Source organism: Epilithonimonas hominis, from assembly GCF_003730015.1.
GTDB classification, from domain to species: Bacteria; Bacteroidota; Bacteroidia; order Flavobacteriales; family Weeksellaceae; genus Epilithonimonas; species Epilithonimonas hominis.
Genome location: NZ_RJTU01000018.1, coordinates 1 through 57671, shown reverse-complemented (window position 1 = coordinate 57671; position 57671 = coordinate 1). Strand labels below are relative to the sequence as shown.

Sequence of the window (57671 nt, the reverse complement as noted above, 5' to 3'; positions counted from 1 at the left end):
TAAAGTTCATTTCACGGATAATTATCTGTTAAATCCGACCAATCCAATTTTGGTAAACCTAATTGGAGCAGGCGGAACAGGTTCGCAGGTTTTGACCGCATTGGCAAGAATGAACCACGCTTTAACGGAACTAAATCACGCAGGATTATCCGTAAGATTGTGGGATGATGATGTCATCACAGAAGCGAATTTGGGCAGACAATTGTTTGCGGAAAGTGAATTGGGATTGTATAAATCAGTTGCTTTGATTAATAAAGTTAACCGATTTTTCGGTACGAATTGGAAAGCCGAAACCGTAAAATTTGAAAGGAAAGGATTGAACCAATTGCCCGAAAATGCAAGGGCAAGTATTTATGTTTCCTGTGTGGACAGTGTAAAATCAAGATTTGAAATTGCTGATATTTTGAAAAGTCTGGACAATCGGAGTACTTATTCCAACCGTCCACGTTATTGGATGGATTATGGCAATAATCAATATTCTGGACAAGTTTTGATTTCAACGATTGGAGATATCAGGCAACCCGAATCGGAAAAATACAAAACGGTTGCTAATTTACCTTTTGTAACCGAAGAATTTGGAGAACTTTTAAAACTTTCCGAATTGGAAGATGATACACCGAGTTGCAGTTTAGCGGAAGCACTCGAAAAACAGGATTTGTTTATCAATTCCACTTTGGCACAAATGGGAAGTTCTCTTTTGTGGAATCTTTTCCGAAACGGAACGACTGAAAACAGAGGTTTTTTTCTCAATCTGAAAGATTTCAGAACCCAACCGATTAAGTTGTGATTTTTGCCGTCTGATGAAAATCGGGCGGCAAAAATGCAATTCCTTCCTTTGGTCGGAAACGCATTTTTGCGGTTTAAGCGGATTCAACCCCATTTCAAAAACATTGCCCGGCTTTGGCTTGAGATGTTTTTGAAAAAAGGTTGCAGAGTTTTATTTTATTTCTCTAAATTATTAAGTTATTCAAGCTTATTTCCTAAAAAATTGAAAGGAGGATCTTTTTTCTTCGATGGATGGTTTAAGAACGCTTCGCTTTTATCATCATAAAACTGAACCATATCCTCGATTTCTTTTTTAAAAAGGTAAATTTCTTTTTCAAGAAACATTATTTTTTGTTCCTGCAGGGCAATGAGATTATCCTTCAAAATATTTTTGGACATCACCGATTTCATTTTTAAAAATACATTATTGTAAAGCATCCTTATATCTATTTCCTTCATTTTATACTCTTTTGCAAGAGATGAAATGAGTTGTTTTTCCAGTAATAGTTTTTTTCATAATACCAAACTCTTGTTCTGACAGAACGCTTTCTGACATCCTGAGATACAAATGGTTGGTCATATCAATGACTTCTTGCCGGTAAAATTCTTCTTCTGATAACATAGAATCTTTATGTGTTCCTTTTTTTCAAAGTTACAAAAATCTATTTCTGAATCTTTTTCATTGAATCTGTCTTTGCAAAATATATTCTAAACTTATTGTGATTTCTGACTAACACGGTGTTCGTTTTCAGTTTGCAAAAGTATAAATCCCGTTTCTGCTCAAAAAAATCTTTTTGGGTTTCTATAAAAATTCCTTCAGCAAGCTCCAATCATTTTTTCAGACACTCCTAAATCCTTCGGACAAAAAGATTTTGAACCTTCATTTCATACTTCCATTTCGGTTTTGCTCTGAAACAGGATTTCTATCGTCTTTGGCAAAGAAAAACGAATTACTGATTAGACGAAAATCTATTAACAATTAAATATTTCAATTATGAAAACCAATAAAACACTCTCAGATTTTTTCAACAATTGTTCAAATCCCGAACTCTTCAGAAAAGTATGGAAACAAGGAAATGTTTCATTTGATGAAGTAAAAAAATATCCCAATGATTATTACGCAGCCAATACAGGAGCTGTTCCCGGAATGATTTACTACGCTGATACCTGCAAATTCGCAAAAAAGAATGTTTGGCAAATTCTTGAACAATTATCAGCATTTGAACAAGAAACTGGAGAACCTTTGAAAAAACCATCAGATCCGGAGCAATTGCAAAACTGGTTAACTTGGTTTGCATGGGAAAATATGATGTACGAAATCATCAACTATTTAGAAGAATAAACTGCCGGTTAAATCCGGCTTTCTCATTTATGAAATCATCAAAAAAATCAATTCAAAATCTTAACAATTAAAATTTCAATCTTATGAAAAATCCAAACATTTCAGCCAATGATTTCTACTGTGATTTCACAGGAACAGAACATTATTATTCCTATTTATTAGGCTTGCTTTTAACTGATGGTATCAAAACCATCGCCGAAAAAGAAGAATGCTTTTGGTTCCTTGACGTCATCGCATCGTATCAACTATCTGGAAACCTTAAAAATGAAGAATTCCAAGTTTGGAAACTTGAAAGAGAAGAAGGAAATCAATTCAGAATTTCCGGAACAGATGGTGATGATAATATACTGGCTGAGAAAAACGTTCCTTTCTCCAATTTTTTCTTTCAAGAGTTTACCATTTGGAAAGAAGGTGGTGTCTTATTGCTTCCAAGTGAACATTAATAATCAAAACCTCACGATGTAAAGGTTAATCGTTTTCTGAAAACTTAACAATATGTCAAAAAACGAGGCTGCCAAAAGGCAGCCTCTTGTATTATCGTCCAAAATAAATTTCAAGTAAAAATCTTCTTTACGAACTTTTTTAAAGGGTTCTTGAAGACCAAACAGCCAACGACGATAATAAGCAGGGCAAGAGATATTTTTCTTGCATCATTATTGTCCGTAATAGTACCTATGAACGAAAACAAGAAAATGTAAAACGCCAAGGAACCGTAAATCACAAATTTTATAATTTTTTTCATCACGAATGATTACGCTGTAAAGATAAAAATATTTTCTAAACAATAGTTATATTATTTTAAATTGTTTTAATAGGTAAAAAATAGTATTTTTGCAGGATAGTAAAAACATCTAATGAAAGAGGATACGCAAAAACAGCTTTTTACCGATATTGCAAGACGTAATTTTTATATCAAACAATTTTTTAAGATGAATGAAATTTCTGTTCATCTTTTGGGAGATATGAATAATCCATTGATTGTAAATGATGAAAATATTGTACTGAGTTGCTTTGCCAATAATTTCAATTTGATATTTAAAGATAATTCGTTTGAAGGAAACGAAGTTTTTTCGGTAAAGCTGAAAAATGAAGCTGACTTATGCAAAGACAGGCTGGAATATTGGATAAAAACGGCGAATCATCGTAAAATATATTTGTTCAAATCTGAAGAAGGAATGTATTACAACAGATATGTTAAAGAATACAATGGAAAATTGGCACTGTTCAGCCCTTCAAAAGAGTTGGCATATTACGTTTTCCAAAGACAGAAAGCCGTTGAAATGGTTCAGAATCTGAAAAAAGACAAGATTCATCTTTCAATTGTCTACTAGAATTAAGAAGCGATAATTTCTGAAAATTGAATTATCGCTTTTTAATAATACTTTTGTGAATAATTATTTTTTGCCCTCGGGCAAGTTGGCTAATTAAAATGTGAATAATTATGGGTGCTAAAAAAGCAACAAAGAATATGTTGGTGAAAACCGATAAGGTTTTGATTGACAAATTTAAAATATACAGTTTCACTTACTACAAAGACAATGGATTGTTATCGTTGTTTTCATTCCGTCACTTTCTCGTGTTGGCTCTTCTCAATATTGAGAAGAAATTTCTAAAAAAATACAAATCCATCGAATCTCCGAACGAACAGTATCTGAATTTTTACAAAAAGAGAGGGACGAAAATTCATAGTTTGAAAGAAGAAAGAATTTTGGAAAGTATTAATTTTTTGCTTCCTATGAAGTATGCCCAGCTTTTTTATGATCTGATGCATACTTATTATATCAATGAAAAGTCTGATTCTTCCAGTTATTCAATTTCGATGTTCTTTGAGTTTATTGTTTCCTTTTTGAAGCAAAATGAGTTGACGTTTTTTGAAGTTGAAATGTAATTCAACATTTCGGTAATTGCACAATTCAATAATTCAACAAATCAATATTTCTATTCTTGAATAATTGTGGAATTATGGAAATACATATTTGCAGTAAGCTGTAAATCCATAAGAATGGATTTCAATAAATATATAATTGTTGAAATCTACCATTCAACATTTCCATAATTAAATATTTGTATAATGCTGTAAATCAATCATTCAATAAAAGTTGAGTACAATAATTATATAATTCTACAACTGTATTTTCCTGTAATCATATATCTTGCAAGAGATGAAAAATTGTTATAAGTGGGGTTTTAAAATTGATTTTTTTGGAGGTGCAAGATGTCCTTTTGGACGTCCATTTTCTGCAAAAATGAATGTCAAAAGAGTATCTTGCCTTTTTACAAAAGGAGGAAAAGTTAGAAATGATTAGGAATAGCAAGTCTCGTTTTGTTTTCTCTGAGCAAAAAATCGTAAATAATCATCTCAAACAACCGCTGGTTGGAGTGGAAAATTCTGTTGATGTGCATATGAAATATGCTTTGAAAAAAAGTATAAAGTGAAACTTGCAATGAGTTATCTGATTGCAACAGAAGTAATTTTTCAAGAATTTTTTCTGATTTTGCCAAGTTGAGTAAAATGAGATTTCTGAATTCTTCAAAGTCTTCGGAATGTAGAAAATCTTCATATTTTGATTTGAATGCTGCATACTTTTTAACTAACTGATTTTTCAACTGTTTGTCAGCGTTAAATTCTGCCTTAAAGGCACTGTCAATACTTAACAGCCAATTTGCTTTTTCAGTTTCAGACCATTTCAGTTTTGACAGGAAATTATTGATGTAGAAAACAGACATCATCAACTTTTCTTCATCATCACAACCCAAGAGATTTAATACCAAATCACTGCTGTAACTAAAAAGACTTTCGGCATAATCAATGGTGTTGAAACCATATCTTTCGAGTTCACGAACATAAGTGTCCAGCAGAAAACTTATAATTTCTCCGGAAGCTAAAAATTCTTGTAGTTCTAAATTTATTTTCTCCAAAACAATATCGAGTGAAGAACGCCTACAAAGTAAAAAACGTAATCTTATATGTGGCTTCGGGTCGCTGTAGCGGATGAAAAACCATTTTTCAATGAGGTTTTCTTGCTTCAGATTTTCGACTAACTGAGTAGCTGTTTCTTGTAAAATAAGATCCGAAGTCTTAGCGCCGGAATAGATTTTTATGTAAAGCCATTCCGCTCCCGGCAGAAATTTTCTCGTAATCATCGGTAATTATATGTTTTTATAAAGTGGAAATATAAACTGATGAACAAAATTTTCCTCCTCATCACAAAGAAATTCCTCAATGATGATTTCTTTTTTATTTTTTATGGAGGAAAGGAACATCGTGAGCATTTCTGGATTTTTAAGATTAATGACCAAAGTATTGTCGCCATATACCAGTTGAATCCATTGTGGGATTTGTCTGATGTTTCTAAAATCTTCCATTCGCTCATTGAGTAATTCTGTTTCTCCGTTCTTTAATAAAAGGAAGAAACCCTTCATTTCATCAGAATAAATTTTCCATCTTGCTTTTGAAAGAATTATGTTTTCATATTCCACTCTTGGCAAAAAGTCGTAAATGTGAGCTAACCCTCCCCAATCAAAATTAAGTCCGGGTCGAAGATTCTGAGAGCCAAAGTCACATAAAAAATGATAGAGAGGTAAACTGTTTGCAGAATAATTATGAGCATTGGTAAGATAAGGTTTCACTTCTCGGTTATGTTTTTTTGAACGTAAAACCAGCTTGTTATTTTTTACCGAAACATATAAATCATCAACCGAAATTTGATTTTCTTTCGGTAAAATTGATTTAGCCAAATAAGGAATTTCGTAAGGTCTCAAAATAGGTCTTCTGACAACATTGCCTATTCTGGATTCGGGAAGATGCAGGATTTCTGCCAAAATACAATCTGCATTTAGCTCTTGTTCTTTAGAGGTAATTTCTTTAGCCAACTTTTGAATGTCGGCTTTGTCTGAGCAGAATCTCGCCAGTAATCGGGCTGCATTTCCACTACAGTTTCCTAAAAAGAGTTGTTGCTCACGGTTTCCGGAAATAATTTCTGCCATAAAAGAAAGTGTATCCGGTAAATCCGTCCAGTTTTCTTCAAATTTTTCAAAGTCTTTGTCGGTAAGTTGTATGGTAAAACATTTTTGCAAATAAGCAGATTGAAGTTTTCTGTTGAGGATAGCCCTTATTTCATCTAATTCTATTTTTAAATCTTGTTTTGCATTAGAAGGAATTTTCAAATCATCAAGATAAGAATGAAGCGACTGAGACGTGAGATTTTGTATGTAACCAATACCAACTTCCGTGTCTAAAGCATAAGCCAGCGAAACTTCCTGAGTGTCGAATCTATCAAGAAATGCTGTCTTAAATTTTTCTAAATGAGTATTTTTATTCGGAAGCGTAATTTTATTCAAAAAAGAAATTCCTTTTTTTAGCTGTTTTTTCCAGATGTAAGAGAGACTAGCCGCATTTTGATAATAAAGGTCTGTTTGGAAAAGATATTTTTGCTCGTATTCTATTTCCGTATTACGGATAAGTTTTTCAATTTCGGAATATGCTGAAGTCGGATTTCCTAAATTGACGTCCAGTTCTTTTATTCTATTTTGAATACAAGTAAGAAAATCTCTCTCTTTAAAAGCATTAATTCTGTTCAGAATGGAAATTATTGAATCTAAAAAATCAATCCCGGAAACTGTTGGTTCCAATTCACTGACTAAAATCTGATTAGTAATTAGCTCGTTGACGTAGTCTACTGCTTCAGATTCTGAAATATCCTCCGTAATAAGTGTACGAGCCAACTCTTTAATCGTTTTTCCCGATTCTGATTTAATCAGAATTTGTTCTAGCTCGTCGGAAAAAATTGCTGAAGAAAGCACATAATTTCTTTTGCCGTTATTACTTTCAAACTCCACGTAGCGAATTTTCTTACCAATTCTGTAAATACTATTGTTAGGAAAGAACAAGACCTCATTTCTGATGTGCGGAAGTGAGAGTAAATGATTGGACAAAGAGAAAAGAAAGTGCATATCTGCTTTTGTATCTCTTAATTTTTGTCCGTTGGAAAATAATAATGATTGCTCATCAAATTTTGCAAGACCAACGCCTGAAAACAACCCGAATGGTGTACTTCGGGTACTCATTCTGATAAAATATTTCAGAAGTGCATTGTTTAATTTTGCTTTGCTATTAGATTTTTCAATTTCTTCATATAAAATTGGCGAAGCCAAATAAATAGCTTCTTTGAAAACCTTTTCCTCAAAATTTTTTTGCAGAGCTCCAGTATCAGTATTATCTGAAAAGATTTTTTTTAGTTCCAAAACAGAAAACAACGGAGTTCTGACAATGAAATTGTCAAAAAATGTGTATGGAAATCTTGCCATTTGTGTATTAAAGATTATTCTTTGGGCTGGTAATCGGGATGTCCCAATTGCCAAAACGTATAAGCGAAAATCAGTGAATTCCTTTCGTGGATTTTGAGAACCGGATCTTCTATTCTGTGTCCGGAATCCATATCGACTTTTAGCAAAACTGGGTTTGATGAATTTGTGAAAGATTTCATTTTGGCTGCAAACTTTGCTGATTGCCAAGGTGCAATTCTCGTATCATGTATTCCTGTGAGAATAAGCGCAGAAGGATATTTTGTACCTTTATTTCGCCAAATGCCCCATAACCATAAATAATAGTCGGTGCCTGTCCATTTTTTTTGAGATTCTTATGATAATCTAAGGTCAGCGGAACATGTTCTCCATCGTGGGATTTTACGGTTATTTCTTCAGCAATTATGTCCTTAAATTCGGGATAATCGACAAGAGGAGTCATACTTTCGAGTTCAAACGAATTGGTTTCTGCGATGTATCTGAACCTTTTTTCTTCGCTTGTCCAGCCGGAACAGCTTATCCAAATATCCGAAAAGTCTTTCCCTTTTGCCTGCAAATTAATGCTACCGGAAACATAAGGAAGTTTAATCTGTCTTTCTTTACCATTGTTAAAATGGTAAAGTTTGGCTTCCACACCATTTTTGACCGTAGTGTAATAAATGCCGTCTCTGGTAAGTAAAAACTGAAAAATGACTTCATCTTTTCTTTCCGGAACAATGATTTTTGGTTCTTGAAACCGAGGGTTTTCAATATCTGCTTGGCATAATTTGAGATTGGGAGAGTTTTTACCGGACAAATAGTACAGTTCTTTTCCATACAATCTGATGCTGGTAATTTTATCCTCTTTTCCGTATAAAGGCTTCCAGTTTTTCTTTCCGTCCAGCAAATCTTCTTTTTTAATAATAAAGGTTTGTCTGTAATCTTCGACATCTACCAAAATCCCGATGTAATAAGGGTCGTTTTTATTGAAAGCCAACACGACAGGATATTTTTCTTCTGCAATAGGCAAATCCGGATTGTTGTCTTTGGAAAACACAACATTCCTATTTTCTGGATTTGTACCGAGTTTATATAAAATTGACTTTGTGTTTTTGGCAAATGTTTTAGCATTGCCACCAGTTTCGGGATAGTAAACATAAAAGAAACCGCTGCTGTCAGACAGCCAATTGATTCCTCCAATGGATGATGGTTTTGTCTGGGTAATCACATTGGGAAGTATTTTTTTACTTCCCACATCAATAACGACTATTTCAGACATTTCTTTTCCTTTCTCCGAAAGGGAAACGGCTGTTTTCCTCCCATCCCAGCTTGGGCTGATGGTATTTATAACAAATTCATGTTTAGAAAAATCTCCCACATTTTGAGCAGGAGATTGATAATAAGTAGGATCATACAATAGTTGTTCTGCACCTCTAAACCCTTTTCTAAAGTAAACTTTAGCTGTTTCTCCTGCATTTCTTTTAATGTAGAAGAAGTCGTCGTTGGCTGTAATTTTGAGATTAGAGGCAGCAAAACCTGTTCTTTTCTCTAATTCTAACCTTTTTTCAAGGTAGCGGTTTTTGTTTGGGATTTTATTCAGAATATCATCTGAATTTTTCGTTTCCTCTGTCATCCAACTTATGACAGCAGAATCCTTTAAATCTTCAAGGTTTCTGAATTCGTCCACAATATTACCGTTATTGCCCACTTTTGATTGGGCTATGCTTTTTTCCTTAGCACTTAATGTGATAACAGAAAAAACTGTAACAATGAAGCCGAATGTTTTCTGCATAAATCAGATTACTTTAATTGGTACCGATTGTATATACAGTTTCCTTTGGAGTACTTCCATTGTCTGGATTTTCACAATTTTGCTTAGTAGAATCGCCACCTTTTATGTTGTTTAACTTTGCAATCTGAATTTTTTTTAAAGATAGCTTCTTTTGGTTCTTGCCTTTATTTTTCATTTTAGTAAAATTTTGACACAAAGGACTGAGTTCCTAATGAAGAAAAAAAAACAAATATTTATAAATTTATAAATCTATAAATATTTGTTTTTAATTAATTGGTCTTCCTTGTTCAAGGAAACATTTAATAATCTTGCTATTTTTCTTTGTAAAGATTATATGTAAATTTATAATCTCAAAAAAAAATATTAATTTTAATGAGACACATTATTGCCATACTCTTTTCCTTTATCTCTATGTTTTTATTTTCTCAAAATACGAAAATATCTCAGAGATTAAGTTATGTTGAGATGAATAAATTAATTCAAGATTATTATTCAAAGAATGAAATTGACAAAGTAAGAGAAACATCCAAAATTTATCTTGACAAATCAAAAAGAGAAAACAATATAAATAAAATTGCAGAAGGATATGTATTGGTTGGCTTTTCAGAAGAATTTCCTAAAAGTCTTACCTATATTGACTCACTTAAAATGATCTCTTCAAAATTATCTAATCAAGAAGCATATCCTGCAAGAGTATACCTTTTGAAAGGAAAACTCTATGATCAAAACGATAAGAGAACTGAAGCACTCCAAAATTATTTGGAAGGATTGAAATATGCTAAACAGAAAAATGATGAAAGACAAATTGAGTTTGCAGAAATCAGAATTGCTTATTTGAATAACTTTATCGGAAATCATCAGGAAGCTGCAAAATCGCTTAGCAAGATTCTTCATAACTCTAGCTATTTAACAAATCTCGAAAGACAAGAAGTTCATTTGAATTTGGCAGAAACCTATTTGGATTTGAATAAATTAGATTCTGCCAAAACAATGATTTTAGAAGGTTTAGAACTTAATTCTAACAATAAAAAATCCCGTTTTTATAATGCTTATCTCTCTTCTTTTGGTGTTTATAATTTAAAAGCAAGAAATTATCAAAATGCCATTAATACATTTAACCAGTGTATGGATTTCTTCGTTAAAGGTGATGATAAACGGGAAATCAATTATTCTTTAATGTATCTGGGAGAATCTTATATTGGCCTGAATAAAATAGACAAAGCAATTACATATTTTACAAAGCTGGATTCAATTGTAATAAAGGACAAATACACTTTTCCAGAATTGAAAAATGTATACTCCTTTTTAATAGATTTTTATAAAGAGAATGGGGATAATGAGAAGCAGCTTTACTATGTAGAAAGACTTTTGGATATTAATAAATACTTAGATACTGATTTCAAATATGTTTCCAGAGAACTTCCTAAACAGTATGACACTGCCCAATTGATAGAACAGAGAGAAAAGATTCTGAAAGAACTTAAAACAACAAAGTTTACGTCTATATTATTGGTTTTCTTGCTTTTAATTGTAATGATTTTTTCGGGAATACTTTATAGAATGGCTAAAAAGAGAGAAAAAAAATACATAATTCGAGCGCAGGAACTGTTAAAGTCACTTGAAGAGTTTAAAAATAAACCAGAAGCTATTCCTACGGCTCCTATTGAAATACCTGTATTGAATGGAAAGGAGAAGAAAAAATTCAAACCGGTTTCGCAAGATGTTTATTCAGCCATTATTAACGGTCTGACTGATTTTGAAAATAATAAGGGATTTTTAGAAAAAGGTATTACTTTAAACATTCTGTCTAAAGCACTCAATACCAATTCTACATATTTATCCGATGTTATTAATACGCATAAACAGAAAAATTTCGCAAGCTATTTGAACGAGTTAAGAATTAACTATGCAATTAAGCAACTTGCGGAAAACAAAAAACTGCGTTCCTATAAAATCAGTAGTATTGCTGAAGAGTTAGGATATAACAATGAGCAAGCTTTTACAATAGCTTTCAAAAGACAAACAGGGACCACCGTTAGTACATATATCACGGAGATAAACTCTTAAATAGTTTATTTTCAATTGTTTTGTAAAATTCCATTTATAGATTTATAAATCTATAAATGGAATTTTTTATTGGAATAAGTTTAAATTCTACGTTTGCTCTATAATAAAAAGCGGAATCCGAAAAGCTAATGAGTAGGAAAATATTTAATTTTTTAGTTATGAATACTAAAGATAACAAGAAAAAGAAAGTTATTGATGATTTGTTAAAGAAAAAAATCGAGGGTTTAAAAGGGATTTATGGCGGTGTCGCTTGTACAGTTCCTCCTAAACCGATTGTTATTACACAATGCTACATATGCACAGTAACTCCTCCACAAAATCCTGGTGGTGGAACTACCGGGCAGGCGTAAAAATCTTTCATTAAACTATGAAGGAATGGAACTAATTCATTCCTTCATAAATTTCAACTATTATGGAAAAAAGTTTAAATGATGTACTTGCTTATAAAAATGAAGATGTTGTTGACCGTTTTTTGATGATGTATGACATTGAGCAGAAAGAGGCCTCAAAAATATTTAATGAAACATTAAAATGGCTTTGGTTAGGAAATAAAATTGATGGTGTTTTTATTGATGATTCTACATTAATCATTGATGAAATGTGGCATAACTTTATTTTATTCACACAAGATTACGAAAACTTTTGTATGAATCATTTTGGAAGGTACATACACCATCAACCTGAAAAAAGAAAGAAAGGAGAATGGTATAATGATTCATTTAATATAGAAGAGCATAAAAATAAACTTGAAAAATTATACGAAGGGGTTTACGATTATCTGGGAGAAAAAACTTTGTTAACTTGGTATGAAGAATTCCCTGAAAAATATTCTATTGAAAACATAAAAAGACTGCGAAGATGAAAAGACTATTTTACTTGTATTTACTGTTTCTGTCAGGGTTATTCAACTCACAAAACTCATTGGTTAACCTTGAACAGACATTTCCAGAGAAGTTTGAGGAATATATCATAAAAAATAAAAATGGAAAATCTGTTTATAAGGAAGAGTATAAATATCTCGACTCTGTTAATATTTATGGATACAATTATCAGTCTTATGATAATCTCAAAATAAGAGGTTTTTTAATAGAGCCAAAAGCCAAAGGTACATATCCTGTAATTATTTTCAATCGAGGAGGAAACAAAGAATTGGGAGCAGTAACAATACCAACACTTACGAATTTTTTATCAAAAATAGCGGCTAAAGGGTTTGTAGTTATCGGTTCACAATTGAGAGGAAGTGGACGAAGTGAAGGAAAAGATGAATTTGGGGGAAAAGATATTGGAGATGTTCTGGAAATATTTGAGGTTATTAATCATCAAAACAACGCAGATTCTAATAAGATCGGGATGTTGGGAGTTAGCAGAGGTTCAATGACCAATTTTTTGTTGCTAAAAGAAACGGATAAAGTAAAAGCAAATGTTACAATTGGAGGAATTGCGGATTTAAACCAGAAGGACAGACCGGAAATGTACGAGCTTTATAAAGAACTCATCCCCGATTTTGACAAAAATCCCCAAAAAGAATTGGACAAACGCTCTTCATTGTTAGCTATACCATTAATAAAAAACAAACAGTTGAAAAATTTTATTATTCACGGGGCTAATGATGAAAGAGTTAATGTCAACAATGCTTTTTTATTGTTTGAGAAATTGAAATCGAATAATTTCTCCACAAGACTATTAGTCTATGAGGATGCCAATCACGGCATAAACAACAATACAGACAATTTGATAAGCCAAATAATACATTATTTTAAAGAAACGCTGTAAGTGGTTCGATACCAGCTATTTTTTTTAATTATTGGCATAAATTTATAAATCTATAAAGTATTTGTTGTGATTTCTGATGTTAACGTTTTAGATTTATCGGTAGAAAAAATAATAAAAGCGGCATCCGAAAAGCTGGAGTATACAAAAGGACAATATCAATGTTTGTAAAAATTGTGAGTTTCGCTATATCTGCACTGACTGTCGAGTTTATGTAGAAGATGATAATGATATATTTTCGAAACCATTAAAGTGTAATTATAATCCGTTTACAGGAGAATTCAAATAAAATTTAAAAAAAATGCATAAAACAATCATATTAATATTACTGTTTTTATTTACTACTAATATTACAAATGCACAAGAATATTATTTCTATTATCAAGTAAAGTATAAAAAAAATATACCGGATAAAATTTTCACTGAAGATATGCTATTAATCAGCGATGGTAATTCATCAAGATTTTCATCTGTTAAACAATTTAGAAGCGACTCAATTCTTAATTCGGGTATAAAAAGGAAATCAAATTTTGGCTATGGTGATATTCATTCAATCATCACAAAAACTTACAGCAATTCTAATGTTGTTAAAGTTACCAATTTATTAACAAACGACTATGAAGTAACGACTAAAGAAAATTTCAATTGGAAAATAACTAATGAGAAGAAAATAACGGATATCTACAATTGTCAAAAAGCAATTCTTGAATATGGAGGTAGAAGTTGGGAAGCTTGGTTTACTAATGATATTGCTATCCAAGACGGTCCATTTAAATTTCACGGATTGCCAGGGTTAATAACCTATATAAAAGATAGAAAGGACAATTACATAGTCGAACTTTATAAAGTTGAAAAAAGAAATAAAAAAGAATTCAATTACACGTTTTCTCAAAATAATAAAATTCAAGTCAGCCAAAAAAAACTTTTCAAAATTTTTATAGAATATTATCAAGACCCTTTCAGAGAATGGAAATTTGGAGATGGAGAAGTCGAAATGACATTTAGTGATAAGGATGGAAACAAAATTAAACCAGATTATAGACAGATGACTCTTGATGAACGAGAAATGTTAATTAAAAATAACAATCCAATGAATCTCTCTGAAAAGATTAATTATCCTAAAAATTCAAAGTAAACATTCAAATATTTGAAAAGTTTCGATTTTATAAACATCTTATGCCAAACACTGCAGTTCCACTTTCTTACGGATTGTAAGTAAATATTACGGTAAAATCAATCCTAAAATTTTTAATAAAACTAAAACCTAAGATGGTTTCAGTAATATTTTATAAAAACAATAAACTGTAAATAGTTTATTATCTGCTTGTTAAAAACATTTTTTCTATAGATTTATAAATCTATAAAAAGTATTTTAGATTTTTATTTTCATCGCCCATATTTTTGCTCGTATCAAACAGCGGTATCCGAAAAGCTAAAAGAGTAGGAAACTATCAAAAATTTTCAACGATGAAAAAAATGACTTTAAGCGACCTTAAAAAAGGGAAATTATCCCAAAAAGTTATTGGTAATTCAAGCTCAATTAAAGGTGGGCTTATGGCGGCAATTGAAGAATATTGCCACCCGACCAAATGTACTGCCGATGACCCTAACGGAACCAGAGGTTACGGTAAACTTTAAATTGCTTTAATCAGGAAAGTACTATTTAACGATAGTGCTTTTTTTTAGACTCAAATTTTTATGGAGATTAATAATTTTGTAATAGATTATCAGAAAATAGTCGATGAATTAAGTCAATTTTCGGATACAATTAAGTATTTATTGTATGAACAAGATAGTGACGTTTTTGAAAACTTTGATTTTGATCAGGAATATTTGGAGCCTTCTTTATTTTATCATTTCTTTAGAAGCAAAGTCAGTCATAACTATAATAATTATACTCAATACATTATTGACAAATATATTGGTAGCTCTCCAGTGAGTTATAATATTGATGTGGATTGTTTTTCCAATGCTTTTGTTCCCCAAAAAGGCTTTGTGGAAAATTTGAAAACAGATAAAGTCACTTACAACAAAGGACAATTATATTTACCAAATGGAGATTTATTAGATATAATTCCAAATAAATTTATAAGTAACTCAAATATTAGACTTAATTCGGTAGTTCCTTATATTCTACATCAATATCATCCTGCAAACTTTGAACATAGTATTTTAGAAATTCAGAAAGATATATATCAGTACTTAAATAAAGCTTATGATAATCTTTCAGCCTATTCTCCGGAATTTTCTAAATTATTGAATGCTGTTACAAAAGAAATTTCTGTTTTTGACCTTCCTAAAACGCCATCATTTGCCTCCATAAATTATTTTGGAACTTCGTTTATTAACATCAATGAAAGAAAATTGAATGAGGTGCTTTTTATGGATGAAATTGCCCATCAATCAGGTCATTCAATATTCACTTTGCTTACCAGAGATAGAGAAAATTATTTTTTGTATCCTCCGGATACATCGCTAAAAGACTTTACAGGATTTAACGGAGAAGGGAGAACTCTATATGGTGCATTTCACAGTATGTTTACCTTATGTACAATTATTAATACCCTTTACGCTTTTTTATCTAAAGGAAATCCACAGGAAAATATGAAAGTAGAACTGTATGGTAGAATTGGATTTTATTTAGATAAGCTTATCTATGATATAGATACCTTTTCAATACTTAAAATATTTACTTCTGAAGGAAAACAATTTTATCAAATGTTTGCAGCAAATATGTCAGACTATTCACAATTAGAGAACGGATTATTTCTAAAATTCAATTATGATAATCAGGGCTATTTATTTTCAGCAGAAGGTTTTATGGACTCAAACAAACATATTCTTGATGAAATATACGTTTTTTAGATTATTCTTTTTATTTATAAGCATAGTTTCCTATTCACAAGAACCGAACAAGGATGAGATATATAATAAGTATCTGAGAAACGGTGCTTATAAATATTCATATTACCGGCCGGAATATCAAACTTATATTGATTCTGCTCTTGTTTTACTTCCTGAAAATGCTTTTTTGTGGCAGCAGAAAGCAATGCCTTATTTCAAAAGGAAAAAATATGAAGTGGGAATGCAGTATATAGATAAAGCAGTAATGTATGACGATAAATATGATAAGTATCTTGCTTATCGTGCATTTATTAAGTGTATTTTCCAGAAAAACTACAAGGAAGCGATCAATGATTTCGACCTCTTGATTAGCCATTACCAAAAAGGTCTTATTATGGATCATTACTATTATTTTTATAGAGGATTAAGCTATCTCCAATTAAACAGATACGAAGAAGCAAAAGAAAATTTAAAATTATCAATCAAAATAAATACGGATAATAATGTTTTGCCACATTATCTTGAGTTATTTTATATGGGAATCATCTATTATGAGCAAGGAAATTTCCCAGAAGCAATTAAATATTTTGATCAAAGTTTACTACAATATTCTGATTTTTCGGATGCGCAATTTTATAAAGGAGAAACCTATTATTTTCTGAATCAGAAAAAAGATGCTTTGGAATGGTTCATCAAAGCCAAGGAAAATTTAGACAAAGGATATAGCATCAATGAAGATAATGCTGCGTACGAAGACTATCCCTATCAAATAAAAAAATGGATGATTAAAAATTACTTTGACATCCTAAATTATCAGCAATAGATTTTATATACCTTGAAAAAATAAAAATAAATTCTATTTTTAACAAGTTTCAATACCCTTATTATCAGCACGTTAAAAACATTTTTTTATCGATTTATAAATCTATAAAAAGTTGTTTTTGAAAAAAATATTAGCTCTTTTATATTTGACAGAAAAACAATTAGAATGAATATTTACAAATTTTCAATAATAACAGCCTTAATTTTTTGTTGTATTAATTTTTCTACTAAAGCACAGACTTACAGATTTATCTATGAATTAGAATTTAAAAGTGACTCAACTTCTAATTATACACAAAAAGAAAATGTAGTACTTGATATTACGAATAGGAAAGTGAAATTTTATGATTATAATTTCATAAAATATGACTCAATAAATAAAAATACAGGATCAAATATCCAAACGTCTTCAATGACAGACCAGCTTGTAACTAGAGATCTTAATTCTTTTATTAATAATCAGTATTTTACTTTTCACTTTGACTACTTTTTAATTAAAACAAACGATATTATCAATTGGAAGATTGAACGAGAGACAGAGAAAATATCTGATTTAACGGTGCAAAAAGCTGTGGCTTTTTTTGGTGGCAGAGAATGGATTGCATGGTTTGCTAAAAGCATTCCTTTTAATGAAGGACCTTATAAATTCAGAGGGTTACCAGGTCTTATTGTTAGTGTTCATGATTCTAAAGGTAATTACACTTATAATCTAATTAAATCTCAGATTATCAAAAACAGTTATGATACTACCAATTTTTTGGAAACCAGATATGGCAAATCTCCGATTGAGATTAATCTTTCACAATACCAAAAATTACTCATGGATAATTATTCAGATCCAGTTGCTGGTTATAAATCAACTATTAAAGGCGGAGGCACAGTGTTAATTAATAATCAGAAAATTCAAAATAACAATGATCTTGATAATATGAGAAGAAGTATTAAAGAGAGGATCAGAAAAAATTACAATCCTATAGAACTGGATAAAGCTGTTCATTATAAATAAGAATCTTCGAAGATTGACATATTTTATTAACATTAAATTTTTTAAACAATGAAAAAAACATTAGAAAAATTCAAAGCAAGTCATTTAGAAAAAGCGGAGCTTTTTAATACAATGTCAAAAAAAATATTTGGCGGTGATACGTCGTCGAATGGTCAATCTACAGCTTCGACTGGAGCTGATGGAGATAATGCAACTAGTGATCAGGATCAGGATCCTAACGGTCCAACAGCGCCGGTTGAAACATTAGAACCTATAGGTTAATATTTTTTATGGGGGATTAAATCCCCCTTTAATTCTTTTGGGTAATATGATAATAATAATAAGTATTTCAAATGATGGTACTACAAATGAGGTTATAAACTGGATTACACACTTAAGTGACGAAAAGATTTTAAGAATTAATCTTGATGTTGATGAAGTAAAATTGTTAAAATTTGATGATGATGAGAAAAAATTTATTATTCAAGTTAATAGCATTGAACATAATTTATATGAATGTACTTCATATTGGTATAGAAAGGGTGGAAAAATTATAAAACATATCCCTGGACAATATTTTGGTGCTGGTCATCATAACATTTCTTATTTTTTAGATATGGGCATTCGTGTGGAAAGTGATGTATTAGATTCATTTATTTATAATTTTCTAGAAGAAAAATCAGTTTTTTCAATTGGTAAGAGATCAAATGCTACTCCAAATAAATTAATTGTATTAGAGATGGCTAAAAATATTGGAATTAATATCCCCGAATCATTTTTATTTACTCGAAAAAAGGATGTACTTGAAAAAATAAAAGTAAAAAGTTTAATTACAAAAGCAGCATCGGACGGAATATATATATTCAATGATGATTACTCTTATTACACTTATACTGAACTAATGGATAATAAAAATTTAAAAAAACTTCCGGATACTTTTTTTCCTTCATTATTTCAAGTTAACATAAATAAAAAATTTGAGATAAGATCATTTTTTTTAGGGGATCAGTTTTTTTCGATGGCTATATTTTCTCAAAATAGCCAGCAGACAAAAATAGATTTTAGGAAATATAATCAAACTATGCCAAATAGAAAAATTCCCTATAAACTACCTAAAAAAATGGAGGAATCATTAAAAATTTTAATGAAAAATCTTGATTTGAATACAGGGTCTATAGATTTAATTGTTGACAAGAATGATAATTTTTATTTTCTTGAAGTCAATCCAGTTGGTCAGTTTGGTATGGTTTCAAATCCTTGTAATTATATGCTCGAAAAAAAGGTAGCCTTGTCTTTAGTAAACAAAAATTTCAGTTATGAAGAAGAATAAAGTTTTAAGTATTAGCAATAATTATTTCCTTCCATCATTTATGAACTACATATTTTATAACAAAATGGTAGGTAAAGGTGTTGAAAATAAACTTTTCAAATACTCAAAAACACAAAAAAGAGTTTTTGGACGCACAAATAAGACAATGCCTATTTCTAAAATAATTTCTTTAAATGAAACACATGAATTTTAGAGTTCAGAAATATTTGCTAATATATCCTGATTGCATACCTGTAAAAGGTTATCTAAAAAGTACTCTTTGCGATTTCACTAGAAATAAAATTGTATCATTTGATTCATCATTTTTTGATCTTTTTCAGGAGTTCAATAGTAAAAATTTAGTCGACTTATATAAAGATTTTCATGAAGATTCACATGAGAATCTTAATACTTTCATAAACTTTCTGTTAGAAAATGGATTTGGTGAAATAGTAGATGATATAAATAATTTTAAAGAAATTAATATAGGCGGTTGGGAAGCATATGGCACAATTGATAATGCAATTATTGATGTGGAAAATTTAAAACATGATTTCGACAAATTAATCACACAATTAAATTTTTTAAAATGTAAGTTTTTACAAATAAGATTTTATAGTACAATTTATAGTTTAGATGAGATTAATACAATCTTAAAAATGGCAGAAGATACATCTATTGAAGGGATCGAAATTATTTTAAAATACGATAAGTTATATCGTGAAGCAGATTATATATCTTTTTTTGAAGAGAATTTCTTAATCTCAGCATTGTACATTTTTGGGTTTTCTGAAAAGAAAGATGTTTCAGTTACTTATGGTTTTAATGGTAAAATAACCGACAAATTTGTGCAAAGCAAGGTTTTTTTTCTAGATCAGAATCTAATTAATGAAGCTCATTGTGGGATTATTGATAAGAGTTATTTTTGTGTTAATACTATAAGTGATTTTTCTCACAATAAGTTATACAATAGTTGTTTAAATAAAAAAATATCAATTGATAGAAAAGGTAATATAAAAAACTGTCCATCTTTATCTATTTCATATGGGAATATAAGAGATTTAAACCTTTGGGATGTAATTGATAGTGAATTTATGAAGATATGGAACATAAAGAAGGATGATATAGATATTTGTAAAATATGTGAATATAGATACGTTTGTACGGATTGTAGGGCTTTTTTGAAAAAACCAAGTAATATCTACAGTCAACCTTTAAAGTGTGGATATAATCCTTACGAAAATAAATGGGAAGATTGGAAAGCAACTATTCATGAAAGTGTTTTAACATACTATGGTATACTGTAGAATAGCAATTATTTTTTTAAATTTTTCTTGTATTTTAATGAGGTCACAAGATATTTCTAAGTTTAAATGGAAATCGGAGGATAAACTTGCAGATGCAAAAAATAGGCAAGATAGCTCTAAATGGGATTCAAAAATATTTAAGCAAGATCTTATAAAATATCATAGAATAAAGACAGGTTTTTTCCCCGTACCATATTATTCACTTATCAAGAATAACGATTTTTATGGTGTAGGTTATGATGGTAATTTTAAAGGTATTGAATTTAAGAACCATGAAAAAATTGTGTACATATATTTTTACTTCAATAATCAAGTTAAAAATGATTATACTTTCTTCTCAATAGCTATAAATATTAGTTCTGATAATCTTACTCAGGAAATTTCGTCTAACAACATTCAAGTTGATATTACTTCTAGAAATCATCCCAATTATTTAGCAACTGGAAAAATATTTAACGGTCAATCTGAGATTGTATTTCAGGCTTTTTATACTGGTGATGACCATTCATATGCTATAGTTAATCAAAGGTTGTTTGATTTATCGCTAGGAAAATTAATTTTAATTAAGTCAATTAATGATGGATCTTTAAGGGCATTACAACTTGATTTTAAAGGTTCCGACAGAGATGAAGAAATTGAAAAGATTATCACTAATAATGTTTTATTTTATAGTAAAGATATTAATTGATAATAAAGTTTACATAATCAAACGAATAACTATTTAATTTTGAAATCTTTTCCTTTTTATAGACAGCCGGATTTAAAAGACTGCGGACCAACTTGCTTACGAATTATAAGTAAGTTTTACGGCAAAACCATTCCATTACAGCAAATTCGTAATCTCTCTGAAACTACAAGAGAAGGTAGTTCTTTATTGGGACTAAGTGATGCCGCAGAAAAAATCGGGCTTAAAAGTTTGGGCGTTCAGGTAGATTTTAAAACTTTGGTAGAAGAAGTTCCCTTGCCCTGTATTGTGCATTGGAATAAAGTTCATTTCGTTGTTGTTTATAAAATCGATAAAGCCGGAACGGTGTATATCTCCGATCCCAGTTATGGTTTAATTACTTATAACAAAGAAGATTTCATCAAATTCTGGATTGGCGAAAATGCCGATGAAAATACCGAAGAAGGCATTGCGTTACTTTTAGAAACTACTCCCGATTTTTATAATAATGAATTCGAGAAAGAAGAAAAGAAAATGAGTTTTTCCTTTCTTTCCAAGTATCTTCTCAAATACAAATCCTTGGTTATCCAGCTTGCTGTCGGTCTTATCGCAGGAAGTTTGCTGTCTCTTATTTTGCCGTTTCTTACCCAGAGTATCGTGGATGTTGGGATTCAGAACCAGGATTTGCATTTCGTGTATTTAGTGCTCATTGCACAGCTGATGCTGTTTTTCGGAAGAATGGGGATTGAAGTCATCCGAAGCTGGATTTTACTGCACCTTTCCGCAAGAATTAATATTTCAATCATCTCCGATTTCTTCATCAAACTGATGAAGTTGCCCATTTCATTTTTTGATACGAGAATGACGGGAGATATTATGCAGAGAATCAACGACCACCACAGGATTGAACAGCTGCTTACCAATTCTTCTCTCAATACATTGTTTTCTCTCGTCAATCTCATTATCTTCAGTATCGTTCTGCTGTTTTACGATTACAGATTATTCCTGGTGTATTTGGTGGGAGCAAGTTTGTATATCGGCTGGATTTTATTCTTCCTGAAAAAAAGAAGAGAGTTAGATTATAAAAGATTTTCCCAAGTTTCACAAGAGCAAAGCAAGGTTATCGAGCTCGTAAACGGAATGCAGGAAATCAAAATGCACAATGCCGAAAAGAAAAAACGCTGGGATTGGGAGTTCTTGCAGGTGAAATTGTTTAAAATCCAGATGAAATCGCTTTCATTAGAACAATGGCAGTCAGTTGGCGGAAATTTTATCAATCAGATGAAAGATATTCTGGTAAGTTTCCTGTCTGCAAAACTGGTTTTAGAAGGAAATCTCACTTTAGGAATGATGCTTTCTGTGCAGTATATCATTGGTCAGCTCAATAGTCCGCTTTTGCAACTGGTCGATTTTATAAAACAAACTCAGGATGCCAAAATATCAATGGAACGTTTGGGAGAAATCCACGACAAGGAAGACGAAGAAAGCACCGATGAACAATATGTAACTGAAATTCCGCAAAACGATATTGAAGTTAAAAATGCCTCGTTTCGCTATATCGGCTCAGAAAATTTTGTTTTTGAAGATCTTACCCTAAGTATTCCTTACCAAAAAACCACTGCCATTGTCGGCGCCAGCGGAAGCGGAAAAACCACGCTTTTAAAACTTTTAATGAAATTTTACGAACCCAATAAAGGTGAAATCAAAATAGGAAATGCCAATCTTAAAAATATTTCTCCAAGATTTTGGAGGGAACATTGCGGCGTTGTGATGCAGGAAGGCTATGTTTTTAATGACACCATTGCAGAGAATATTGCAGTCGGCGAAGATTATATCGACAAAAGTAAATTGAGAAAAGCTGTCGAAATAGCCAATATCAAAGATTTTATTGAAGAATTGCCGTTAAGCTACAATACCAAAATCGGAAACGAAGGCGTTGGCGTAAGTGGTGGCCAAAAGCAAAGATTGTTCATTGCAAGAGCCGTGTATAAGTCTCCGGAATACATTCTTTTTGATGAAGCCACATCTGCATTGGATGCCAACAACGAAAAAATCATAATGGAAAATCTGGAGCAATTTTTCAAAGGCAAAACAGCCGTCGTGATTGCCCACAGGCTTTCCACAGTAAAAAATGCAGACAAAATCATTGTTCTGGACAAAGGAAAAGTCGTGGAAGAAGGAAATCACAAAGAATTGGTCGCTTTGAAAGGCGAATACTACAGATTGGTAAAAAATCAGCTAGAACTTGGAAACTAAAAAAGACATCTTAGACAACATAGAATTCCGCAGTGAGAGCGTTCAGGATATTCTAAGCCAGCCGCCGAATTGGATGATTCGATGGGGAAATACCGTTATTTTTATCATCTTGCTCCTTGTATTACTGATGAGTTATGTGATAAAATACCCAGAGTTTATCACGTCACCGATTATCGTTACTTCACAAAACCCACCCGAAAAGTTGGAAGCAAGAGCCAATTCCAAAATAGAGAAAATTTTAGTAAAAGACCACCAAAAGGTCATTGCCGGACAAGTGATGATGATATTGCAGTCCACAGCCAACTATCAGGATGTTTTGGAATTAAAAAAAGTGATGGACTCGCTGCCCAATAACCGTATGATGTCTTTTCCACTACAGGCGACAACAAATTTGAAGTTGGGAGAAATACAGGGCGATTACAACAGCTTCGCCAAAGCCTTTCAGGATGAAAGATTATTTACAAGATTACAGCCTTATGCTCCCGAAAATCTTGCCGCAGACCAAAGCCTTTCGGAATATAAAGGAAGGATTTCCAATCTCCTGCAACAAAGAAATATTGAGGCAGCCAAATACGATTTGACAAGAAAGAACTTCCAGCGTTCGCAGGAATTATTCAATCAAGGCGTGATTGCTTCAATGGAGCTGGAAAATGAAAAAATTAAATTCCTACAGGCAGAGCAGAATCTGAAAAACATCAATATTTCGCTTTCCCAAATGCAGGAATCAATTTCCAATCTTCATAAAACCAAAAGCGGGACATCCATCAATACGGAAAAAGACAAAATCAATTATTCTTCCCAAACCTTGCAGTTGTACGAGCAATTGCGCCGGTCGCTGAGACAATGGGAACAAAATTATCTCATTGTTTCTTCTACGGACGGCATTGTGAGCTTTCAACAATTCTGGGGAGAAAACCAATTTGTCAAACCAGGCGATGTCGTAATGTCCGTTTTGCCGGAAAACAAAGAATTTATAGTCGGAAGAATGCAGATTCCGTCTGCCAATTCCGGAAAAGTGCAAGCCGGGCAAAAGGTATTGATAAAGTTGGATAATTATCGCTTTCAAGAATATGGAATTGTGCAGGGAAAAGTACAGAACATCTCGCTCACGCCTGATGATAAAGGCAATTATTATGTAGATGTCATTCTTCCGAAAGGTTTAAAAACTTCCTACAACAAAACACTTCCTTTCGACAAAGAGCTGAAAGGGAATGCTGAAATCGTAACTCAGGATTTAAGGCTAATAGAAAGATTTTTCTACCAAATTAGAAAATTGTTGGGTTATCAGGTTTAATTTTTAGTGAAGTTAATTTTCAAATAACATACATAATTACCAACACTTAAAATTTTATCATTATGACAAAAATCAAAAAAAAGAACTGAACATCAATCACAAAAAAGGAAATTTAAAACTTCTAAATGGGGATAAATTATATTACACTTATTTTTTTGCAAAAAGAAAAATAATAAAACAGCAATTCAGTTTTATTTTTTTCTTTCATACGAATAACAAGCATAGAAATGAAGAATTAGATATTTGGTTTAACGTTTCCAAGAAAATCAAAAACACTTATCTAGTCAATGGAACTATTTCCACAAGAAGTTCCAAAGTCATTTTCGATTTATTCATTTCAAAAGAAAAATCAGGAATAATGTTTAATGACCAATTTTACGATTTGTCAACAGGAAGAATTTTTTTTTTTAAAGAAAAGGACAGAAGATTCATAATAGAGCAATTTTAATGTCGAAAAAATACATCTTAGTTCAATTTAGAATGGTGGAAACAATTATATTTGCAATCCATTTTTAACAAATTATAATTTACAAAACAGATGAAAGAACTAATCGAAAAGATTAATGCGGAGTTTGAAGCGTTCTCCAAAGAAGCAGAACAGCAGTCCGAGAAAGGAAACAAAGCAGCAGGAACAAGAGCAAGAAAATCAGCTTTGGAACTGAGCAAATTGTTCAAAGAATTTAGAAAAGTGAGCGTTGAGGCTGGGAAAGCATAGGCAGTTTATTTTCTACATAAAAAAATCCCAAATGCAAAATTTGCACTTGGGATTTTTTCATTTTTTAGAATTGCTAATCTCCTTATTATACTCAAAAATTTCGGCAGCTTCCTTGTCCCAATATTTTCGAGGCAAAAAAATAACGGTAGAAAATAGATCACGTTTTTTATCGTAACTGTCAATCCGTTCCAATCTTCCGGAATAATCTCTGTCAGCTATCAGATTCAAAGAATACGGTAAAATCGTATCCGTTTTGGCAATATAGAAAATACTGTAATTTTCTTTTGTCGCAATTTGGAAACGTCTAAATTCTTTTTTACCATACAAAATGGTGTCAGTAAGATTTTTCCTTTTATCGTAATCAAAAATAGGAATATTCACCCAAACAGCTCCAAACTTCTTTTTAAATAAATCTTTCGGGATTTCATTTTGCTGTTTTTCTTTAAAAACCAGAGATTTCGCATCCATCAGATTTCCTGCATTGAAGTAAACAGAATCTCGAATGTAATACACGCTGTCAATCATTTCCGGAATCTGAATATTCGGAACCAGTTCTACAATATCTGAATTCTCATAATTGATTTTAGAAATCATAATCTGCTGATGGTCTTCCAAACCTTTAGAAGCATTGTAGTAAATGTTCGTCAGAATATCGATGCCACCTTTTTCACTTCGGATTTTTCTATCTTTTTCACACGAAACAAAAAGCAGAAGCACCGAAATCCAAATAAAATTTCTCATTATTCAGTTACATTTTTCGGGAATAGTTCTGCTGGTTTTTCACTTCGTTGGTTTCAGAATGGTCTTTTCGGAAAGCCTGTTCGTTGGAATTCATCCTTTTCATTTTATTGTCGTAGAGATTCAGCATTTTGTATTGCGGGTTCAGAATCGCTTTGCCTTCCGTTATTTTATTGCTTTGGTCGGAGAATTTTACGGAGACAATATTTCCCTTTTCAAGCGACTTTTGGGTGATTTCTTTATGCTTTTCGTTGTCGAAAATAAGATTTGATTTTTCCATAATTTTTGCCACATCAATTCCGTAATTCTTGTTGAAAACCTGCAGTTTGAAATTCCCTTTTTCGTTTTTCTCTTCGTTCAGTTTTAGTTTCACAAAAGCTTCCTCATTCTGATTGTTTTTCTGATTGAAAATTTCCGTTTTCACCGCTCGTCCTTCCAGCAGATTGATGGCTTCCTTTGCCGTGAAATTCCCTTTTGCAGAGAAAGTATGGGATAATTCAGTCCCTTTGTTTTCGTTTTTCAGGTTTGCCTGAAATGTGTTAAGATAGACAGAATCATTGTTGGCAGAACGCTGAAAATTCAGTTTAAAATTCACTTCATTGCTCTTGAAAGAAGCTTTGTCTGAAGAAATAGTGATTGTAAATTCTTTTTCTTTGGAGTTTAATTTTTCAGAAAGTTCTTTTTGCATTAATAAATCTTCTCCCATCCCAAGATATTTGATTTGGTCTTTCAGAGCGATAAAGTTTTTATCCTCTTTATGGACATTATTGGTTTCATTTTGCGCATTCTGATTTTGTTGATTTTCCTTAGTTTCAGTAGTTTCCTTCTGATTACTGACGGTTTTTTGAGCTTTTTCGTATTCCGATTGCACGGTTTCCAGAACGTTTCCTTTTTCGGTCTTCTCTTTCAAGATGTCGATGGAAGTCCCGTTGATGCTCACTTTCAGGCTTTCTTTTTCGTCCAGTTTTTGTCCCGCTTTCTGAATTTGGGTGACAAGATTATTCGGTGTGGACATTTTCTCAAAAAAAGGTTTTTCCTGTTTCGGAAGCTCGATTTTTACCTTTAAATCGGCTTTTTTGGTTTCAAAGATGTTGTTTTCCATAATGATTTGATTTATAAATTAAAGGTTTACCAATAAAGGTTTTGATTGATGATTTGAGAGGATAAAAAATGATTTCTAACGCTGAATTTCCGGTCATTGATTCCAAGCAAAAAACAGATTTTGCTTTTGCTGATTTGATGATGACTTAACTGAATATCAATATTTTTGTATTGAATATTAAGCTCGATTTTTCTTTCTATCTGAATTGTTTGATACGAAATTCCCTTATCCAAAAGTTCAAGATACAAAGCCACCAAATCAAAATTTCCAGGAGAGTGAAAGAAATTCAATCTTGGAAGAAGCGTTTTATTTTCAGTAAATTTTTGCTGAAGAAAGGTCTTCACAAACGGAATGCTTTTCATCCCGGCGATTACAATCCGGGCATTTTTAAAGTAACTTTTATTTTTAATTTGAAATAAAAGCATCGCTTCCTTCAGATTTCTAAAAAAGTAAAGCTGATGGACCATTGCATCATCAAAAGGCTTGATAATGAGGAAAAAATCCGTTGTTTCCACATTCGTTAAATCCTTATATAAAATGCTCCACGAATTTTTGATTTTGCCTTTGAAATAAAGATTTCCGTTGCCGCTGATTGTTCCGCCGAAAAGGTCGATGGTATCTAATTCCAGTTGCATTTTAAGACTTTAAAAAAATTTATCGTCCTCTTTTAAAAGCCGGTAATTGTGATTTTTCCTCTTCAATAATTTCTTCTTCCTTTTTTCGATTGGCATCTTCGTAGGTATCTCGGTCATTCACTTTCAGGCGAACAGAATCATCATTCTTTTCCTGTCTTTGATGTTCTGGATTTTTGGCTTGTACATTGGAAATTTCTTTACTCACAACATTGAGATCGGAAATAATCTTTTTGTTATCCGGATATTGTTCCGCTTTGGATTGCAGAAAACCTTTCAGTTTTTGAAGTTCCAAAAGATACTTTTGACTTTCCACCTGTTTTTTATTTTCTTCCTGCATTTTTGCAAGCTTCTGAATTCCTTTGATGAGCATAAAAGTAATTCCGCCATCAATCATTATAGAAGTAATCAAAAGTGCTTTTACAGAAGCCGATAATTTTTTATCATTATCCGCTTTCGGACTGAGTTGAATCACTGTTTCATCATCCAGTTTCACTTCTTTTCCTTTACGAAGTTGCTGTAGTTGTTTTTCAGAAAGCGTTTTTCCATTGACGGTTTGCAGCTCGTAATGAGTGGTATCCAAATCTTTGATGGTCTTTTCCTTAGAATCCAATTCAAAAAGTTTGGACTGAAGCTGTTTATTCTTTTCTTCAAAAGCACGAATCAAAAATAGATTGTCATACTTGGTGATGTCTTTTGCTTCTCCATCAATTTTAGTTTGGAATGTCGATTTTTCGATTCCCGTTTGGTTGATTTGGATTTTGTCTCCGACTTTAAAATCTTTGAGAACTTCATCTAATTTATTCCCAAAAAACAAAGTCTTGCCTCGCTCATTTTCAATTTCGAGAAAGCTTGTCTTCTCATTGTCCAGATTATGGTTGAAATGACCTTTTCCGATGTGGGTAATCGTTCCATAATCTGCCATTACCTTGTACAGGTTCGTGCTTTTTGAAGAAATCTCAAACAATTCTGCTGAAGACAAATCTTTATGATTGATAATGTCTTTGGTGTAGGCATTCACATTCAACTGGTCATCCTTGATGTTGAACGTCAGTCGGTTTTCTTCGTTTTCTGCGATGAGAATTCCTCCTTTCAGAAAGTTTTGGATTTCATTGTCAGAAAGTTTTTGGGAGAAGGAATTGTTTTCGGTCATAATCCCGAATTTCTTCAATTCATCGGTAAGTAAGTTGGTATTATTTTCCATTGTTATAATCTGCTAAAGCGTTGTTGGTTTGTATTAAATCATTTAAAAACTGAATAGGATTGATGTATCTTCCGTTCTCCTTTACGGCGAAATGCAAATGTGGAGCAGTACTTTTCCCCGTATTTCCGCTTAGAGCGATAATATCTCCGGCATAAATCAAGTCGCCTTCCGAGTAAAAACTTCGGGTAAGATGCATATAAACTGTTTCAAAATCCTTGTGCCGGACTTTGATGTAGTTTCCTGCACCGCCACTGTAATCGGCTTCGCTGACAATGCCGTCCAAAACCGCATACACATAATCGCTGTTTGCTCGAAGGTCAATTCCTGCGTGAAACTTATTCACTCTGTCCACAGGATGAAAACGGTTGCCATAATTGGAGGTAATCAGCATTCTTTTGAGTGGCATAAAAACAATTTGTTTTTCTGTAAACTCGTTGTTGCTGTTCGTAATTAGACTCAATCGTTTGTAACGAACTTTCTTATCGGGTAAATCTTCAATTTCATCTAAAGGGAAATCCTCTTCTAAATCTGAGGCAATGCTATTTTCATTGTTTTTGGGTTCATCCATTTTTGAAGATGATTTGGACTTTATTTTTTCTTTTTCTTTGGGAACTTCTTTTTCTTGCTCTGAAGATTTATTTTCTTCAGCTTCTTTCGGAGTTTCCTGTGTTTTAAGTTCTCTTTTCCGTTTACTGTTTCCCTCAATGTGATAAGAGAGAAAATTTCCGCTGAAATGATTTTCTGCGAATTGGGGAACTTTGATGCTGTTCAGCCTGCTCCCATAAGAGACCGTATTGAACTGCGAAAAATATTTGGAGAACAAAAACAGAGGAAGAATTAGAATGGCTTTTTTCATTTTTTGAATTTTAAATTAAGTGGAGGGCACACTGTGCCGGAATTCTTTTACGATAAGTTCTACTTCACGGTTGATTCGCAGGAAATTGGACATCAGAACCTGATTTTTATTGTCGGTTCCTGATTCATCTTGGAAACTGTAATAAACAGGGAGCTCTACATAATTTTGTTCTTCCAATTGGATGGCTTCCATATCGAGGTTTATTTTTCCATGAATTGCAGAAGTTTTGTATTCTTCCGTTTCGTTATTTTCGTCTTGGGCAATAATTCCAACCATTTCTCCGGTTTTCAATCCTGCAATTTTTCCGGCAGGAATCAGATTGTCCATTTTTTCCTGAATGGAAATCGTTGTCTGATTATTATTGATGGACATAGATTGTGATTTTTGCTTCACTTTCCCGAAAACTTTTTCAAGCCAATCGAGTGTACTTTTATCACGGGCACTTCCGCTGAGAATATTTCCGATTATCGCTGTAATCGTATCGGCAACCTCTTTTTTATAAAACTGTTTGAACTGCGGAATTTCCTGTAATCCCAAAAGAACAGCCACTTTATTACTTCTTGCAGTGGCAATCAGATTGTCGATTTTATGGATGTAAATCGTGGGAAGTTCATCTGCAATAATTCCACTTGGAAGATTTCCTTTGGAATTGATTTGCTTTAACAATCGATTCAGAACCGTTGAATACAAAGCTGAATTAATATCCTGCGTATTCGGGTCGGAAGCCAAAACCACAATGGTCGGGTTTTCGGGATTGGAAATTTTCAGATTCACTTCGTCTCCGGAAAACACCCAAAAACTTTCCTTGGTTGCCAGTCTTGACAGGAAGATTTTCAAGGTTCCGATCTGTCCTTCCAACTGGTCAAAAGCCTTGTTGTCATACGCCGATTTGAAGGTTGAAAGCAAAGAATGCAATTCAATGTTGGTAAATAGCGTATCAAAAATCTCATCATAGCTTCGGTTCACAAAAGACAGCAAATGCGGAAGTGTGGAAAATTTCCCGTTCTCATATTTTGCAAGAAATGCAATACAGGAAGCCAGAAAATTGATTGCAGATTGAGTAAAAAACTGGTCGCTTCCGCCTCCGGAACCGCCACCTTTTTGCAACGATGAAACCATTGCTTCTGCCATTTCCTGAGCTTCAGCCAATGTGGACAGATATTCTTTTCGCAAAGGATTGACCCGTTTGGATTTTTCGACTTCATTGAGGTTGATGACTACAAAATCATAGTTGTAGTCCTTTTCGTTCTGCTTTTTTAACAAATAATGATAATAGGCTATTTTTCCCAAGTCTGGAAATTTGTAATCATAAATACAAAGACAAAATCCTTTCTGAATCAGCTGTCGGATGGCAGGATTAATAACTCCGAATGATTTTCCGCTTCCCGGTGTCCCGATGACAATCGTTCCCCGAAAAGGATTGATGTTTATCCAACCCTTATTCATTCGCTTGTTGTAGTAAAATAAATACGGAATATTGATGGAGAAGTCGCTATTGACAAGCTCTTTATTTTGGTCAAAGCTTTCCTCTTCAATGTTCCATCGGTCTTTACCGAGTTTATGTTTCATAATCTTGCTGATATTGTCTGCTCCGAGAAGCGTAATCAATACACCGAGAAAGGATAAAAGCGCATAAATTCCCTGATAAATATTAAAATGCGGAGCCAAAAGCATTGCCTCTTTTCTGAAGGTATCTTCGATAAACATCAACGAACCGAACATCATTAGCAGACCCGAAACAATCGGTATAATGATGGATTTCGTAATGTTGATGTTCTGATTTTTCTTCGGCTTGGTTCCAATGGCAATCAGGATAATCAATACTATTTCTGCAAACTTCGCATTGAGTGGTGGAAACAGAAACGGCATTTTGGCGAAGGATTTCAGAAGTTTCGGGAGAATGGGAATGGCGGTTCCGCCGAAAAATAGAATCGTACATTCTGTTAACACCAACATATAGATCGCTTTTTGAAAGAAACCGTAAATCTTTTGTTGTTCTTTGCTTTCCTGCATAGATGGTTTTTTAGATTTAGAAAAACAGCAAGAGAGTCCGATTTAAAAAACCGGACTTTACTTGCTGTGGAGAATTATGATGAAAATGTGTTCCTGAGTAATAGACAGTCGATGACTGTTAAAATGTATCAGCTTCCAGGATATCGGAATATTTCACTTCCAGATTGATGGTTCGTCCGCTGATCTGATTTTCAATAAGCCGGATGTTCAGAACCTTGTTATTAGGAAAAGTAAATTTTTTGAAGACAAAAATATTCCGGTAGGATTTTTTGAATCTTTTTAAATCATACAAACGGAAAACAGGCTCAATGTCTATGAACTGAACATTCGTTGCTTTATAAATCTTCTTGTCATCGATGGAGAATTTCAGCTTGTCAATATCATATGATAGATTGGTTTTATTCTTAAAGCTTATATCGAGAAATACGTAATCTCCGAAAGTGTAGACACTATTCAGCTGTGAAACCAGCCCCAAATCTTTGTTTGTGCGGATTTTCCGGTCTTCTTTCTTGCTGATAAGTTCCATCGCATATTTCCTTAATTCAACATTGGACATATTGAAATCGGGAAATTCCAAAGCTTGCATATCTTGTGGAAGAATTTCAATATTACTGATGATATTGCCGTTTTGTTCATTCTCAGAATAAATCAGCTGATATTGCGCCATAAAAGATTGTCCTACAATCGTAACTACGCCTAGTTCCTGATTTTCATTGAATATAATCGGGATTTCCAAAGTTTTTCTAAGGCTGTCGTTTACAAAATGTTTCTCTTCTTCAATTTGTTGAATTTTGATTCTGACCACATTTTCGGCAGGCAAATCCCCAATCAGTTTGTTAGTGCTTAAATCCACGAACTGCACCGGTTCAGGACTTCGGAAATGGAGATTCACGTCCTTGGAAATATTGATTTTAGGAAGCGTGTTTTTATAGATTTTTGAAACAGAATTATTTTGTGCAAACGAGTAAGCAGGCAATAGAAGTATTGCCAGTTGGAGTATAAAATTTTTCATTGTCTAAGGTTGGGTGTTGGTTTTGTAAATGTTCTTTTTTCGGTTTTCGAGTTCTTTGTTATCGATGAGATAGACGAAAGAGTTGTATTTGATTTTCGCCTTGTTGGTTCTTATCAAATCAGCAATGGTTTTGGAAGTGGATTGATAAACGGATGAAATCGTATTCGTGAAAAAATCCGTACTTCCGCTGGAGAGATTTTGTCCCTGTACGATATTCTGACCCATTGTCCGTGTCATTTCCCTGAATGCAGAACTTGGCACATACAAACCTTCCATTCCGTCAATATCATAAATATTAAGATTGATGGGAAGAATTTCATTTTGATGCATCACGGAAACAATATACAAATTGACTCTTTGTAGAGAAAATCCACTGATCAGAGCATATAAAGGTGTTCCTTTGGTAATTTTGGTATTGCCGACATAAACATCTTCCAATAAACGAATCCTGATTCTGCTTCCGAGAAAACCTTTGATGTTCTCGTCAATCACCGCTTTGATAAAAGAGCTTTCTTTCTGCTTATAGATGGAGTTGAAATCCGCACTTTTGGAAGCTTTGGTCACTTTAAGTGTCGAATTGAGGAAGAAGTCAACATCCTTATCATTTTTTTTCATTCGTTCCAAAGCCTTTGCCTGCTCTTTCAGTTCAGGATTATTGGCTTTCTCGATGCTATCCATCAGCATCATTTGCTCACGCATTAGCGACATTTGTTGATTTTTCCAATCAGAAGCTTCATTATTTTTTCCTTCAGAACTTTCCGAATTTTTCGGATTGTCATTGTCGCCATTGAGCATTTTCAACATCTTCATACTGCGTTCGTACTGTTCGTCTTCCCTTTGCCGACTTTGCCTTCCATCCATTGCATTGTAATAGGATTGCTGACGGGATTGTCGGGAAAGATTATTGAGTTTTTCTTTTTCACGGGCATAATTAAGGCTGTCCACATAACGTTTCTGGCGATCGGAAAGATTGTCGTCAAACGATTGCAAGCTGTCCTGTTCGTCTCCGAAACCGTCAATCATCGTTCTTCCGTCCGTTTTTTTATCAAAAAAATCCGCATAAGCATCGGTTTTTCCTTTAATATCTGAACGTTCACCAATACTTCCGAAATCCGTGGAAATATCCTTGCTCGTTGTCAGCTGGTTTTTGTCTTTCGACATTCCTTCCGAGAACTGGTTAAAAAAATGCCCGACCATCAGAACAAAAGGCAGGGCAATCAGAGGAAGAATGTATTTGGGTTGTTTTAAATTGATTTTCTTCATTTCATTTTTTTATTTGATATTTATCCAACAGGTATTTGATGTGGATGCTGTCCGAACCGTTTAATACTGTTTTCCTGCGGTAGTATTCAAGCTCTTTCATTGCTTCCCTCATATCCATTATCTTTTCTGTTTCCCGGATTGGAGTTGCGAGAGAGTTGGTGGCATCTTTGAAGATGTTTTCCTTTTTCATCTTTTCATACTTAGGAACGGAAACTTTCTGAATGTAGATCAGGTTCCCGATGGAGAAAAGGACAGAGAATAATATTAATCCGAACATTATATAAAATGCTTTCCGGGGTTGTGATTCTGCAAAATTTTCCACTCTTTTCCAAAGCGGAGACTTTTCTTTTTTGATGGTAGTTTCTTTTTCCATTATCTGAATTTTTCTTTGACGGATATATCCGAGTTATCCAATGTTTTCCATTTTTCGATCAATGCGCCGTGCGGATTGTTGGGTGAGCGAGGAACGTCTTTGATAGAACCTTCCGTTACCAGTCTCCGGATGATAAGCTGTGTTTTCCGCTTAATGGTCTGCTTTCCGTAATAGGTAAATCTTAAGTTCTGCTCATCAAGTTTGATACTGTCTGCCTTCACAGTCATTACAGAGTTGGAGGAAATAATCTGATTGTAAAACCCTTTTTCCTTCAGATTCATATATTCTTTCATTCCGCTATCATCGATCAGATACAATGCTTTTTTCGCTTGGTCTTTGATGTAATCATCATCCGCAGAAAGTGTGAAGAACAGAGAATGAAACTGGTCAATCTGTGCCTTATATTCCACAGGGCGATTCAGTAATAGATCGGTTTGTTTGACCAAAACCGGAACGCCATTGTCCAATACATAAATGGATTTTCGGGCATCCTGAATCTGCTTGTAGGAAAACACAAATCCTGCAATCACGATAATAACAGATAATACAATACATCCGATGGAAGTGACTTTGTTGATCTTTATTTTTTGTTCGATATTTTTTACGATTGCCATAATTTTATTTTAAAAGTGAAGTTCCTTTAGTTGCAATAGCCATTCCTGCACGTTTCATTTTAGACATAGTTCCTGTGTTACTGCTTCCAGAAGGAATGATGTAATTAGCAAGTGTCGGAACACATAAGATTCCTACGGCTGTGATCAGAAAACAGACAATGACCAGTCCGAAGGACATAATTCCACTTCCGGAATACGTGAGCAACAAGTCCATATTTTTGATGCTTCCATCCTGGTTTATAATCTGATCGTAGCGCTCGATCTCTGCTTCAAAAGCAAACAGTTGTAGCAAGGTTCCGATTTTTAGGACGATGAATGCGACAAATCCGTAGAGATTAATATTTATAAATCTTGCAGCCCACTGAGAAAGAAAGCTTGAAAATGCAGGAAAAACGGACAAGCCCACTGGTATCGGACCGACAATGATCAAGATCGTGGAAAATATGAGCTGGATAAAGAATATTCCATACACACAAACTCTTAATATCCATAATCCAATCAGTTCCAGCATACTCGAAATGGCTAGTTGCAGTCCGACCTGTAAACGAAGATAAAGTTCGTAAATAGGACTCATCAAGCTAGTCAGTCCATCGCCGACCATATCCAAACCTTCTTCAATTAGGGACTTATCTCCGGCTTCCTGCTGTTCGATTTCTGCCTGTGCTTTTGCCTGCTCTTCAATGATTCTGTCAACAACCTGCTGTTGCTTTTTGAATCTTACCCAACGCAGGGAATTGAGTTCCTGCTGGCTTTGAACAAAACTGCTTTCGGAAACATCCTGCAATTTAATAAGAGGTGTTCGGATCAGTCCGACAAATCCCACCCAGTTCATAATCACGAGCCCGATGGCAAAAGGTTTGAGCATCGGAACGATTTCCCATTCACGGTCTCCGCTAATCATTTGCCAGCCGATGTTTCCGAGATAGAGCAACGCTCCGATTCCCGCTACAGCTTGACCGAACAAGATAAACTGCCCATATTCAGCGGTCATAAAGCTGTCGTACAAAGGCAGGAACTTTTCTGTAAACCAACCTTCCAATACGCCTTCGCCCTGCAAAAAATCCATTGCCTTCTGATAATATTCATCAGAATGGGTATCCTGTCCGAAGACAAGACAAGGAATGAAAAAAAGCATTGTCAGAGTAATGCTTTTTAAATATAGTGTTGATTTCATTTTTTGTGAAAATTATAAATGCCCTGTCATCACATCGACAAAGATTTCGGCATCGCGCCGTTCTTTGGTGATTTTGTCAGGATGTTTGGTTTTGTAATTTTTTAGTTTGGCTTCTGCTTTCAAGCGGTTTTCGCCCTGTTTATTCAGATAGGCAAGATATTTTTGCATTTTCCGCCATTCGATAAGACAATCGTGGTACGCCAAAATTCTTTTTCCTCTCGGCATATCTACGATTTTGGCGATGTGATATTGATCCTGAATTACATCAATTTTCCGTTTGCATTCCCCGATGATTCCGTAATTGTTGAACCGTTCCCAAGCTTGTGGAGAAGTAAATCCCCACTCATAAGGAACAGGCGAACTGGTGTCGAAATTGTCAAGGCTTTTCAGCATATCTTTGTAATACAGCAGATACAAAGGATCTGTGGAAGAAGTCGCACTTGTGTAGTGATAAAATTCCTTCAGATTTTCTTCGTACGTATTTTTCGACCGATCCTGAATTTCTTTGGTTCTGTCCTGCTGAACAAGCGTACTGGCATATCTTTGATTTTGCAATCCCCAAGGTGAAAGTGGGCGGATGTCGCTTCCGCCTTTGTACTGACGGTTTCTGCTGGGAGCAAGCCAGCCCCAAACCATTGCATAGGCATAGTTGACCTGTATCCCGAAAACATAGTTTGGCTTTGGTTGCCAATCTCCCCATTGATAGAAAACCTGGCGTTTTTCCTGCCCGACAATATGCTTGTCTTTGATTCTTTTGATGCTTTGACCATTAAACCACGGAGATGTCAGAATTATTGCTGTTATAATGAATACCTTTTTCATAGCCTAAAGTTTTACCAACCATTAAGATTGTAGTTATAATTATTGATGATATTCTGAATCATTGCCCTGTCCTGATTATACCAGCCGTTCAGCACTCCGATATGCCGGAAATAAGGTTTCTTTTCTGCATTCCGAAGATAATTGATGATATGCACTGTCCATCCGTTCATAATCTTGATTTCGTGCTGGAGCTTTGAAAGGATTTTCTGTCGATCGTAGCTGTCCATTAGGTAATCGTTCTCTTCATTCAGGACACTACTGCTGATATTCTCATAAGAGTTCATAGCGTGGAGATAGAGTTTTGAATAATAGTTGGTGATCAAAAGAGAATACTCGGGCTTTTGCGCGGACAGCTGGAGCATCTTTCCCATATTACCCAATAATTTTGAAAAATCATAATAGATAGCTTCCAACTGTTTCCCCTGCTTCAAAGCGGAATTAACGTTTCGTAATTGGTTGTAAATATGATTTTTTATCACGACCACTTGAGTTACCTTTTCCTTGATGTCATCATAGGATTTCCGTTGCTTTTCGTAGGAATTCTGATACAGCTTTTCCGAAGCTACACGCACTGCCTGATTTGCCGTAACCTGTGCCTGCAATTCGAGATTGTAATAGAGCTGATAGTAATATTGTGCATTGCCTTTGACGAAAAATAGCAAAGGCAACATCAACAAAAATTTTTTCATTTTAGTAAAGATTTGCTTTGTTAATGATATCCTGAATGATTTTTTTATCACGGTTAATCCAATTTTGGAAAAGATTATTTCTCAATTTCATTTTCCTTTTGACGTTAAGGATTTTCTGTAAGGTTGCATAAGATTGCTGTCTCAAAGTTTTGATTTCATTTTGAGCATAATCCAAAAGGATTTTCCTTTCGGCTTTTTCCATTCCGTTGATGGTTCCGTAAGAAAGTACAATGCCTGCCATTAATCGGATGTCCATCTGAAGCTGGTCAATGAACTCGTACTGTCCTCCCAAAGCGAGCGGAATCCAGATTGGAGCATCAGACAATTCATTGTAAATTTTGGATTGGATTTCGTAGATTTTGTCAATCTCCCTCACGATGTTGACCGAAGTCGGAATTGCCTGAATTGCAAAAGACAGATTGTTGAGCCGACTTCGGATTTTTTCGTTGACTTCTTTGTATTTTGTCCATTGTTCCTTGTTGGCAGATTCGAGTCCCAGATTAGTTAGTTGCTTGTTTCTCATTTCTTTCTGTTTTTCGTTTTCCTCCATCGTCTTTTGGATTTCGGAATTGATGAGATAATAGCAGATGTAGTTGCCTTGTGCTTTTAATGAGATAGAGAAAATGATTATCGAAATACATAACATTTTGATATAAAAATTTCTCATAATCCTAAAGTTCCTGCGTTATTCAAAATCTGCTCGAAAATAGCTTTGTCGGTATTGACATAAGTTTGAAACGGATTGATGGACTTCCAAAATCCCTTTTTCTTGGCTCTTTTAATTGCCCATCGAACATTGATCAAATAGACATTCATTAGACGGGTGTTGTTTTCAATATTGAATAACAAACGTTTGCGGTCTCCAGATGTAGCGAGGTTCAAGTCTCCGCTAGTGAGTAAATCTGCAACATCAGCATAAATATCCGTGGCTTTGTTGGTGACAAGCTGGACGGATTTATAGGTAAAAACACTGTATTCTGGAGCATCTTGAACTTCGGTGTAGATGCCGTTTACGTTCGTAATGATCTTGTTGAGATTGTTGTAAATATTCTGAACCTGAATTCCATTTTTCAATGTTCCGTTCACTTCTTTCAGTCCTTTGTACACCTTGTTCTGAATATCGTTCGCTAAAACCATCTGTGTTGAAACAAATGCCTGTGCCTGTTGAAGCTTGTTCATTTCGTCCACGGTTTTTTCCTGCTCGTTTTTAATCTGTGTGGCATACAAAGCCATTGCAGGAGCAGTTAAAACGTCAATGTATGGTGTTTGTGCTTTGATGAAGCATAGCATCCATACCAAAATAAATGTGCTAAATTTTTTCATAGGTTTGAGATTTTGTTTTGATAAATTCCTGTAGATTCATATCGTGATTGAACAATTCCCTTTTTAGGACTTTGAAGAAGTCTTTGCCTTTGTTCTGCTTTTTGAAAGAATGGTAAAATGCAATCAAATTTTCATCAATCGGTTGCTGGTAAAGATTAACCAATGCTACTAAATTGGGAAGTCCGTCACTTAGTTTGCTAATGTCTCCCACAAATTGTTCAAGCGCCTGCTGATAATTTCCGAAGGTTTGAACATAATATTCAATCGCAGATTTCTCAGGTTTTTCAGTAGTGTAGGTCAAATATTGATGCAGGGAAACCTCGTTCCCATAGACTTCGCCTTTGCTTCCACGCTTGAGATAAAACTCTTTGAAACGGCTTCTGCCAGACTTGTTGTTCAGATTATTGATGGTAAAAATCTTGCTTTGTTCCACTTCGTTCAGAGAAAGAAGCTTGGCAATCTTATCAAAATTATCAATGAACTTGGTTTGGTCAAGCAGGATAAACGTATCGGAATTGTTGATGATAGAATCTTTTACAATCGCATTTCCGATGATGTCATCTAATTCCTGTGTTACCACCACTGCTTCACCCCAGAATTTTCGAACCGTTTTGTAGAGATAAAGGATGTAGCCACCCATTAATTTTGATGCAATTGCCTTCCAAGCTTCCTCTATTATGAGAGCTTTTCTGCGGTCTTTCCGCAGTCTCATTTTTTGGATGAAGGTGTCCATAATGATGAGCGTGACAATCGGAAAAAGTTTCGGATTATCTTTTACATTATCAATTTCAAATACGATTAAAGTTTCATCAAATAAACTGTTGTCAGCACTTTCGTTGAGCGTGGTTCCGTATCGTCCACCTTTGTAAAAGTCTGCCAAAACATAGAGAAAAGTTCTGAGGTTGAACTCGCTTTCAGCAATCCTGAACTTTTTATTAGACAAATAGATTGGAAGAAATTGTTCTGAATATTCATAAAAGGTGTTGAAAGACAATTCTTTTACAAATAGCTTTTCTTCCAATTCGACCACTTTTTTAATCAATGCTTTTCGGAATGAATCGCTCCATTCTTGCGAATTGATTTCCGGTTTTTTGAGGATTTTCTTATTGGATAATACCAATTGTGTTTCGTCGTAAGCCTTTCTTTTGTTTTCATCTCCAAGCGTTTCATAAGCCTGATGGATTCTATCGAAAAGGTATTCATCATAATCTTTATTGTTCAGGTTTTTATCAGGATGGTACTGAATGGCTAATCTTCGGAAGGCTTTTTTGATGTCCTCTTTTTCTGCGGTCATCGGAATGCCGAGAATGTGATAATAATTTTCATTTTCCCGAAAACCATTTTCAAAGTCAGCATATATTTCCTCTTCATAGATATTGTATTTCTTCAGATACAGAATCAGTTCGGTTGAAGATTTACGTTCATACCAATCGGTTCCGCCATTGAAAAACTGATGATAATATGCCAATAGCAAGTTATCCAAAATGGATTTCTGTGTTGTACTCATCGATGAATCTGTGCCTTGCCAAATCAGAAAGATCAGATTTCCGAGAAATTCGATTTTTTCGATATTGAACTCTTCCTTATCCATCACAAATGGATTCATTGTAATGGGCTTTTCTTCGGTATACTGGATGTATTTTCCGTTTTTATATTTAGCTGTTCCGCTGTAGCTGTCTCCAGTATCGACAATCACCACATCGTAATTATAGGTCAGATATTGCTCAACGATATTGTTCATCAAAAAAGATTTACCACTTCCCGAAGGTCCGAGTACGAACTTATTCCGGTTATTGATCCGATTGGTGGTCATCGGCAAATCCGATGTATCCACTTTCAATGGAACACCTTGTCTGTCGGTAAAGCGCAGATAAAAATTGGAGTGTTCATCTATGGGATAGCTTTCTTTAAAAAAAAAACACAACGAGGCTTCACTCGTCGTGGTAAACAGGTCGTATTCCTTCAGTTCATTGGCATTTCCGATGAGCGAAGTCCTGAATAATTCCAATTGATTGTAGGTGTTTTTACTGGTAATAATCCCTTTTTGGAACAATTGGTTTTCAACCATTGACTGCGTTTTTTCCATTTCTTCCTGTGTTTTGCAACAAGCAATCAATGAATAATGGGCATCAACAATCAATTGTCCGTCTTTGGCAATATTATCCAGCAAAAGCGTGATTTCTTCCGCACAGATTTTATTGAGTGGTTCATTCTGAAAACCTTCGTGTTTATTGCGTTTGTTGGCAAGGAATTTTACCCGTTCTGTCTGTTCGGGAATCACGATGATTTGGTTGTAGATAACCGTTTCGTACAATTCCAGATCATTCAAAAAAGCAAAATTATCCACTGCGGTATTTTTGGTGGCTCCGTTTCCTCCCAAAGTCGTATAAGCTGAAATATCATTGGGAAGCTCAATGTTTTCAACATCCACAAGGGAAATGGCTTTTACAAAAGAGCTGCCTATTTTCAGATGGTTATCCATCGAACGGAGATTGTCCATTGCTTTGGTCGATTTTCCGAAATTCATTGAAAGCGTGGAGGAAATGTAATATTCAAAATCCTTTTCAAGAAAATAAGTTGGCTCAAAACCGTTCTCTTCTAGGAGCATAAATACTTTCTCTGATTTGTCCCGAAGTTCTTTATACTTCTTGTCGGAATATTTGTACTGATTTTTCTTCTTGCTTTGGTCGATTCTGTGTGTAAAGACCAATAAAGTATCGATGGTTTTGTACAATCTGCCTTCAAAATGGTCTGAATAGGTCTGCTGAAGATACTCTTCGTGCGGTTCAGCCTGATATATTTTCTTATCGAAAATGTCCAACTTCTGAACAATATGCCCTTCTCCAATAATGCTGATGATATTCAGTAGAACCGAATGGTATTTGAGATACAGCTCACGGTCTGCGGAATATTGTGTGACCAGATTTTTGATTTTGATGGCAACGATGGGATTTCCGTATTCACCGATGAGTACATCATAAAGCGCACCTAATTCGGAACCGTAGTCATATCCGATGTAAGGAAGACTGAAAACTTTCTTTTTCATTTGATATTTTTTTTAAGTTTCCGCTTTTTGGAAATGTTGTTTTAATTTGATTCGGATTGGGAGAATGTGAACTTCATTGCGGTTGATGGTTTTGTTGTATAAGCCTTTGGTCTTCTGAAGTCGGAAGACGTTCCACATCAGCCCGCCACCAATCCCGAAAGCCAGAGCAATGCCGATGAAAAACCCAATGATCTTACTGAGAATCACACCCAAAATCATCGTTCCAACAAAACTTCCACCTGCGTAGTAGATGTATTTTCCTTTCAATCCTTTGAAAACAAGAGGCTTTTTCAGCCCCTTGTATAAGAAATAGGTTCGCTCTTCCATAATCTTAGATTCCGAAGAACGCCTGGATTACCGTTGGAACGAGCAAAAGGAAGATACACGCTCCGCCCCAGCCAATCAGTTCTTTGTTGACATCTTGGTCGCCGTTGTTCCATTTGTTATAAATTCGGACACCTCCGACAATCCCGACCACAGCTCCAATCATCTGCACGAGATTGGAAACTGGCTCTACATATTCTTCAATATCGGAAGTGGCGGAAGTAATGGCTCCGGCTCCTCCTGATTGGGCAAAAGCAATATTGGATGCCAACAGTAAGGCAACTGCAAATGTTCCCTTAATAATCGTTGATTTTTTAAATGTTTTTATGATATTCTTTTTCATTTAGAATGTTTTAAATTTTTGATTAAATGATATTTGAATTGTGTTTTTACGATTGTGCTCGTCCGGACTTTGCACAAAAAAATTCCTGAACATTCTGCAGAATATTCAGGAACCGAAACAGCACTCTTAGTGCTTCTTATTTAACTTAACTAACTGTTAATAAACTAAACTTGACTTATAAAAATTCTGACCATTGTCATTAGCAATCACAATGTGATTACTTGCTTTCTCAAAGAAATTACGAAAGGCTTCATCCGAAATTTTTATCGGAATGATTTCTTTTGATTTCGAAGTTATTTCCTTTTCGCCAATGCCAATTGCTACACCAAGCCTGGAAAGAAACGATTGCTGTTCTTCTTTTTCTTCCAAAGCTTTCTTTTCCTCTGTTTGAGAATTCAAATTTTCGGTGCCTGCTTCTTGTGTTTCAGTGAGGGAAAATTGTTCTATTTCGTTCTCTTCTTCAAAGCGTTCTTTGTGACTGTTTTGATCATTGTCGGAAAATAATAATTCTTCATCATCGAGCTGATAAGAATTGGGCGTATTAAGGTCTTCGACTTCCTCTTCACGGATGTTTTTTACCGGTTCAGGTTCGATTTCCATAATCGAACCGAGACTGATAAGCTCGCCCTCGTTTTGATTGGTGACCACAATCGGTTTTTTTATAAACAAGTCGTAAACAAGGTTTCCGGCATAGTACAAAATGTACAATATGCCGGTAATCAGTATGACTTTCCCCATTGATTTATGGTTTTAATTGTTTGATAATCGAATCAATATCTTTCGAGCTCAGAAAATAATGAACGGCAAAGCTGATAAATTCACTCACGGAAATTCCGTCTGCACGCAGACTGACCAATTTCCTGTAATGCGCATTCTGAATCCGAATCATTCTTCCGGCCTTGTCGCTTTGCTTGTAAGTAGCGACAAAATCATTGATGACAGATTGTAATTCGTCATCCGTTTCAGAATGTCCGGCTTCGGAACGCTGTATCTTTTTTAAGGTTTTCTTATTTTCTGATTCCGAAATGTTGGATTTTGCTTGATTCTTTTTTGTATTTACACCGGGGTTTGGTTGATTGGCAGGCAGTTTCAGATTTTTGGAAAGTTCTTCTTTGTCCTCATCCGTGACATATTGGTCTAAGATTCCCATAAGTGGTAGATGAGTTCATCAAAAGTTTCTTTCACCGCCATTTTCTGCTCGTATGTCAATAATTTGGTATTGATTTGGAGCAGGCATTTCCGTGTAAATACCGGCTTACCGATAACCGTTCCGAGTTTTCCGAATTCGTCATCCATTACAGATTTCAGTTCGTAATGGTCGTCCTTTCTCATATTGCTTTTAATAAAGAATAACTGCGCATTCACTTTGATTAATTGCAACAAGTTGAGAAACAGAACGGTGGACATCATCGTCACGTTGGAATATTCAAAAGGAATCACCACCACATCGCTGTATTGCAAAACCTGTGTGTAATTGTTCTGGATATTGCCTGCGGTGTCGAATAAAAATATTTCTTCGCCGGCTTTGAGCTGGCTGAGGATTTTTTCATTTTGGGTAAGATGGATATTTTCCTCCGAAATTTTCTCGACTTCATAGAGATAATCTCCGGGAAGCTCTTTGTCTTCCGACCATTGTCTGTAAAAGGAACGCTGAAAATCAAAATCGATGACATTGACCTTTTTATCGGTAAACAGGGAAAGATAATTGGCAAACGCAATGGCAAGCGTGGTTTTTCCAACACCGCCTTTTTGATTGGCAAAAGTGATAATCATCTCTTTTTTTTCTTTTTCCTGCGGTTATTTTCGTGTTCTTCGTTTGTCGGTGATGCTGTTCCCGGAATATCAAAAACGGAAGATAATTTGAGTAATGCTTCCGGACTTGACGAAACGGGAACCTGCACACCGCTTACAACAGGATGTTTTCCGGAATTTTGGGGATGAAGGTTTTGGGACAGATAAAGATTGAGATAATAATCTCCGACCAATTCTTTTAAATTGAAAATGACATTTTCGTTTTTATTGATAACATACAATGCATTGGCAAAGCTGATAATGGCTATCTTATCGCCCGAATGTTCTGCATTTCCAAAATTCCGGATGTAATCCTTTGTTACATCTCTTGACTCTTGCCAGATTTTGTAAGACGTTTTTGAAGTGGGCTTCAAAAAAATCATACAATCGTGGACATTGCATTTGTACTCGTCTTCCAAATGCTTTTTAAATGCTTCCTTTGTTTCGGTTGTTACATTAGAATTGGTCAGAATGTCAAAGAGCTTTTTATCTATCGCTTCGGAAGTGAGCTTGAAGAGGTCTTCCATTTTCATTACTTCACTGCCTTTGTAAATCGTATTGGTATGATGGTCGATGATGGTGTAGCCGATTGGTATTTTATCATCCTTTAGTGAGAAAACAACGTCAATTCCGAATTTCTTCTTGATCTGGAATTGGAGTTCCGATTGGTAGGAGGTGTATTTTTGTTTTTCGTCCGAGACTTTGAAAGCCTGATTGGAATAAACCTCTTTGTATTTTTTGAACAGTGCAAATATCTGTTTTTTTCTGTTATCGTCAAATATTTTTTCAGAAAAATTAATTGTACCGATGTCAATATCTTTCAGAAAGACTCCGTTTTGGGTAATTTTCAGCCGGTTCTCCTTTTCATAGCAACCGTAGCCGCTGTTTTCCAACAGCTTCTGAAGCTGGCTGAGATTGCTGTAATTGTAATCTAAAAGCTTATCCAGTTTTTGGTGAACATCGGTTCCGTAAAGTTCTTTCAAGGTTTCCTGTAAAGCGGTTTGACTCTGGTATTTCTCAAAATCACGGTCGATGCGTTTTCCGGTTTCTTTATTCACCCTTGAACTGACAATGTGAACGTGATTGTTTGCAGTATCATTATGAAAAACCACTATAAAAGGCTGTTTTCCATAACCCATTTTATCCATAAACTTGTCGGCAATGTCGGACAATTGATCTTTTGAATATGTCCTTCCCTGAGCGGAAATCGTACAGTGAAATTGCGGATTCTGAATCCGTTTGTTATTGTTTGACAGGGCTTTGAAATAATTCTTGACATCCTGTGTTCCGGAAGAAGAATTGATGTAAGGAGGAAAGTTTTTCATCGACAGAAGCTCGCCTTTTCCGTTATCAATCTTCTTGTCGTTATAAGAAACTCCGTTGAATTCCTTTGACGATTTGTTGAGTATTTTGACAATCATTTGGCAAGTTCGGTGTAGATTTTTTTGATGATTCGGTTTTGCTCGGTTTTCAGACTATTAAGTTCTGAAAGTTTTTGGTTGTAATCATTGAGAAGTTCTTTGGATAGGTATTTCTCTGTATTGATGAAACGGGCAATCTGATTGATATTATTCTCAATCTTAGCGAAAATATTCCCTTGCTTTTCGATGAAAGCCATAATCTCTTTTCTGTCATTTTCAAGCATTTTCCCTTCAACCGTATTGATGATGAAATCGGATAAATAAATATTGGATTTATTACAGTGCGATTGCCATTGGTTTTTGAGTTCCTGCGAAAGACGGAGTGTGATGCGGGCGGTTTTGGTGCGGGTGGGGTATACTTTTTTCATTTGTTAATTGTTTTTCACCAGAATTTTGGTGATTGGATTTGATTAGCAAACGAGAAAGGTTTTCTCCTAAATTGGAATATCAAAAGTAAGATTTTATCACTAATAATTGTTGACAATTTTGTACCAAATTTGGTATGTATTTGGGACAAAATGTTCAATGCGATTTGACTAAAATTTGAGAATAAAATAGAAAGAGTTAATGTTAAAAATAGTGGAATAATTTGAATTTGACAAAGAAAACAGCAATATAGTTAGCCGATATTTGATGCAAAAAAACAAGTTGGTGCTTTTTTTTCACAAGTATTTCTTTGAAATAACATTTTTTTCAGGAAATAAGGATTTCCTACTTTTTTAAATTGGGTATAATTTCAATAAATAAATCTTGATTTCGACAAGAGAAAAAATTCGAGGTTTACTGCAAAGCAGGGGTTAGTCACAATAAAGGCTAAAATAAATTTCCGACAGGGTCTTTTAGATTGAAAAAATCAATATCTTTACAAAATATGCAATTTATATGAGTAAAAAAGCAATTAATAGGTTGAAAGTAGTACTTGCAGAAAAGAATTTGAGTAGTAAATGGCTATCTGAGCAGTTAGGTAAAAATGAAGCTACTGTTTCAAGATGGTGTACAAATGAAGTACAACCGCCGCTAAAGACTTTTGTAAAAATTGCAGAAAAATTGGATGTTAAATTAACCACATTGTTCAATGACTAATTACAATAATAGCACTAAAATTCCTTTTAAGGTTTCGGCAAGAACTGCTAGGCTTATTGGAAGGGAAAATATAGCTTCTTCCAAAGGAGCAATTATTGAATTGGTCAAAAATGGTTATGACGCTGACAGTAAAATTAGCATTGTATATTTTGATAATAAATTTTCAACGGTTTTAAATGAAATAACTGAAGAATATGTAAGCGAATTAAAGTCTTTAGGAATACCAGAAGTCGAAATATTTGAATTATACGAAAGGGATATTGAAACCGACAATACTTATGTAATTAAAAAAGATGTTGATGAAGAAAAAAAGAAACAGCTCAAAAACACAATAGCTAAGTTTTGTTCATTATACATTATTGATACTGGAGAAGGTATGACCCAAAAAATCATTCGTGATTATTGGATGACTATAGGAACGGACAACAAGGCAAATGATGTTTTTACTAAGTCTGGTAGGGTAAAAGCAGGTGCTAAAGGAATTGGTCGATTTGCCCTTGATAAATTAGGTGGTATTTGTGAGATGACAACAATATTTAATCCAGAAGTACACGAAAACGATGTAGATGAGAATGGTGCTGCAACTGATTACTCGGGCTATAGATGGATTGTTAATTGGGAAGATTTTGAAGGAGAGTTTAAAACAATAGACAAAGTTGATGCAGAGTTGATTGGCATAAATGCAAATTCAATAATTGAAGAAATTGAAGCACAAATACCATCCTTGGATTTATCAAAAATTAATTTTGAAGAAAGTGCTCAATTTGGGACGATTTTAAAAATATCAAATCTAAGAGATAATTGGGAAAATTTTTATGTCGACCAAGTTTTCACCGATTTAGAAGTACTTGTGCCGCCAAAAGAAGTTGGGGAGTTTGAAATATATCTTTTTAGTTCTCTGGAGCAAAATAAATATGGAGAAGTCTTAGGTTCTGTCTGTGATGATTATGATTATAAATTAGTTGCAAAGGCTGATGAAAATCAAAATATTTCAATTACAGTTTATCGTGAAGAGTATGATGTTGAGTTAATTCCAAATGGATTTTTTCAGAGAGAAGCGATGAAGAATGAGCCTTATAGAAAAGAAGATTTCCTCCAAGGATTTTGGAAAAAGGAAACATCATTTTCTCAAATATTGATGGGGTTTAAAGAACGTGACGAGGATAATACGTTTGACAATATTGGAGTTTTTGAATTTACATTTTACTTCCTAAAAAGAAGCTATTCAAGCGATGACGCAAGCCGTTTCTTTTACAAAGGATTTATGTCAAATAATCGTAAAGATTGGTTGAATAAATTTGGAGGAATTAAACTATTCAGAGATAACTTCAGGGTAAGACCATACGGAGAGGCAAAAGATGCAGCGTTTGATTGGTTAAGTTTAGGTAATAGAAAAGCGGCAAGTCCTGCGGGTGTAGCAAAACCGGAAGGCGGATATAGAGTTGAGCCGGAAAATGTGGCTGGAGCTGTAAAAATTTCAAGGTTAACCAACGTAAATTTTGAAGATAAATCAAGCAGAGAAGGTTTGCAGAATAACAAAACTTTTGATGTGTTTAAGCAACTTTTAGCAGGGATAATTAATGTTTTTGAAGACGACAGGGCATTTATTGCAAGAGAAATGGATGCGTATGATGATGAAAGATTTGGAGCAGAAAGGGATAGAAAAAAAGCTGAAGATTTGGCTAAAAAAATTGTTGCAGATTCTCGTGAGAAAAGAAGGCAAAGGGAAGATAATCCTAATAATGCTGCTACCAATGATAATACATCCGAAGAACAACAAGCAAGTGATAGAGAAAAGGAGATTTTAGCAATTGAGATAGAACGTAAAGAAGAACAAATCGAAAAACTTAAAGATGAGCAAAAAGTATTAAGAGGATTAGCAAGTAGTGGTATTGTCTTGGCTTCTTTTAGCCACGATTTAAGCAAATTGAATGATGTATTGAGTTCAAGAACGGATAAATTAAAGGAGCTTATTTCTGAAAAAATTAAAGAAGAAGATTATGAACAATCTGAAAGAAGAAAGAATCCTTTTTCTCAAATAGAACGAATAAGAACGCAGGATATAAAACTTCAAAATTGGTTAAATTTTTCATTAGGGGCTACTCGAAAGGATAAACGAAAGAGACCACAGGTTTTCCTGAAAAATTATTTTAATGAGTTCAAAGATGATTGGATAACTGTTTTAGACGAAAGAGGTATTCTTTTAGAAGTTACAGAAATAGAAGATATTGAATTAAGAGTTTTTGAGATTGACCTTGATAGTATTTTTAATAATTTATTGGTCAATTCTATTGAAGCGTTCAATTTGATGAGAGAAAATAGGCAAAGACAAATCCAAGTAAAAGTTCATTCTAACGGCAGGGAAGTAATTTTTGATTATTCTGACAATGGCACAGGATTATCCAAGGATATTGAAAAACCAGAAATTATTTTTGAACCGTTATTTACTACCCGAAGAAATCCGCATACTGCTGAAGAAGAAGGTACTGGATTGGGAATGTGGCTAGTTCAGTCAATTGTGAAAGAAAACGATGGAAATCTAAAACTATTGTTCCCAGAAAATGGGTTTGGTTTAAGAGTTTCCTTTCCTATGAAATATAAAAGACAAAAAGATGGACAAGTATAAAATACTCTTTATTGATGAGGAAAAAGACAGCTTCGATGATTTTCTAGATTACGTAGAAAAATCACCAAGGGCAGGAGAAATTGCTCCGCTAACACAGCTGCCTTTGGCAGATTTAGATTCGATGATTGAAAAAATCATTGAAACATCACCAGATGCAATCATCACAGATTTCAATTTGAATGAAAAAAGAATTGATATAGATTATAACGTTCCGTATAATGGAACAGAACTACTTGAAGCGTTTCTTTCCATTAGAGCAGATTTCCCATTTATAGTGTTAACTGCCTTCGATGATGTTGCAATTAATCAAACTGATGATGTGAATAAAATATATGTAAAAAATATTTTACACAAGTCAAATAAAGAAGAAACGACAAAGGCAAAAGCCACATTTTTAGACAGGGTAATTGCTTCAATAAATCATTATCAATCAAAATTAAAAAATGCGGAAGAAGAGTTGATTCAATTATTGGAAAAGAAAAAAGCAGGGAAAGCAAATTATGATGAAGAGCAAAGAATCATAGAATTGGATGGTTTCATTGAAAAATCAGTTGACAAGAGTTCTTCGATACCAAACGAGTATAAATTGTCTTCAAATACTGACAGATTAGGTGAATTATTAAGCAGGGTAGATAATATGATTAATAAGCTAAACAAGTAAGATAATGGCAATTGATTTTAGAACCGACACCCCACAAAGGACTTGTAAAAAGACATTTGCAAACTACCGTAGTTTCAAGCCGTATCTTAGAACGGATTTTAGGAAAAAATGTGGTTATACCGATTGTAGTGATTTTTGGTTTGGAGGTCCGAAGACTTTTCATATTGACCACTTTAAGCCGAAAAGTAAATTTCCCGAACTTGAAACATCCTATTCTAATTTGGTTTATTGCTGTTCTTATGTGAATGTACTAAAATCAGATGATGAAAATGAGTATTTAGATCCTTGCGATGTAAACTTTAATGAACATTTTGATAGGGACAATGATGGAAATATTTTTGCTATGAAAGGGTCGGCTACTGCAGTCTATATGCACAAAAGTTTGAAATTGTTCTTAAAGCGATATCAGATAATTTGGGCGTTGGATAAATTGATTGAAAAAATTGACCTACTCGGGGATGTCATCGAAAAAAATGTGAACGTTTCAAATGAAGTTAAAGATGAATACATTAATCTAAATATTGAATTTCATAAATACAGAAATTTTTTAAGTAAGGAACAATAGATTATTCAGATGAACCCAAAGGTTTTTAAATTCCTCGAATCATCTGCTCTACCTCCAAAAGAAGTGGATAAACTAATTGTGTCTGCTTTCATTGAAATTAATGGATTAAATTTAATAAACAATCAGCTTCTAAGAAACTATTCTATCTCAAAGAGAAAATCGACAAAAAGAGAAAAGTTATTACAGTTCATTGAAATTGTACAAAGTGAAATAGAAGATTTTAATATCGAAAAACTAATCGAACTCTTCGAGTTCGTAATTTCCCCTTCAGACAGGATTGTAAATGGAGCGATATATACACCTTCAGAAATTAGAGAATATATCGTAGCACAAACATTTCGCAACCAAAGAAATAATCTTAGTGAAGTTACAATTGCGGATATTGCCTGCGGTTGTTCCGGATTTTTATATAATTCAGCTAAAGAACTAAGAAGAATAACTGGAAATACTTATCAAGAAATTTTTCAAAATCAAATTTTTGGCTTAGACATTCAGGAATATTCAGTAACACGTAGTAAATTATTATTGTCATTGTTGGCTTTATCTGAAGGAGAAGATGTAGAAGTTTTTCACTTTAATATACATCAGGGAGATGCTTTGCTTTTTAATTGGCAAGAGCATTATTCAGACTTTGATGGCTTTCAAATCGTAGTCGGAAACCCGCCTTATGTTTCAGCTCGAAATCTTGATGATAACGCTAAAGAAAATGTGAAACTTTGGGAAGTTTGCACTACCGGAAATCCGGATTTGTATATTCCTTTTTTTCAAATTGGGTACGAAAACCTTGCAGAGAATGGTATTCTTGGCTTTATCACAATGAATACTTTTTTCAAAAGTTTAAACGGTAGGGCGTTAAGAAACTATTTTGAAGAACGTAATGCAGGAATAAGAATTGTAGATTTTGGTACCAATCAAATTTTTAAATCGAAAAGCACATATACTTGTATTTGTTTTCTTGAAAATTCAAAGCGAACCTATATTGAATACTATAAATCAGAACACAAAGAATTACCAACAAATAGAAATCAATACAGCAGAATCAATTACAGAAATCTTGATGCAAAAAATGGTTGGAACTTAAATGATAATGAAATTATCTCACGTATTGAAGCAGTAGGAAAGCCTTTTGGAGAAAAATATAAAACACGACACGGCATAGCTACGTTAAAAAATGACATTTACATTTTTAAGCCTGTTGAAGAAGACGAAAATTTTTATTATCTCCAAAACGGTATTGTTCACCCAATTGAAAAAGGAATTTGCAAGGACATTTTGAACTCCAATAAACTGAGCAGAGATATAAATTTCGATGAGGTAAAAGAGAAAGTTTTGTTTCCATACGACGGCGAAATTAAGCCTAAAGCTCTTGAGGAAGAGATATTGAAAGAGCAATATCCTTACGCCTATAAATATCTGAAGAAGAAAAAAGAAGATTTGGCGAAGCGGGATAAAGGTAAAGGTAAATATGAAAAATGGTTTGCTTTTGGAAGAACACAATCATTAGAAAAGGTTGCCAATAAATTGTTTTTTCCAAAGTTTTCGGATAGAATTCCCAGTTATCTAATCAGTAATGATGATGATTTGCTGTTCTACAATGGTCAAGCAATTATAGGTCATTCAGAAGAGGAAATGCTGTTGGTAAAGAAGATTTTAGAATCACGTTTATTTTGGTATTATATCAAAACAACAAGCAAACCTTATTCATCAGCATATTATTCCTTGAACGGAACTTATATCAAAAATTTTGGTATTCCGGAATTTACTGAAGATGATATTGATTTTCTAATCAATGAACCTAATCAGAATATAATTGATGCTTTCCTGGAAGATTATTATGATGTTCAATTAAATGAAGAGTTGATTACCGAACCAATTTAAAAGTGTGAAATGGATAAGCAATTAGTGAACGACTTAAAGCAAATAATTGAAGCATTCAACCAATCTTTGTCAGTGCATTTACCTGCATTGAAAAACGAAGTTGTGACTCTTATTGATTGTAAATCTAAAGATTCTACAGAAATTGAACATTGTTTAGACACGCTTTTATCACTCACAATACACGGAATTGGCGATGATTTGTTTATTCAGCTTTTAGAATATTACAAAACAGTTGATGAAGAAGGGGCGATGTTCTATTGGAATGAATACGATGATAAAGAGGAGTAAAACAATCGTTAATGAATGATATTTCTAACGAACATATAAACACCTTCCGCTCGCTCTTCCAAGGACGTGAAGACGTATTCGCTGTTCGCTGGGAAAAATCAGGAAAATCGGGCTATATGCCTTCTTATCATTATGATCCATATCACTATCGCATCCATAAATCGAATGGTGGAACTTTTGCAAACTATCCACACAAAAATTATTTACCACTTACCGATAATGAACTCCAAAAACACTTAAACGGCGTTCAGCAAATTGGAGTTTATCCATTACTACCAGATAATACTTCTTGGTTTTTAGTGGCTGATTTTGACAAACAAAATTGGAAAGAAGAAGCCGTAAATTTCTTAGATGCTTGTAAAGAAAAAAACATTCCTGCCTATTTGGAAAGGTCCCGTTCGGGAAATGGCGGACACGTTTGGGTATTTTTTGATAAGCCATATCCTGCAATCAGAAACAGGAAAATTTTCATTTCTATTTTAGAACAATCGGGAGCTTTTTCAATGTTTGACAAAAGTTCAAGTTTCGACAGACTATTTCCCAATCAGGATTTTCTTTCGGGAAAAGGTTTAGGGAATTTGATTGCTTTACCGTTTTTCAAACCTGCAATGGAGAATGGAAACAGTTGCTTTGTCAACCCTGAAACTTTTGAACCATATCCTAATCAATGGCAATTTTTGAATGAAATTAAACGAACTTCAATTGAAGAATTGGATAAATTATTTCAGGAAATTTCAACAACGCAAAATCAGCCAATTTCTAAAAACCATAATGACAAACTATCCATTACACTTCAACATAACATTCGTATTCAACGAGATGGATTGACAACACCACTCATCAATTTTCTGAAAGAAGAACTGAATTTTGCCAATTCGGAATTCTTCATCAAGCAAAAATCAGGTAAAAATACTTTCGGAACAGAACGATATTTTAAACTCGTTGAAGAAACAGAAAATGAAATCATCATTCCACGAGGATTTATCGGAAAAATCCTTCGATTTTGTAAAGAACAAAACTTAGATTTTGATTTTCAGGATAACCGAAAATCAAAAAAAGAAATTCCTTATTCGTTCAATGCTACGTTGAGAAAGCATCAGCAAAAAGTTATTGAAACAATTTCAAAAAAGGATTTTGGAGTTATCGTTGCTCCGCCCGGTTCGGGCAAAACGATAATGGGTTTAAAGATTATTGCAGAGAAAAAACAACCTGCCTTAATTGTTGTGCATCGTAAACAATTATTGGAACAATGGCAGGAAAGGGTTCAGGCTTTTCTCGGGATTCCGAAACACGAAATCGGCATTATAGGTCAGGGAAAAACAAAAATAGGCAAGCAAATTACCATAGCGACTATCCAAAGTTTACCGAAACAAATAGAGCAAATCCAGAATCAATTCGGAACTATTTTAGTGGATGAATGTCATCATATTCCTGCCGAAACTTTTCGCAATACGATTGAGAAATTAAACACATTTTATCTCTACGGATTGACAGCAACTCCGTTCAGAAAATACAATGATGACAAACTGATTTTTGCTTTTCTTGGAGAAATTATTTCAGAAATTAGTAGCAACCAAATTGAGAACTTCAAACACGCTCAAATCATTGTCAGAAATACTAATTTGGATATTCCTTTCAATTCCAAAACGGACAACTTTGAAACACTTTCAAAAATACTGGTTCACGATTCTGAACGAAACAAATTGATTCTGAACGACATCAAAAACGAACTTTCCCAAGGAAAACGAATTGCTATTATCACAGAAAGAAAAGAGCATATTGATACACTTTACCTTTTCTTGAAACAATCTTACGAAGTCGTTACTTTAAATGGAGATGATTCTGATGCCAACAGAAAATCGAAATGGCAGACTTTACAACAAGGCAATTTTCAGGTATTGATTACCACAGGGCAATATTTTGGAGAGGGTTCGGATTTGTCGAATATCAGTTCCTTGTTTTTGGTGTACCCTTTTTCTTTCAAAGGCAAGCTGATTCAGTATATCGGACGTGTGCAACGTTCGGAAATCAATCCGACAATCTATGATTATCGGGATATCAAAATTGATTATCTGAACAAACTGTTTTTAAAACGCAACACTTATTACCGTCAGATTGTAAGGCAAGCAAGTCTGTTTGACGAACCGACCGAAATTATTCCAGAAAGACAGAGTTTCATTATAGAAAAGCAAATAAAAATAGCCATAGAAGATTTGGATTTCAGGTACGGCAATGTTGGTTTTGAACACATTGATAAAGAAAGTAACCAACGATTTGATTTTGAAATCGAAAACGAAGAATTCAGACCAGAATTTGAAGTGTTGAAACCTTATTTTATCAAGGTTTTGAAATCAAAAATGGTTACGATTGATGTTTATGCCGAAATAGAAAGTGGAGTGATTTTGTCGCAATTAGCAACATCATCAGACCTTGAAAATATCAATAAAGAAATCGTTGAAAGCGTAAAATTTCAATTTTTGAACAAAAGTTTTATCAGTCAAATTCCTACATTAAAACAAAATATCCTCTCCACAAATGAGCTTGCAAAAAATCAAAATATTTATTCTGATACCGAAAATATTTTAGAAGATTTATTGAAAGGGAAACAATACAAACATTCACAGCACATTCAATTTTTAGCCGAAAAACACGAACGAAATATAATGAAACTGCGGTTTGTTTTACAGCCGTTTTCATTCGTCTTTCTGTTGGCAGGAGAACAAAACTATCACGTCATTTTAGAAACATTAGACACCGAAGAAGCAACCTATATTTGGCATACCGACAAAAGTAAATCGGTTTTGATTGACACCGTAAAACAAATTGACAAAGAATTGAACATCATCAGAGAAAAAGGGCGACAAACTTATTTGGAGACCAATCCACAAAACTTTTCAAGAATTGTTCACGATTATTCTGATGACAATAAAGGTTTTACTATTTGGAAAGGGTTGCTAGAGCAAACATTATCTTAATTTTTTATGTACTCATTAGGTTTTTGTCTTTAACAGTTGGCATTATGATTTAATAAAACCAAATAATAAAACAAAGGAAAGAGAGATCTTGTTCAAAATAACAATATCGCAGATATTTTGTATATTCGTATAGTAAAAGATACTTGCAATGACTAATAGAGAGAGAAAACAAATCAGAAAAAGAGTGATTTCTGCTTCTGGCCACAGAAGTTTGAGAAGATCAGCAAGAAGAGCATCTCTTAATGCGCAAAGAGCATCAAGAGTTTTAGATATTCCATATACTATTTTGAAAAGTGGCGTTATTTATACCGTTCATAAAGATAAATGGGTAGAAGCAGGAAAAGTTGATAAAATTACCTCTGAAAAAACAGGGCTAAGAAAAGGAAGCAAGCTATGTCTGTAAAAAAGAAACTTCGCCTTTTCTGTGGTCCCAATGGTTCTGGAAAGTCGAGTTTGTATGAAGAATTTAAAAAGCATAATTATAATTCTGGAGTTTATATTAATTCCGATGAAATTGAAAAAGAAATTCTTAAAACAGGGTTTCTCGACCTGGATTCTTTCAATTTAAAAGTAAGTCAGCAGGATTTTGATCATTTTCTAAAAGAAGAAGATTCTGTGACACTTCTTAAGAAATCAGAAGAATCAAATCATTCTATTGACATTTCTTTAAAAGAAAATATCATCGTTGACAAATCCAAAGATACTCATAGCTATGAAGCATCGTTAATATCTTCCTTCATCAGAAAAAAACTGTTAGAGAAGGAAGAAACTTTTTCTTTCGAAAGTGTTATGAGCCATCCATCCAAGCTCAATGAACTTAAATTGGCTAGGGAAAAAGGGTATAGGATATATCTTTATTTTGTATGTATTGACAATCCGGATATTAATGTTTCCCGCGTTGAAAACAGGGTTGCAAAAGGTGGCCACAAAGTCGATAAAGCAAAAGTGAAATCAAGATACACACCTACTTTAGATAATGCTTATGATGCCATTCAGTTGTCAGACCGGGCTTATCTTTTTGATAATTCCAACAATATGAAGATGATTGCAGAAGTGGATAATAAAGTTATGACATTATATGTAGATGAAGAGGATATGCCTAATTGGTTCGTGGAATATATTATCAATAAAATAAAGTCGTAGATATTACAACTATACGACAAACTCCCAATAATTGGGAGTTTTATGATTGCGTAAAATTTCATTAAAAAATATTTTCAAGTTGTTTATCAACTTCATTATCCGAGAAATCTTCAAGGTAATTTTCTGTAGTCGTAATACTTTGATGTCCAAGAGATTGTTTTATTGTATGGATATTAACTCCGTTTCTTAAAGCAGCTGTTGCAAAAGTATGTCTGGCGGTATAGAAAGTAATGTTTTTTTCTATCTCGCATAATTGAAGAAGTTTTTTCAACTGTTTATTGAAATACCTTCTTACCGAATCTTTCCTGTTATTCAATTCATCATCTGTATATTCTGATTTATCTTTTTTCAAAATAGGAAAGATATAATCTGTATCATAGATTCTGTACATTTTATAAAAATTCAATAGTTCGTCAACAAATCTATTATCAGGTAATTTTACCTTTATATTAATCTTCGTTTTGTTTCGGGTGTATGTAGTCTCTCCTTAAACCACC

General features: G+C 33.8%; 61 protein-coding genes (1 of these 61 running past the window's edge). 31 read left to right on the top strand and 30 right to left on the bottom strand.

Features of this window, described 5'->3' with window-relative positions; all coding sequences use genetic code 11:
• A protein-coding gene (locus EGH73_RS02890) for a PRTRC system ThiF family protein (RefSeq protein ID WP_123280606.1) crosses the window boundary here: on the top strand, nt 1-787 show its 3' portion. The gene continues 74 nt to the left of window position 1, outside the view; the window shows 787 of its 861 coding nt (coding positions 75-861); the start codon falls outside the window, past its left edge; its stop codon occupies nt 785-787.
• A gap of 176 nt (nt 788-963) precedes the next feature.
• On the opposite strand, the gene EGH73_RS02885 is transcribed toward EGH73_RS02890, so the two are convergent.
• On the bottom strand, nt 964-1224 hold the full coding sequence (locus EGH73_RS02885) for a hypothetical protein (protein ID WP_123280605.1): 261 nt from the start codon (nt 1222-1224) through the stop codon (nt 964-966).
• A gap of 535 nt (nt 1225-1759) precedes the next feature.
• On the opposite strand from EGH73_RS02885, the gene EGH73_RS02880 reads away from it, so the two are divergent.
• The 4 genes from EGH73_RS02880 (at nt 1760) to EGH73_RS02860 (ending at nt 3995) form a co-directional block, all read left to right on the top strand.
• A complete protein-coding gene (locus EGH73_RS02880) occupies nt 1760-2107 on the top strand; it encodes a DUF7222 domain-containing protein (RefSeq protein WP_123280604.1) in 348 nt (115 codons plus the stop codon).
• Nucleotides 2108-2190: 83 nt separating this feature from the next.
• Nucleotides 2191-2550 carry a DUF6876 family protein gene (locus tag EGH73_RS02875; RefSeq protein WP_123280603.1) on the top strand — a complete coding sequence of 120 codons (360 nt, stop codon included), beginning with the start codon at nt 2191-2193 and terminating at the stop codon, nt 2548-2550.
• Between the two features lie 411 nt (nt 2551-2961).
• A complete protein-coding gene (locus EGH73_RS02865; protein WP_123280601.1) occupies nt 2962-3438 on the top strand; it encodes a hypothetical protein in 477 nt (158 codons plus the stop codon).
• A gap of 110 nt (nt 3439-3548) precedes the next feature.
• A complete protein-coding gene (locus EGH73_RS02860) occupies nt 3549-3995 on the top strand; it encodes a hypothetical protein (RefSeq protein WP_123280600.1) in 447 nt (148 codons plus the stop codon).
• A 404-nt stretch (nt 3996-4399) separates the two neighbouring features.
• Here the strand turns inward: EGH73_RS02860 and EGH73_RS02855 are convergent, their stop codons facing one another.
• From EGH73_RS02855 to EGH73_RS13975, 5 genes are read right to left on the bottom strand one after another with little or no spacing between them, the layout of a single operon-like run.
• Nucleotides 4400-5251, bottom strand: a complete 852-nt coding sequence (locus tag EGH73_RS02855) for a thiopeptide-type bacteriocin biosynthesis protein (protein ID WP_123280599.1) — start codon at nt 5249-5251, stop codon at nt 4400-4402.
• A gap of 6 nt (nt 5252-5257) precedes the next feature.
• Nucleotides 5258-7414 (bottom strand): lantibiotic dehydratase family protein, encoded by a 2157-nt coding sequence (locus tag EGH73_RS02850; RefSeq protein WP_123280598.1) that lies wholly within the window; start codon nt 7412-7414, stop codon nt 5258-5260.
• A gap of 14 nt (nt 7415-7428) precedes the next feature.
• Nucleotides 7429-7629 carry a prolyl oligopeptidase family serine peptidase gene (locus EGH73_RS02845; RefSeq protein WP_245985393.1) on the bottom strand — a complete coding sequence of 67 codons (201 nt, stop codon included), beginning with the start codon at nt 7627-7629 and terminating at the stop codon, nt 7429-7431.
• The gene (locus EGH73_RS02840) at nt 7590-9182 is read right to left on the bottom strand and encodes a prolyl oligopeptidase family protein (protein ID WP_123280595.1); all 1593 of its coding nucleotides are present in this window, start codon (nt 9180-9182) and stop codon (nt 7590-7592) included. The genes EGH73_RS02845 and EGH73_RS02840 overlap by 40 nt, the downstream gene beginning before the upstream one ends.
• 13 nt (nt 9183-9195) lie before the next feature.
• A complete protein-coding gene (locus tag EGH73_RS13975; protein ID WP_184808064.1) occupies nt 9196-9357 on the bottom strand; it encodes a hypothetical protein in 162 nt (53 codons plus the stop codon).
• A 197-nt stretch (nt 9358-9554) separates the two neighbouring features.
• Between EGH73_RS13975 and EGH73_RS02835 the strand changes: the two genes are divergently transcribed.
• From EGH73_RS02835 to EGH73_RS02755, 17 genes are all read left to right on the top strand, one after another.
• Nucleotides 9555-11249: a helix-turn-helix domain-containing protein gene (locus EGH73_RS02835; RefSeq protein WP_123280594.1), complete on the top strand. Its 1695-nt coding sequence runs from the start codon at nt 9555-9557 to the stop codon at nt 11247-11249.
• A gap of 158 nt (nt 11250-11407) precedes the next feature.
• Complete coding sequence (locus EGH73_RS02830; RefSeq protein WP_148041676.1) at nt 11408-11599, top strand: hypothetical protein; 192 nt, start codon at nt 11408-11410, stop codon at nt 11597-11599.
• 62 nt (nt 11600-11661) lie between these two features.
• Nucleotides 11662-12111: a glycine-rich domain-containing protein gene (locus tag EGH73_RS02825; RefSeq protein WP_123280592.1), complete on the top strand. Its 450-nt coding sequence runs from the start codon at nt 11662-11664 to the stop codon at nt 12109-12111.
• Complete coding sequence (locus EGH73_RS02820; protein WP_123280591.1) at nt 12108-13022, top strand: alpha/beta hydrolase family protein; 915 nt, start codon at nt 12108-12110, stop codon at nt 13020-13022. Before EGH73_RS02825 ends, EGH73_RS02820 begins: the two co-directional genes overlap by 4 nt.
• Nucleotides 13023-13320: 298 nt before the next feature.
• The gene (locus EGH73_RS02815) at nt 13321-14154 is read left to right on the top strand and encodes a GLPGLI family protein (protein WP_123280590.1); all 834 of its coding nucleotides are present in this window, start codon (nt 13321-13323) and stop codon (nt 14152-14154) included.
• 341 nt (nt 14155-14495) lie between these two features.
• Nucleotides 14496-14657, top strand: a complete 162-nt coding sequence (locus EGH73_RS13970) for a hypothetical protein (RefSeq protein WP_184808063.1) — start codon at nt 14496-14498, stop codon at nt 14655-14657.
• A 60-nt stretch (nt 14658-14717) separates the two neighbouring features.
• On the top strand, nt 14718-15884 hold the full coding sequence (locus tag EGH73_RS02805) for a hypothetical protein (protein ID WP_123280588.1): 1167 nt from the start codon (nt 14718-14720) through the stop codon (nt 15882-15884).
• Nucleotides 15865-16686: a tetratricopeptide repeat protein gene (locus EGH73_RS02800; RefSeq protein WP_245985390.1), complete on the top strand. Its 822-nt coding sequence runs from the start codon at nt 15865-15867 to the stop codon at nt 16684-16686. The genes EGH73_RS02805 and EGH73_RS02800 overlap by 20 nt, the downstream gene beginning before the upstream one ends.
• A 165-nt stretch (nt 16687-16851) precedes the next feature.
• Nucleotides 16852-17691 (top strand): GLPGLI family protein, encoded by an 840-nt coding sequence (locus tag EGH73_RS02795; protein ID WP_123280587.1) that lies wholly within the window; start codon nt 16852-16854, stop codon nt 17689-17691.
• 48 nt (nt 17692-17739) lie between these two features.
• Nucleotides 17740-17952, top strand: coding sequence for a hypothetical protein (locus EGH73_RS02790; protein ID WP_123280586.1), 213 nt, complete (start codon nt 17740-17742; stop codon nt 17950-17952).
• A gap of 46 nt (nt 17953-17998) precedes the next feature.
• Nucleotides 17999-19000, top strand: a complete 1002-nt coding sequence (gene gwsG / locus EGH73_RS02785) for a grasp-with-spasm system ATP-grasp peptide maturase (RefSeq protein ID WP_123280585.1) — start codon at nt 17999-18001, stop codon at nt 18998-19000.
• A complete protein-coding gene (locus tag EGH73_RS02780) occupies nt 18987-19193 on the top strand; it encodes a hypothetical protein (protein WP_123280584.1) in 207 nt (68 codons plus the stop codon). Before gwsG ends, EGH73_RS02780 begins: the two co-directional genes overlap by 14 nt.
• A complete protein-coding gene (gene gwsS / locus EGH73_RS02775; RefSeq protein ID WP_123280583.1) occupies nt 19174-20286 on the top strand; it encodes a grasp-with-spasm system SPASM domain peptide maturase in 1113 nt (370 codons plus the stop codon). The genes EGH73_RS02780 and gwsS overlap by 20 nt, the downstream gene beginning before the upstream one ends.
• 37 nt (nt 20287-20323) lie before the next feature.
• Nucleotides 20324-20974 carry a hypothetical protein gene (locus EGH73_RS02770; RefSeq protein ID WP_123280582.1) on the top strand — a complete coding sequence of 217 codons (651 nt, stop codon included), beginning with the start codon at nt 20324-20326 and terminating at the stop codon, nt 20972-20974.
• Nucleotides 20975-21013: 39 nt separating this feature from the next.
• Nucleotides 21014-23206, top strand: a complete 2193-nt coding sequence (locus EGH73_RS02765) for a peptidase domain-containing ABC transporter (protein ID WP_123280581.1) — start codon at nt 21014-21016, stop codon at nt 23204-23206.
• Nucleotides 23196-24500 carry an HlyD family secretion protein gene (locus EGH73_RS02760; RefSeq protein WP_123280580.1) on the top strand — a complete coding sequence of 435 codons (1305 nt, stop codon included), beginning with the start codon at nt 23196-23198 and terminating at the stop codon, nt 24498-24500. The genes EGH73_RS02765 and EGH73_RS02760 overlap by 11 nt, the downstream gene beginning before the upstream one ends.
• A gap of 538 nt (nt 24501-25038) precedes the next feature.
• Nucleotides 25039-25215, top strand: coding sequence for a histone H1 (locus EGH73_RS02755; protein ID WP_123280579.1), 177 nt, complete (start codon nt 25039-25041; stop codon nt 25213-25215).
• Nucleotides 25216-25272: 57 nt separating this feature from the next.
• Here the strand turns inward: EGH73_RS02755 and EGH73_RS02750 are convergent, their stop codons facing one another.
• The 23 genes from EGH73_RS02750 to mobC all read right to left on the bottom strand — a co-directional run bounded on the left by EGH73_RS02750 (nt 25273) and on the right by mobC (nt 46323).
• Complete coding sequence (locus EGH73_RS02750; protein WP_123280578.1) at nt 25273-25956, bottom strand: hypothetical protein; 684 nt, start codon at nt 25954-25956, stop codon at nt 25273-25275.
• Nucleotides 25957-25963: 7 nt separating this feature from the next.
• Nucleotides 25964-27055, bottom strand: coding sequence for a hypothetical protein (locus EGH73_RS02745; RefSeq protein ID WP_123280577.1), 1092 nt, complete (start codon nt 27053-27055; stop codon nt 25964-25966).
• Between the two features lie 26 nt (nt 27056-27081).
• Nucleotides 27082-27690: a hypothetical protein gene (locus EGH73_RS02740; protein ID WP_123280576.1), complete on the bottom strand. Its 609-nt coding sequence runs from the start codon at nt 27688-27690 to the stop codon at nt 27082-27084.
• Between the two features lie 19 nt (nt 27691-27709).
• Nucleotides 27710-28891 carry a DUF3945 domain-containing protein gene (locus EGH73_RS02735; protein ID WP_123280575.1) on the bottom strand — a complete coding sequence of 394 codons (1182 nt, stop codon included), beginning with the start codon at nt 28889-28891 and terminating at the stop codon, nt 27710-27712.
• On the bottom strand, nt 28881-29747 hold the full coding sequence (locus tag EGH73_RS02730) for a M23 family metallopeptidase (protein WP_245985388.1): 867 nt from the start codon (nt 29745-29747) through the stop codon (nt 28881-28883). Before EGH73_RS02730 ends, EGH73_RS02735 begins: the two co-directional genes overlap by 11 nt.
• 15 nt (nt 29748-29762) lie before the next feature.
• Entirely contained in the window at nt 29763-31760 is a 1998-nt protein-coding gene (locus EGH73_RS02725; protein WP_123280574.1) for a type IV secretion system DNA-binding domain-containing protein, read from the bottom strand.
• A 118-nt stretch (nt 31761-31878) separates the two neighbouring features.
• On the bottom strand, nt 31879-32772 hold the full coding sequence (locus tag EGH73_RS02720) for a DUF4138 domain-containing protein (protein ID WP_123280573.1): 894 nt from the start codon (nt 32770-32772) through the stop codon (nt 31879-31881).
• Nucleotides 32773-32775: 3 nt separating this feature from the next.
• Nucleotides 32776-34035: a conjugative transposon protein TraM gene (gene traM, locus EGH73_RS02715; protein ID WP_123280572.1), complete on the bottom strand. Its 1260-nt coding sequence runs from the start codon at nt 34033-34035 to the stop codon at nt 32776-32778.
• A 1-nt stretch (nt 34036) separates the two neighbouring features.
• Nucleotides 34037-34408, bottom strand: a complete 372-nt coding sequence (locus EGH73_RS02710; RefSeq protein WP_123280571.1) for a hypothetical protein — start codon at nt 34406-34408, stop codon at nt 34037-34039.
• The gene (gene traK, locus EGH73_RS02705) at nt 34408-35022 is read right to left on the bottom strand and encodes a conjugative transposon protein TraK (protein WP_123280570.1); all 615 of its coding nucleotides are present in this window, start codon (nt 35020-35022) and stop codon (nt 34408-34410) included. Before traK ends, EGH73_RS02710 begins: the two co-directional genes overlap by 1 nt.
• A 4-nt stretch (nt 35023-35026) precedes the next feature.
• Nucleotides 35027-36196 carry a hypothetical protein gene (locus EGH73_RS02700; protein WP_148041675.1) on the bottom strand — a complete coding sequence of 390 codons (1170 nt, stop codon included), beginning with the start codon at nt 36194-36196 and terminating at the stop codon, nt 35027-35029.
• A gap of 12 nt (nt 36197-36208) precedes the next feature.
• Nucleotides 36209-37018 carry a hypothetical protein gene (locus EGH73_RS02695; RefSeq protein WP_123280568.1) on the bottom strand — a complete coding sequence of 270 codons (810 nt, stop codon included), beginning with the start codon at nt 37016-37018 and terminating at the stop codon, nt 36209-36211.
• 11 nt (nt 37019-37029) lie between these two features.
• Nucleotides 37030-37707: a hypothetical protein gene (locus tag EGH73_RS02690; RefSeq protein ID WP_123280567.1), complete on the bottom strand. Its 678-nt coding sequence runs from the start codon at nt 37705-37707 to the stop codon at nt 37030-37032.
• Between the two features lies 1 nt (nt 37708).
• Nucleotides 37709-38374 carry a hypothetical protein gene (locus tag EGH73_RS02685; protein ID WP_123280566.1) on the bottom strand — a complete coding sequence of 222 codons (666 nt, stop codon included), beginning with the start codon at nt 38372-38374 and terminating at the stop codon, nt 37709-37711.
• Nucleotides 38371-39030 carry a hypothetical protein gene (locus tag EGH73_RS02680; RefSeq protein ID WP_245985387.1) on the bottom strand — a complete coding sequence of 220 codons (660 nt, stop codon included), beginning with the start codon at nt 39028-39030 and terminating at the stop codon, nt 38371-38373. Before EGH73_RS02680 ends, EGH73_RS02685 begins: the two co-directional genes overlap by 4 nt.
• Nucleotides 39017-42076 carry a TraG family conjugative transposon ATPase gene (locus EGH73_RS02675; protein ID WP_123280565.1) on the bottom strand — a complete coding sequence of 1020 codons (3060 nt, stop codon included), beginning with the start codon at nt 42074-42076 and terminating at the stop codon, nt 39017-39019. The genes EGH73_RS02680 and EGH73_RS02675 overlap by 14 nt, the downstream gene beginning before the upstream one ends.
• A gap of 12 nt (nt 42077-42088) precedes the next feature.
• Nucleotides 42089-42403 carry a DUF4133 domain-containing protein gene (locus tag EGH73_RS02670; protein WP_123280564.1) on the bottom strand — a complete coding sequence of 105 codons (315 nt, stop codon included), beginning with the start codon at nt 42401-42403 and terminating at the stop codon, nt 42089-42091.
• 4 nt (nt 42404-42407) lie between these two features.
• Nucleotides 42408-42743 (bottom strand): DUF4134 domain-containing protein, encoded by a 336-nt coding sequence (locus tag EGH73_RS02665; RefSeq protein ID WP_184808062.1) that lies wholly within the window; start codon nt 42741-42743, stop codon nt 42408-42410.
• Nucleotides 42744-42899: 156 nt separating this feature from the next.
• Nucleotides 42900-43481, bottom strand: coding sequence for a hypothetical protein (locus EGH73_RS02660; RefSeq protein WP_123280563.1), 582 nt, complete (start codon nt 43479-43481; stop codon nt 42900-42902).
• Nucleotides 43482-43485: 4 nt separating this feature from the next.
• Nucleotides 43486-43893: a hypothetical protein gene (locus EGH73_RS02655; RefSeq protein ID WP_123280562.1), complete on the bottom strand. Its 408-nt coding sequence runs from the start codon at nt 43891-43893 to the stop codon at nt 43486-43488.
• On the bottom strand, nt 43881-44516 hold the full coding sequence (locus EGH73_RS02650; RefSeq protein WP_123280561.1) for a ParA family protein: 636 nt from the start codon (nt 44514-44516) through the stop codon (nt 43881-43883). The genes EGH73_RS02655 and EGH73_RS02650 overlap by 13 nt, the downstream gene beginning before the upstream one ends.
• Nucleotides 44513-45955, bottom strand: coding sequence for a relaxase/mobilization nuclease domain-containing protein (locus EGH73_RS02645; protein WP_123280560.1), 1443 nt, complete (start codon nt 45953-45955; stop codon nt 44513-44515). Before EGH73_RS02645 ends, EGH73_RS02650 begins: the two co-directional genes overlap by 4 nt.
• On the bottom strand, nt 45952-46323 hold the full coding sequence (gene mobC, locus EGH73_RS02640; RefSeq protein WP_123280559.1) for a plasmid mobilization relaxosome protein MobC: 372 nt from the start codon (nt 46321-46323) through the stop codon (nt 45952-45954). Before mobC ends, EGH73_RS02645 begins: the two co-directional genes overlap by 4 nt.
• Nucleotides 46324-46837: 514 nt before the next feature.
• Between mobC and EGH73_RS02635 the strand changes: the two genes are divergently transcribed.
• The 9 genes from EGH73_RS02635 (at nt 46838) to EGH73_RS02595 (ending at nt 57174) form a co-directional block, all read left to right on the top strand.
• Nucleotides 46838-47038, top strand: a complete 201-nt coding sequence (locus tag EGH73_RS02635; RefSeq protein ID WP_123280558.1) for a helix-turn-helix transcriptional regulator — start codon at nt 46838-46840, stop codon at nt 47036-47038.
• Nucleotides 47031-49664: an ATP-binding protein gene (locus tag EGH73_RS02630; protein ID WP_123280557.1), complete on the top strand. Its 2634-nt coding sequence runs from the start codon at nt 47031-47033 to the stop codon at nt 49662-49664. The genes EGH73_RS02635 and EGH73_RS02630 overlap by 8 nt, the downstream gene beginning before the upstream one ends.
• Nucleotides 49651-50325 (top strand): response regulator, encoded by a 675-nt coding sequence (locus EGH73_RS02625; protein WP_123280556.1) that lies wholly within the window; start codon nt 49651-49653, stop codon nt 50323-50325. The genes EGH73_RS02630 and EGH73_RS02625 overlap by 14 nt, the downstream gene beginning before the upstream one ends.
• A 4-nt stretch (nt 50326-50329) precedes the next feature.
• Nucleotides 50330-50890 carry an HNH endonuclease family protein gene (locus EGH73_RS02620; RefSeq protein WP_123280555.1) on the top strand — a complete coding sequence of 187 codons (561 nt, stop codon included), beginning with the start codon at nt 50330-50332 and terminating at the stop codon, nt 50888-50890.
• A gap of 9 nt (nt 50891-50899) precedes the next feature.
• A complete protein-coding gene (locus EGH73_RS02615; RefSeq protein WP_123280554.1) occupies nt 50900-52768 on the top strand; it encodes an Eco57I restriction-modification methylase domain-containing protein in 1869 nt (622 codons plus the stop codon).
• Between the two features lie 9 nt (nt 52769-52777).
• On the top strand, nt 52778-53056 hold the full coding sequence (locus EGH73_RS02610) for a hypothetical protein (RefSeq protein ID WP_123280553.1): 279 nt from the start codon (nt 52778-52780) through the stop codon (nt 53054-53056).
• Between the two features lie 11 nt (nt 53057-53067).
• On the top strand, nt 53068-56031 hold the full coding sequence (locus EGH73_RS02605) for a DEAD/DEAH box helicase (RefSeq protein WP_123280552.1): 2964 nt from the start codon (nt 53068-53070) through the stop codon (nt 56029-56031).
• Nucleotides 56032-56179: 148 nt separating this feature from the next.
• On the top strand, nt 56180-56434 hold the full coding sequence (locus tag EGH73_RS02600; RefSeq protein ID WP_123280551.1) for a hypothetical protein: 255 nt from the start codon (nt 56180-56182) through the stop codon (nt 56432-56434).
• Nucleotides 56425-57174: a hypothetical protein gene (locus EGH73_RS02595; protein WP_123280550.1), complete on the top strand. Its 750-nt coding sequence runs from the start codon at nt 56425-56427 to the stop codon at nt 57172-57174. The genes EGH73_RS02600 and EGH73_RS02595 overlap by 10 nt, the downstream gene beginning before the upstream one ends.
• A gap of 61 nt (nt 57175-57235) precedes the next feature.
• On the opposite strand, the gene EGH73_RS02590 is transcribed toward EGH73_RS02595, so the two are convergent.
• Nucleotides 57236-57565, bottom strand: a complete 330-nt coding sequence (locus EGH73_RS02590) for a tyrosine-type recombinase/integrase (protein WP_184808061.1) — start codon at nt 57563-57565, stop codon at nt 57236-57238.
• Nucleotides 57566-57671: the final 106 nt, after the last annotated feature.

Coding starts and splice junctions, on each gene's coding strand:
- EGH73_RS02885 (WP_123280605.1), bottom strand. CDS start 1,224: ATGAAGGAAATAGATATAAGGATGCTTTACAATAATGTATTTTTAAAA.
- EGH73_RS02880 (WP_123280604.1), top strand. CDS start 1,760: ATGAAAACCAATAAAACACTCTCAGATTTTTTCAACAATTGTTCAAAT.
- EGH73_RS02875 (WP_123280603.1), top strand. CDS start 2,191: ATGAAAAATCCAAACATTTCAGCCAATGATTTCTACTGTGATTTCACA.
- EGH73_RS02865 (WP_123280601.1), top strand. CDS start 2,962: ATGAAAGAGGATACGCAAAAACAGCTTTTTACCGATATTGCAAGACGT.
- EGH73_RS02860 (WP_123280600.1), top strand. CDS start 3,549: ATGGGTGCTAAAAAAGCAACAAAGAATATGTTGGTGAAAACCGATAAG.
- EGH73_RS02855 (WP_123280599.1), bottom strand. CDS start 5,251: ATGATTACGAGAAAATTTCTGCCGGGAGCGGAATGGCTTTACATAAAA.
- EGH73_RS02850 (WP_123280598.1), bottom strand. CDS start 7,414: ATGGCAAGATTTCCATACACATTTTTTGACAATTTCATTGTCAGAACT.
- EGH73_RS02840 (WP_123280595.1), bottom strand. CDS start 9,182: ATGCAGAAAACATTCGGCTTCATTGTTACAGTTTTTTCTGTTATCACA.
- EGH73_RS13975 (WP_184808064.1), bottom strand. CDS start 9,357: ATGAAAAATAAAGGCAAGAACCAAAAGAAGCTATCTTTAAAAAAAATT.
- EGH73_RS02835 (WP_123280594.1), top strand. CDS start 9,555: ATGAGACACATTATTGCCATACTCTTTTCCTTTATCTCTATGTTTTTA.
- EGH73_RS02830 (WP_148041676.1), top strand. CDS start 11,408: ATGAATACTAAAGATAACAAGAAAAAGAAAGTTATTGATGATTTGTTA.
- EGH73_RS02825 (WP_123280592.1), top strand. CDS start 11,662: ATGGAAAAAAGTTTAAATGATGTACTTGCTTATAAAAATGAAGATGTT.
- EGH73_RS02820 (WP_123280591.1), top strand. CDS start 12,108: ATGAAAAGACTATTTTACTTGTATTTACTGTTTCTGTCAGGGTTATTC.
- EGH73_RS02815 (WP_123280590.1), top strand. CDS start 13,321: ATGCATAAAACAATCATATTAATATTACTGTTTTTATTTACTACTAAT.
- EGH73_RS13970 (WP_184808063.1), top strand. CDS start 14,496: ATGACTTTAAGCGACCTTAAAAAAGGGAAATTATCCCAAAAAGTTATT.
- EGH73_RS02805 (WP_123280588.1), top strand. CDS start 14,718: ATGGAGATTAATAATTTTGTAATAGATTATCAGAAAATAGTCGATGAA.
- EGH73_RS02800 (WP_245985390.1), top strand. CDS start 15,865: ATGAAATATACGTTTTTTAGATTATTCTTTTTATTTATAAGCATAGTT.
- EGH73_RS02795 (WP_123280587.1), top strand. CDS start 16,852: ATGAATATTTACAAATTTTCAATAATAACAGCCTTAATTTTTTGTTGT.
- EGH73_RS02790 (WP_123280586.1), top strand. CDS start 17,740: ATGAAAAAAACATTAGAAAAATTCAAAGCAAGTCATTTAGAAAAAGCG.
- gwsG (WP_123280585.1), top strand. CDS start 17,999: ATGATAATAATAATAAGTATTTCAAATGATGGTACTACAAATGAGGTT.
- EGH73_RS02780 (WP_123280584.1), top strand. CDS start 18,987: ATGAAGAAGAATAAAGTTTTAAGTATTAGCAATAATTATTTCCTTCCA.
- gwsS (WP_123280583.1), top strand. CDS start 19,174: ATGAAACACATGAATTTTAGAGTTCAGAAATATTTGCTAATATATCCT.
- EGH73_RS02770 (WP_123280582.1), top strand. CDS start 20,324: ATGAGGTCACAAGATATTTCTAAGTTTAAATGGAAATCGGAGGATAAA.
- EGH73_RS02755 (WP_123280579.1), top strand. CDS start 25,039: ATGAAAGAACTAATCGAAAAGATTAATGCGGAGTTTGAAGCGTTCTCC.
- EGH73_RS02750 (WP_123280578.1), bottom strand. CDS start 25,956: ATGAGAAATTTTATTTGGATTTCGGTGCTTCTGCTTTTTGTTTCGTGT.
- EGH73_RS02745 (WP_123280577.1), bottom strand. CDS start 27,055: ATGGAAAACAACATCTTTGAAACCAAAAAAGCCGATTTAAAGGTAAAA.
- EGH73_RS02740 (WP_123280576.1), bottom strand. CDS start 27,690: ATGCAACTGGAATTAGATACCATCGACCTTTTCGGCGGAACAATCAGC.
- EGH73_RS02735 (WP_123280575.1), bottom strand. CDS start 28,891: ATGGAAAATAATACCAACTTACTTACCGATGAATTGAAGAAATTCGGG.
- EGH73_RS02730 (WP_245985388.1), bottom strand. CDS start 29,747: ATGAAAAAAGCCATTCTAATTCTTCCTCTGTTTTTGTTCTCCAAATAT.
- EGH73_RS02725 (WP_123280574.1), bottom strand. CDS start 31,760: ATGCAGGAAAGCAAAGAACAACAAAAGATTTACGGTTTCTTTCAAAAA.
- EGH73_RS02720 (WP_123280573.1), bottom strand. CDS start 32,772: ATGAAAAATTTTATACTCCAACTGGCAATACTTCTATTGCCTGCTTAC.
- traM (WP_123280572.1), bottom strand. CDS start 34,035: ATGAAGAAAATCAATTTAAAACAACCCAAATACATTCTTCCTCTGATT.
- EGH73_RS02710 (WP_123280571.1), bottom strand. CDS start 34,408: ATGGAAAAAGAAACTACCATCAAAAAAGAAAAGTCTCCGCTTTGGAAA.
- traK (WP_123280570.1), bottom strand. CDS start 35,022: ATGGCAATCGTAAAAAATATCGAACAAAAAATAAAGATCAACAAAGTC.
- EGH73_RS02700 (WP_148041675.1), bottom strand. CDS start 36,196: ATGAAATCAACACTATATTTAAAAAGCATTACTCTGACAATGCTTTTT.
- EGH73_RS02695 (WP_123280568.1), bottom strand. CDS start 37,018: ATGAAAAAGGTATTCATTATAACAGCAATAATTCTGACATCTCCGTGG.
- EGH73_RS02690 (WP_123280567.1), bottom strand. CDS start 37,707: ATGAAAAAATTTTTGTTGATGTTGCCTTTGCTATTTTTCGTCAAAGGC.
- EGH73_RS02685 (WP_123280566.1), bottom strand. CDS start 38,374: ATGAGAAATTTTTATATCAAAATGTTATGTATTTCGATAATCATTTTC.
- EGH73_RS02680 (WP_245985387.1), bottom strand. CDS start 39,030: ATGAAAAAATTTAGCACATTTATTTTGGTATGGATGCTATGCTTCATC.
- EGH73_RS02675 (WP_123280565.1), bottom strand. CDS start 42,076: ATGAAAAAGAAAGTTTTCAGTCTTCCTTACATCGGATATGACTACGGT.
- EGH73_RS02670 (WP_123280564.1), bottom strand. CDS start 42,403: ATGGAAGAGCGAACCTATTTCTTATACAAGGGGCTGAAAAAGCCTCTT.
- EGH73_RS02665 (WP_184808062.1), bottom strand. CDS start 42,743: ATGAAAAAGAATATCATAAAAACATTTAAAAAATCAACGATTATTAAG.
- EGH73_RS02660 (WP_123280563.1), bottom strand. CDS start 43,481: ATGGGGAAAGTCATACTGATTACCGGCATATTGTACATTTTGTACTAT.
- EGH73_RS02655 (WP_123280562.1), bottom strand. CDS start 43,893: ATGGGAATCTTAGACCAATATGTCACGGATGAGGACAAAGAAGAACTT.
- EGH73_RS02650 (WP_123280561.1), bottom strand. CDS start 44,516: ATGATTATCACTTTTGCCAATCAAAAAGGCGGTGTTGGAAAAACCACG.
- EGH73_RS02645 (WP_123280560.1), bottom strand. CDS start 45,955: ATGATTGTCAAAATACTCAACAAATCGTCAAAGGAATTCAACGGAGTT.
- mobC (WP_123280559.1), bottom strand. CDS start 46,323: ATGAAAAAAGTATACCCCACCCGCACCAAAACCGCCCGCATCACACTC.
- EGH73_RS02635 (WP_123280558.1), top strand. CDS start 46,838: ATGAGTAAAAAAGCAATTAATAGGTTGAAAGTAGTACTTGCAGAAAAG.
- EGH73_RS02630 (WP_123280557.1), top strand. CDS start 47,031: ATGACTAATTACAATAATAGCACTAAAATTCCTTTTAAGGTTTCGGCA.
- EGH73_RS02625 (WP_123280556.1), top strand. CDS start 49,651: ATGGACAAGTATAAAATACTCTTTATTGATGAGGAAAAAGACAGCTTC.
- EGH73_RS02620 (WP_123280555.1), top strand. CDS start 50,330: ATGGCAATTGATTTTAGAACCGACACCCCACAAAGGACTTGTAAAAAG.
- EGH73_RS02615 (WP_123280554.1), top strand. CDS start 50,900: ATGAACCCAAAGGTTTTTAAATTCCTCGAATCATCTGCTCTACCTCCA.
- EGH73_RS02610 (WP_123280553.1), top strand. CDS start 52,778: ATGGATAAGCAATTAGTGAACGACTTAAAGCAAATAATTGAAGCATTC.
- EGH73_RS02605 (WP_123280552.1), top strand. CDS start 53,068: ATGAATGATATTTCTAACGAACATATAAACACCTTCCGCTCGCTCTTC.
- EGH73_RS02600 (WP_123280551.1), top strand. CDS start 56,180: ATGACTAATAGAGAGAGAAAACAAATCAGAAAAAGAGTGATTTCTGCT.
- EGH73_RS02595 (WP_123280550.1), top strand. CDS start 56,425: ATGTCTGTAAAAAAGAAACTTCGCCTTTTCTGTGGTCCCAATGGTTCT.
- EGH73_RS02590 (WP_184808061.1), bottom strand. CDS start 57,565: ATGTACAGAATCTATGATACAGATTATATCTTTCCTATTTTGAAAAAA.